General features: G+C 61.1%; 53 protein-coding genes (2 of these 53 only partly in view). 24 read left to right on the plus strand and 29 right to left on the minus strand.

The window, feature by feature from the left end:
- The 3 genes from JTP94_RS26020 to JTP94_RS26030 form a co-directional block, all read left to right on the plus strand.
- Nucleotides 1–1,106, plus strand: partial view of an extracellular solute-binding protein gene (locus JTP94_RS26020; protein WP_204853305.1) — the 3' portion only. Its footprint begins 25 nt before the window's first position; only the last 1,106 of its 1,131 coding nucleotides appear in the window; the start codon falls outside the window, past its left edge; the stop codon is at nucleotides 1,104–1,106.
- 112 nt (nucleotides 1,107–1,218) lie between these two features.
- Complete coding sequence (locus tag JTP94_RS26025) at nucleotides 1,219–1,950, plus strand: SDR family oxidoreductase (protein ID WP_204853306.1); 732 nt, start codon at nucleotides 1,219–1,221, stop codon at nucleotides 1,948–1,950.
- Nucleotides 1,951–2,057: 107 nt separating this feature from the next.
- A complete protein-coding gene (locus JTP94_RS26030; RefSeq protein WP_204853307.1) occupies nucleotides 2,058–2,732 on the plus strand; it encodes a DUF1345 domain-containing protein in 675 nt (224 codons plus the stop codon).
- 32 nt (nucleotides 2,733–2,764) lie between these two features.
- On the opposite strand, the gene JTP94_RS26035 is transcribed toward JTP94_RS26030, so the two are convergent.
- The 8 genes from JTP94_RS26035 to JTP94_RS26070 all read right to left on the minus strand — a co-directional run bounded on the left by JTP94_RS26035 (nucleotide 2,765) and on the right by JTP94_RS26070 (nucleotide 10,675).
- Complete coding sequence (locus tag JTP94_RS26035) at nucleotides 2,765–2,938, minus strand: DUF1328 domain-containing protein (protein WP_034483222.1); 174 nt, start codon at nucleotides 2,936–2,938, stop codon at nucleotides 2,765–2,767.
- A 353-nt stretch (nucleotides 2,939–3,291) separates the two neighbouring features.
- Nucleotides 3,292–4,719 carry a gamma-aminobutyraldehyde dehydrogenase gene (locus JTP94_RS26040; RefSeq protein WP_204853308.1) on the minus strand — a complete coding sequence of 476 codons (1,428 nt, stop codon included), beginning with the start codon at nucleotides 4,717–4,719 and terminating at the stop codon, nucleotides 3,292–3,294.
- A gap of 13 nt (nucleotides 4,720–4,732) precedes the next feature.
- Nucleotides 4,733–5,548: an ABC transporter permease gene (locus JTP94_RS26045; protein ID WP_204853309.1), complete on the minus strand. Its 816-nt coding sequence runs from the start codon at nucleotides 5,546–5,548 to the stop codon at nucleotides 4,733–4,735.
- Nucleotides 5,538–6,509: an ABC transporter permease gene (locus JTP94_RS26050; protein ID WP_204853310.1), complete on the minus strand. Its 972-nt coding sequence runs from the start codon at nucleotides 6,507–6,509 to the stop codon at nucleotides 5,538–5,540. The genes JTP94_RS26045 and JTP94_RS26050 overlap by 11 nt, the downstream gene beginning before the upstream one ends.
- Nucleotides 6,506–7,492: an ABC transporter ATP-binding protein gene (locus tag JTP94_RS26055; RefSeq protein WP_204853311.1), complete on the minus strand. Its 987-nt coding sequence runs from the start codon at nucleotides 7,490–7,492 to the stop codon at nucleotides 6,506–6,508. Before JTP94_RS26055 ends, JTP94_RS26050 begins: the two co-directional genes overlap by 4 nt.
- Before the next feature lie 232 nt (nucleotides 7,493–7,724).
- Nucleotides 7,725–8,885: an ABC transporter substrate-binding protein gene (locus JTP94_RS26060; RefSeq protein ID WP_204853312.1), complete on the minus strand. Its 1,161-nt coding sequence runs from the start codon at nucleotides 8,883–8,885 to the stop codon at nucleotides 7,725–7,727.
- Between the two features lie 224 nt (nucleotides 8,886–9,109).
- Nucleotides 9,110–9,724 carry a 3'-5' exonuclease gene (locus tag JTP94_RS26065; RefSeq protein ID WP_204853313.1) on the minus strand — a complete coding sequence of 205 codons (615 nt, stop codon included), beginning with the start codon at nucleotides 9,722–9,724 and terminating at the stop codon, nucleotides 9,110–9,112.
- 42 nt (nucleotides 9,725–9,766) lie between these two features.
- Nucleotides 9,767–10,675 (minus strand): LysR substrate-binding domain-containing protein, encoded by a 909-nt coding sequence (locus JTP94_RS26070; RefSeq protein ID WP_034503273.1) that lies wholly within the window; start codon nucleotides 10,673–10,675, stop codon nucleotides 9,767–9,769.
- A 242-nt stretch (nucleotides 10,676–10,917) separates the two neighbouring features.
- Here JTP94_RS26070 and JTP94_RS26075 point away from each other — a divergent pair, with 242 nt between their 5' ends.
- Nucleotides 10,918–11,703: a hypothetical protein gene (locus JTP94_RS26075; protein ID WP_210384286.1), complete on the plus strand. Its 786-nt coding sequence runs from the start codon at nucleotides 10,918–10,920 to the stop codon at nucleotides 11,701–11,703.
- Between the two features lie 41 nt (nucleotides 11,704–11,744).
- Here JTP94_RS26075 and JTP94_RS26080 read toward each other — a convergent pair whose 3' ends face one another.
- Genes JTP94_RS26080 through gltX form a run of 3 tightly spaced genes read right to left on the minus strand, consistent with a single transcriptional unit; the run spans nucleotide 11,745 to nucleotide 15,035 of the window.
- Nucleotides 11,745–12,029, minus strand: a complete 285-nt coding sequence (locus JTP94_RS26080) for a hypothetical protein (protein WP_204853315.1) — start codon at nucleotides 12,027–12,029, stop codon at nucleotides 11,745–11,747.
- Between the two features lie 36 nt (nucleotides 12,030–12,065).
- Nucleotides 12,066–13,562, minus strand: coding sequence for a lysine--tRNA ligase (gene lysS, locus JTP94_RS26085; RefSeq protein ID WP_204853316.1), 1,497 nt, complete (start codon nucleotides 13,560–13,562; stop codon nucleotides 12,066–12,068).
- 15 nt (nucleotides 13,563–13,577) lie between these two features.
- Complete coding sequence (gltX, locus tag JTP94_RS26090; RefSeq protein ID WP_204853317.1) at nucleotides 13,578–15,035, minus strand: glutamate--tRNA ligase; 1,458 nt, start codon at nucleotides 15,033–15,035, stop codon at nucleotides 13,578–13,580.
- A gap of 364 nt (nucleotides 15,036–15,399) precedes the next feature.
- Between gltX and JTP94_RS26095 the strand changes: the two genes are divergently transcribed.
- Nucleotides 15,400–15,810: a hypothetical protein gene (locus JTP94_RS26095; RefSeq protein ID WP_204853318.1), complete on the plus strand. Its 411-nt coding sequence runs from the start codon at nucleotides 15,400–15,402 to the stop codon at nucleotides 15,808–15,810.
- A 34-nt stretch (nucleotides 15,811–15,844) separates the two neighbouring features.
- Here JTP94_RS26095 and JTP94_RS26100 read toward each other — a convergent pair whose 3' ends face one another.
- The 3 genes from JTP94_RS26100 to JTP94_RS26110 all read right to left on the minus strand — a co-directional run bounded on the left by JTP94_RS26100 (nucleotide 15,845) and on the right by JTP94_RS26110 (nucleotide 18,360).
- Nucleotides 15,845–16,588, minus strand: coding sequence for a TerC family protein (locus tag JTP94_RS26100; protein ID WP_204853319.1), 744 nt, complete (start codon nucleotides 16,586–16,588; stop codon nucleotides 15,845–15,847).
- Nucleotides 16,589–16,724: 136 nt separating this feature from the next.
- A complete protein-coding gene (locus tag JTP94_RS26105) occupies nucleotides 16,725–17,564 on the minus strand; it encodes a GyrI-like domain-containing protein (RefSeq protein ID WP_204853320.1) in 840 nt (279 codons plus the stop codon).
- 109 nt (nucleotides 17,565–17,673) lie between these two features.
- Nucleotides 17,674–18,360 carry a TetR/AcrR family transcriptional regulator gene (locus tag JTP94_RS26110; protein ID WP_034503293.1) on the minus strand — a complete coding sequence of 229 codons (687 nt, stop codon included), beginning with the start codon at nucleotides 18,358–18,360 and terminating at the stop codon, nucleotides 17,674–17,676.
- 162 nt (nucleotides 18,361–18,522) lie between these two features.
- Here JTP94_RS26110 and JTP94_RS26115 point away from each other — a divergent pair, with 162 nt between their 5' ends.
- From JTP94_RS26115 to xylA, 5 genes are all read left to right on the plus strand, one after another.
- Entirely contained in the window at nucleotides 18,523–19,743 is a 1,221-nt protein-coding gene (locus tag JTP94_RS26115; protein WP_204853321.1) for an HlyD family secretion protein, read from the plus strand.
- 25 nt (nucleotides 19,744–19,768) lie between these two features.
- Nucleotides 19,769–21,376: a DHA2 family efflux MFS transporter permease subunit gene (locus JTP94_RS26120; protein WP_204853322.1), complete on the plus strand. Its 1,608-nt coding sequence runs from the start codon at nucleotides 19,769–19,771 to the stop codon at nucleotides 21,374–21,376.
- A 139-nt stretch (nucleotides 21,377–21,515) separates the two neighbouring features.
- Nucleotides 21,516–22,541 (plus strand): LacI family DNA-binding transcriptional regulator, encoded by a 1,026-nt coding sequence (locus JTP94_RS26125; protein ID WP_204853323.1) that lies wholly within the window; start codon nucleotides 21,516–21,518, stop codon nucleotides 22,539–22,541.
- Nucleotides 22,542–22,578: 37 nt separating this feature from the next.
- Nucleotides 22,579–24,036, plus strand: coding sequence for a xylulokinase (gene xylB / locus JTP94_RS26130; protein ID WP_204853324.1), 1,458 nt, complete (start codon nucleotides 22,579–22,581; stop codon nucleotides 24,034–24,036).
- 226 nt (nucleotides 24,037–24,262) lie between these two features.
- Nucleotides 24,263–25,573, plus strand: coding sequence for a xylose isomerase (xylA, locus tag JTP94_RS26135; protein ID WP_204853325.1), 1,311 nt, complete (start codon nucleotides 24,263–24,265; stop codon nucleotides 25,571–25,573).
- Nucleotides 25,574–25,613: 40 nt separating this feature from the next.
- On the opposite strand, the gene JTP94_RS26140 is transcribed toward xylA, so the two are convergent.
- Together JTP94_RS26140 and JTP94_RS26145 are read right to left on the minus strand one after the other, a co-directional pair.
- The gene (locus tag JTP94_RS26140) at nucleotides 25,614–25,970 is read right to left on the minus strand and encodes a VOC family protein (protein WP_204853326.1); all 357 of its coding nucleotides are present in this window, start codon (nucleotides 25,968–25,970) and stop codon (nucleotides 25,614–25,616) included.
- A 12-nt stretch (nucleotides 25,971–25,982) separates the two neighbouring features.
- Nucleotides 25,983–27,008, minus strand: a complete 1,026-nt coding sequence (locus JTP94_RS26145) for a LacI family DNA-binding transcriptional regulator (protein ID WP_204853327.1) — start codon at nucleotides 27,006–27,008, stop codon at nucleotides 25,983–25,985.
- Between the two features lie 167 nt (nucleotides 27,009–27,175).
- On the opposite strand from JTP94_RS26145, the gene JTP94_RS26150 reads away from it, so the two are divergent.
- The 5 genes from JTP94_RS26150 (at nucleotide 27,176) to JTP94_RS26170 (ending at nucleotide 33,501) form a co-directional block, all read left to right on the plus strand.
- Nucleotides 27,176–28,699: a sugar ABC transporter ATP-binding protein gene (locus tag JTP94_RS26150; protein ID WP_204853328.1), complete on the plus strand. Its 1,524-nt coding sequence runs from the start codon at nucleotides 27,176–27,178 to the stop codon at nucleotides 28,697–28,699.
- Nucleotides 28,700–28,760: 61 nt separating this feature from the next.
- Nucleotides 28,761–29,774 carry an ABC transporter permease gene (locus JTP94_RS26155; protein ID WP_204853393.1) on the plus strand — a complete coding sequence of 338 codons (1,014 nt, stop codon included), beginning with the start codon at nucleotides 28,761–28,763 and terminating at the stop codon, nucleotides 29,772–29,774.
- A gap of 65 nt (nucleotides 29,775–29,839) precedes the next feature.
- The gene (locus JTP94_RS26160; RefSeq protein ID WP_204853329.1) at nucleotides 29,840–30,787 is read left to right on the plus strand and encodes a substrate-binding domain-containing protein; all 948 of its coding nucleotides are present in this window, start codon (nucleotides 29,840–29,842) and stop codon (nucleotides 30,785–30,787) included.
- A 258-nt stretch (nucleotides 30,788–31,045) separates the two neighbouring features.
- A complete protein-coding gene (locus JTP94_RS26165; RefSeq protein ID WP_204853330.1) occupies nucleotides 31,046–32,098 on the plus strand; it encodes a sugar phosphate isomerase/epimerase in 1,053 nt (350 codons plus the stop codon).
- 215 nt (nucleotides 32,099–32,313) lie between these two features.
- Entirely contained in the window at nucleotides 32,314–33,501 is a 1,188-nt protein-coding gene (locus JTP94_RS26170) for a Gfo/Idh/MocA family protein (RefSeq protein WP_204853331.1), read from the plus strand.
- 60 nt (nucleotides 33,502–33,561) lie between these two features.
- On the opposite strand, the gene JTP94_RS26175 is transcribed toward JTP94_RS26170, so the two are convergent.
- A complete protein-coding gene (locus JTP94_RS26175; RefSeq protein ID WP_204853332.1) occupies nucleotides 33,562–33,966 on the minus strand; it encodes a DoxX family protein in 405 nt (134 codons plus the stop codon).
- Nucleotides 33,967–34,223: 257 nt separating this feature from the next.
- Between JTP94_RS26175 and JTP94_RS26180 the strand changes: the two genes are divergently transcribed.
- The 3 genes from JTP94_RS26180 to JTP94_RS26190 all read left to right on the plus strand — a co-directional run bounded on the left by JTP94_RS26180 (nucleotide 34,224) and on the right by JTP94_RS26190 (nucleotide 38,636).
- Entirely contained in the window at nucleotides 34,224–35,597 is a 1,374-nt protein-coding gene (locus JTP94_RS26180; RefSeq protein WP_204853333.1) for a GH1 family beta-glucosidase, read from the plus strand.
- Between the two features lie 166 nt (nucleotides 35,598–35,763).
- Nucleotides 35,764–36,312, plus strand: a complete 549-nt coding sequence (locus JTP94_RS26185) for an NADPH-dependent FMN reductase (RefSeq protein ID WP_204853334.1) — start codon at nucleotides 35,764–35,766, stop codon at nucleotides 36,310–36,312.
- A gap of 110 nt (nucleotides 36,313–36,422) precedes the next feature.
- Entirely contained in the window at nucleotides 36,423–38,636 is a 2,214-nt protein-coding gene (locus tag JTP94_RS26190) for a bifunctional diguanylate cyclase/phosphodiesterase (RefSeq protein ID WP_204853335.1), read from the plus strand.
- A 5-nt stretch (nucleotides 38,637–38,641) separates the two neighbouring features.
- On the opposite strand, the gene JTP94_RS26195 is transcribed toward JTP94_RS26190, so the two are convergent.
- From JTP94_RS26195 to JTP94_RS26205, 3 genes are all read right to left on the minus strand, one after another.
- Nucleotides 38,642–39,583, minus strand: a complete 942-nt coding sequence (locus JTP94_RS26195; RefSeq protein WP_204853336.1) for a rhodanese-related sulfurtransferase — start codon at nucleotides 39,581–39,583, stop codon at nucleotides 38,642–38,644.
- A gap of 88 nt (nucleotides 39,584–39,671) precedes the next feature.
- Nucleotides 39,672–40,583 (minus strand): CHAD domain-containing protein, encoded by a 912-nt coding sequence (locus JTP94_RS26200; protein WP_204853337.1) that lies wholly within the window; start codon nucleotides 40,581–40,583, stop codon nucleotides 39,672–39,674.
- A complete protein-coding gene (locus tag JTP94_RS26205; RefSeq protein ID WP_204853338.1) occupies nucleotides 40,561–41,046 on the minus strand; it encodes a CYTH domain-containing protein in 486 nt (161 codons plus the stop codon). Before JTP94_RS26205 ends, JTP94_RS26200 begins: the two co-directional genes overlap by 23 nt.
- A gap of 159 nt (nucleotides 41,047–41,205) precedes the next feature.
- Between JTP94_RS26205 and JTP94_RS26210 the strand changes: the two genes are divergently transcribed.
- The 3 genes from JTP94_RS26210 (at nucleotide 41,206) to JTP94_RS26220 (ending at nucleotide 43,085) form a co-directional block, all read left to right on the plus strand.
- Nucleotides 41,206–41,844: a 2-dehydro-3-deoxy-phosphogluconate aldolase gene (locus JTP94_RS26210; RefSeq protein WP_204853339.1), complete on the plus strand. Its 639-nt coding sequence runs from the start codon at nucleotides 41,206–41,208 to the stop codon at nucleotides 41,842–41,844.
- A gap of 127 nt (nucleotides 41,845–41,971) precedes the next feature.
- On the plus strand, nucleotides 41,972–42,685 hold the full coding sequence (locus JTP94_RS26215) for a tellurite resistance TerB family protein (RefSeq protein ID WP_204853340.1): 714 nt from the start codon (nucleotides 41,972–41,974) through the stop codon (nucleotides 42,683–42,685).
- Nucleotides 42,686–42,869: 184 nt separating this feature from the next.
- Nucleotides 42,870–43,085 (plus strand): hypothetical protein, encoded by a 216-nt coding sequence (locus tag JTP94_RS26220; RefSeq protein ID WP_034505356.1) that lies wholly within the window; start codon nucleotides 42,870–42,872, stop codon nucleotides 43,083–43,085.
- Between the two features lie 7 nt (nucleotides 43,086–43,092).
- Here JTP94_RS26220 and JTP94_RS26225 read toward each other — a convergent pair whose 3' ends face one another.
- The 3 genes from JTP94_RS26225 to JTP94_RS26235 form a co-directional block, all read right to left on the minus strand.
- Nucleotides 43,093–44,208, minus strand: coding sequence for a nickel/cobalt transporter (locus tag JTP94_RS26225; RefSeq protein ID WP_204853341.1), 1,116 nt, complete (start codon nucleotides 44,206–44,208; stop codon nucleotides 43,093–43,095).
- Complete coding sequence (locus JTP94_RS26230) at nucleotides 44,202–44,861, minus strand: DUF1007 family protein (protein ID WP_204853394.1); 660 nt, start codon at nucleotides 44,859–44,861, stop codon at nucleotides 44,202–44,204. Before JTP94_RS26230 ends, JTP94_RS26225 begins: the two co-directional genes overlap by 7 nt.
- A 90-nt stretch (nucleotides 44,862–44,951) precedes the next feature.
- Entirely contained in the window at nucleotides 44,952–45,845 is an 894-nt protein-coding gene (locus JTP94_RS26235) for a LysR family transcriptional regulator (protein WP_204853342.1), read from the minus strand.
- Nucleotides 45,846–46,374: 529 nt separating this feature from the next.
- Between JTP94_RS26235 and odc2 the strand changes: the two genes are divergently transcribed.
- The 3 genes from odc2 (at nucleotide 46,375) to JTP94_RS26250 (ending at nucleotide 49,486) form a co-directional block, all read left to right on the plus strand.
- On the plus strand, nucleotides 46,375–47,508 hold the full coding sequence (gene odc2 / locus JTP94_RS26240; RefSeq protein ID WP_037196325.1) for an ornithine/lysine decarboxylase: 1,134 nt from the start codon (nucleotides 46,375–46,377) through the stop codon (nucleotides 47,506–47,508).
- 96 nt (nucleotides 47,509–47,604) lie between these two features.
- Complete coding sequence (locus JTP94_RS26245; RefSeq protein ID WP_204853343.1) at nucleotides 47,605–48,195, plus strand: GNAT family N-acetyltransferase; 591 nt, start codon at nucleotides 47,605–47,607, stop codon at nucleotides 48,193–48,195.
- A gap of 124 nt (nucleotides 48,196–48,319) precedes the next feature.
- On the plus strand, nucleotides 48,320–49,486 hold the full coding sequence (locus tag JTP94_RS26250; RefSeq protein ID WP_204853344.1) for a diguanylate cyclase: 1,167 nt from the start codon (nucleotides 48,320–48,322) through the stop codon (nucleotides 49,484–49,486).
- On the opposite strand, the gene JTP94_RS26255 is transcribed toward JTP94_RS26250, so the two are convergent.
- From JTP94_RS26255 to JTP94_RS26280, 6 genes are all read right to left on the minus strand, one after another.
- Complete coding sequence (locus JTP94_RS26255; protein ID WP_204853345.1) at nucleotides 49,483–50,865, minus strand: cytochrome-c peroxidase; 1,383 nt, start codon at nucleotides 50,863–50,865, stop codon at nucleotides 49,483–49,485. The two genes, JTP94_RS26250 and JTP94_RS26255, sit on opposite strands and share 4 nt — an antisense overlap.
- Nucleotides 50,866–50,885: 20 nt before the next feature.
- On the minus strand, nucleotides 50,886–52,520 hold the full coding sequence (locus JTP94_RS26260) for a phospholipase C (RefSeq protein WP_204853346.1): 1,635 nt from the start codon (nucleotides 52,518–52,520) through the stop codon (nucleotides 50,886–50,888).
- Between the two features lie 445 nt (nucleotides 52,521–52,965).
- A complete protein-coding gene (gene cysE / locus JTP94_RS26265; RefSeq protein ID WP_204853347.1) occupies nucleotides 52,966–53,781 on the minus strand; it encodes a serine O-acetyltransferase in 816 nt (271 codons plus the stop codon).
- A gap of 16 nt (nucleotides 53,782–53,797) precedes the next feature.
- A complete protein-coding gene (locus JTP94_RS26270; protein WP_204853348.1) occupies nucleotides 53,798–54,787 on the minus strand; it encodes a WD40 repeat domain-containing protein in 990 nt (329 codons plus the stop codon).
- Nucleotides 54,787–55,884 carry a GTP-binding protein gene (locus JTP94_RS26275; protein ID WP_204853349.1) on the minus strand — a complete coding sequence of 366 codons (1,098 nt, stop codon included), beginning with the start codon at nucleotides 55,882–55,884 and terminating at the stop codon, nucleotides 54,787–54,789. The genes JTP94_RS26270 and JTP94_RS26275 overlap by 1 nt, the downstream gene beginning before the upstream one ends.
- A gap of 103 nt (nucleotides 55,885–55,987) precedes the next feature.
- Nucleotides 55,988–56,112, minus strand: partial view of a PIN domain-containing protein gene (locus tag JTP94_RS26280; RefSeq protein WP_204853350.1) — the final stretch only. The gene runs 271 nt beyond the window's last position; 125 of the gene's 396 nt are visible here — the last part of the coding sequence; the start codon falls outside the window, past its right edge; the stop codon is at nucleotides 55,988–55,990.

Below are 56,112 nucleotides of genomic sequence, written 5' to 3' on the forward strand. Positions count from 1 at the left end.
GGTCGCATCCGCGCGGCTACGATCCAATGCTGGCATGCTCGAAGCTCTGGCAGGAAAAGACCGGTGTCGAGATCACCTGGGAGAAGCGGTCGCTGCAGGATTTCGAGACCTTCCCGGTCGAGGAGCTGGCTGCCGCCTACGACCTCATCGTCGTCGATCATCCGCATGTCGGGCAGATCATGCGCGAGAACTGCCTCTTGCCGCTCGACGATGCTGCCCATGCGGACGAGATTGCCGCGATCGCGGCCGGCACGGTCGGCCGCTCCTATCCGAGCTACAACTGGCAGGGTCGGCAATGGGCCTTTCCGATCGATGCGGCAACGCAGGTGCAGGCTTACCGCCCCGACCGCATGAGCGCGCCGGTGAATGATCTTGCCGAGTTCATCACGCTCGCAGCGAAGGGCAAGGCGATCCTGCCGATGCGGCCGCCGCATTCGCTGATGACTTTCATCACGCTTGCAGCCCATCTCGGCACGCCCTGCAGCATCGAGGGACCGGATTTCATCGAGAAGGCGGATGGCGAGGCGGTGCTCGACTGGATGGCACGGATCGTCGCCGCGATGGATGTCCGATGCTACGAGATGGATCCGATCGCCGTGCTCGACCTGATGGGCCAGCCCGATAGCCCATACGATGTGTCTCCGTTCGTCTACGGCTACGTCAACTATTCCTTCGCAGAATTCAGGCCTTCGCCGATCGCCTTCGCCGATATGCCCGTCATCGATGGGCGTGCCCCGAACGGTTCGGCGCTTGGCGGCACAGGCATCGCCGTCTCGGCCCGCACGCAAGCTCCTGAAGAGGCGAAGGCTTTTGCGCGCTGGATCGCGGGCGGGCCGGTACAATCAGGCGTCTATGCCGGCAGCAACGGTCAGCCTGGTCATTCCGACGCCTGGGTCAGCGACACGGTCAATACGCCCGCGCTCGACTTTTACCGCAACACGCGCGCAACGCTGGAGGGCGCTTATGTGCGGCCACGGCACGACGGCTATATGGCATTCCAGAGCGCGGCGTCAGAAGTGATTAGCGATGGACTGCGAGCGGGCGAGCGGCATACAGTCCTCGTCGAAAAGCTCAACCGGCTCTTCGCGCAATCGTTCGAAGGTTAAGGCGAGGCTGCGCCAACTATTTGTTATTGCATGATCTTATCTGACATGCCGCCGGCGATTTTCCGGCTGTTGGAATGGATGAGATCATATTCCCGAGGAAAGGATCAGGATTATGGGTCACGGGTTGGAAGGAAAGAAGGTCGTCATCACGGCGGCGGGGCAGGGCATCGGCCGGGCGACGGCGGAGCGCTTCATTTCGCTCGGCGCGCATGTATACGCCACCGATATCAACGAGCAGACGCTTTCGACGCTGGAAGGCGCCAGCAAGCATGTGCTTGATGTGCTCAACAGCGCAGCGGTCAAGGCTTACGCCAACGAAATCGGCCCCATCGACGTGCTCTTCAATTGCGCCGGCTTCGTGCATGCCGGCACGATCCTCGACTGCGAGGAGAAGGACTGGGATTTCTCCTTCAACCTCAACGCCAAGGCGATGTACACGACCTGCCGTACCTTCCTGCCGGGCATGCTTGAGAAGGGCAAGGGCTCGATCGTCAACATGGCTTCGGTCGCTTCCAGCGTGAAGGGCGTGCCCAACCGCTTCGCCTATTGCGCCTCGAAGGCCGCCGTCATCGGGCTTACCAAGTCGATCGCCGCCGATTTCGTCTCCAAGGGCATCCGCGCCAACGCCATATGCCCGGGCACGGTCGACAGCCCCTCGCTGCATGAGCGGCTGCGGGCAACGGGCGACTACGACAAGGCGATGAAGGATTTCATTGCCCGCCAGCCGATGGGCCGGATTGCCAACGCCGAAGAGATCGCCGCTCTGGTGACTTACCTGGCAGGCGATGAGGCGGGCTTCACGACAGGCCAGATTCACGTCGTCGACGGCGGCTGGACCGGCTGAACCCTTCCTTTGACGGATAGGGGGCTTCGTATTGCGGGGCCTCCTTTTATTTGCCACTCTCGTCAGCGAATCGGTTCTGCAAGACGATTTTCGATTGGGAGAACGGCATGGATTCGAACGGACTGTTGCATCGTTCCAGGAGTCTTGTGCTGTTGCGCAAGCATCAAGTGATCCTGATTGCCGTGCTTGCCGGCGTCGCGGTTTTTCTGCTGCTGACGTCGAGGGATCTCGATACGAGCAACCTGCTCATCGCCTGGGATACGACTGCCGTCGTCTATATTCTTTACAGCCTCTACCGAATGCTGACGGCCGATGTGCAGCGTATCCGCAAGCGCTCCGCCGATCTCGATTTTTCGGATGCGCTGTTGTTGTTCCTGTCGGTCGGCGCGGCGGTCGCCAGCATCGGCGGCATCGTGCTGGATCTGATTGGCGTGAAGGATGCGTCGCCGGAGGTGGCATTTTTACGTGTCATGATGGCGATCGTGACGATCCTGATCTCATGGACATTTCTGCACACCTTGTTCACCACCCATTATGCGCATCGTTTCTACGGCAGCCCGGGCAAGGGGCAGGGGCTCAAGTTTGCCGAGCCGGTGGAAGAGCCGATCTATTGGGATTTTCTCTATTTTTCCTTCACCATCGGCGTTGCCGCGCAGACCGCCGATATCGGCGTTTCCACCGTTGGAATGCGTAAGCTGGTGCTTCTTCATGCCATCCTGTCGTTCCTGTTCAATACGACGATCCTGGCGCTCGCCATAAATGTAGGGGCGAGCCTGATCTAGGCCCGCCCCTTCGACAATGGCGGCTTATATCATCAGACCACGGCGTTGCCGGCCATAACAGCCAGAACCAGGAACACCAGGAAGATGATCAGGAAGATGGCGAAGAGGACGCGCGCGATGGTTGCGGTCGCCGCCGACACGCCGGAAAAGCCGAAAAAGCCGCTAATCAGCGAAACTACAAAGAATATAAGTGCCCACTTCAGCATGGTGAATCTCCTCTGCGTTGCACTCCTTAAAGACGCAGAAGGGCGGTAAATTGTTCCGAAGCCGTTTCGATTAATGGGGTGTTGTCGTCTTTCGCGGGAGTTGCGGAGAGTGCGGCACCCCCCTCTGTCACTATCGTGACATCTCCCCCACAAGGGGGGAGATTGGTAACCCGCAGCACTACCATCGCCCCAAACAAATATTGAGGCTGCAGAAATCAAGCCTACCGTCTCAAAAGCGATTGCGGCGTTCTCCCAACGATCTCCCCCCTTGTGGGGGAGATGTCACGAAGTGACAGAGGGGGGTACAGCGTTGCCCCAAACTCGAGAAAGCAGGCTTCATCGATAGCCACATCTCACCCATGATTGATCATCACATGTCGGACGGCGGTGTAGTCTTCGATAGCGTAGACTGACATATCCTTGCCATAGCCTGATTGCTTCAGGCCACCATGCGGCATTTCGTTGACCAGCATGAAGTGGGTGTTGATCCAGGTGCAGCCATATTGCAGGCGGGCGGCGGTCTGCATGCCGCGGCTGATGTCCTTGGTCCAGACGGAGGAGGCAAGGCCGTAGTCGCTGTCATTGGCCCAGGTGACGGCGTCGTCCGGATTGGTGAAGCGCGTGACGGAGACGACGGGGCCGAAGACTTCGCGGCGGACAATCTCGTCATCCTGCGTCGCGCCGGCAACCACTGTCGGGGCGTAGAAGAAGCCGCGCTCGCCGGAGGTCTTGCCGCCGGTGGTGATCTCCATGTGCTTGTGTTCGGCGGCGCGGGTGACGAAGCTTTCGACGCGGTCGCGCTGGCGCTTGGAGATCAGCGGTCCGATTTCGTTTTCCGTGTCGTCGGCGAGGTTGAACTTGATGCTGGAGACGGCGGAGGTCAGGTCGGCGACGAAATTGTCGTAGACCTTGGCGTCTGCATAGATGCGGCAGGCGGCGGTGCAGTCCTGGCCGGCATTGTAGTAGCCGAAGGTCCGGATGCCGGCGACGACGGCGTCGATATCGGCATCGTCGAAGATGATGACCGGAGCCTTGCCGCCGAGTTCGAGATGGGTGCGCTTCACGGTCTTTGCGGCGGCGGCAAGCACCTTCTTGCCGGTGGCGACATCGCCGGTGATGGAGACCATGCCGATCTTCGGATGGTTGATCAGTGCATTGCCGACGCTCTCGCCGCGGCCGAGAATGACGTTGACGACGCCCTCGGGCAGTATATCCGCAAGCAGCTTCGCCATCTTCAGCGCCGTCAGCGGCGTCTGCTCGGAGGGCTTGAAGACCACGGTGTTGCCGCCGGCAATTGCCGGTGCCAGCTTCCAGGCCATCATCATCAGCGGGTAGTTCCAGGGCGCGATCGAGCCGACGATGCCGATCGGGTCGCGGCGGATCATCGAGGTGTGGCCGGGCAGGTATTCGCCGGCGACCGGGCCATGCAGGTTGCGCACCGCGCCGGCGAAGAAGCGGTAGCAATCGACGATGGCGGGGATTTCGTCATTGAGGACGGCATTGATCGGCTTGCCGCAGTTGAGTGCTTCCAAGGCAGCGAAGCCTTCGGCATCCCTCTCGATGGCGTCGGCGATCTTGAGGAGATAGGCCGAACGCTGGCTCGGCGTCGTCTGCGACCAGCTTGTAAAGGCCTTTTCCGCGGCATCCACGGCGGCGTCGATCTGGCCGAGGGAGGCCTCCGGCAGTTCGAGCACGGTCTCGCCCGTCTTCGGGTTGAGGACACGCTCTTCCGTTTCCGTGCCGGCTTCGAAGCGGGAGCCGATCAGCATCTGGGTATCCATATTTATCTCCCTTTCATTTGCCGCCGCCGGCGATCTGGTCGCCGTCGCGGGTAAGATAGTAGGCTGCCAGGATCGGCAGGAAGGTGACAAGCACGACGACCATGGCGACGACGTTGGTAACGGGTCGCTGGCGCGGGCGGATGAGTTCCTCCAACATCCAGATCGGCAGGGTCATCTGCTGGCCGCCGGTGAAGGTGGTGACGATGACTTCATCGAAGGACAGCGCGAAGGCAAGCATGCCACCGGCGAGCAGCGCCGTGCCGATGTTCGGCAAGATGATGTGCCTGAAAGTCTGAAAGCCGTCGGCGCCGAGATCCATCGAGGCCTCGATCAGCGAGCCGGAGGTGCGGCGGAAGCGGGCGACGGCATTGTTATAGACAACGACGACGCAGAAGGTCGCATGGCCGAGGACGATGGTCCAGACTGAGAAGGGAATATCGAACAGGCTGAAGGCGGAACGCAGCGCAATGCCGGTGATGATGCCGGGAAGCGCGATCGGCAGGATGACCAGCAGCGAGATCGCCTCGCGGCCGAAGAACTTGGTCTGGCTGACTGCGGCGGCGCAAAGCGTACCGAGCACCAGGGCAATGGCGGTCGCGATGGTCGCCACCTGTACCGAGAGCGCCAGGGATGACCAGATGTCAGGCCGGTTCCAGGCGATGCCGAACCATTGCAGCGTGAAGCCGGGTGGTGGCCACTGATAGCTCTTCTCCTCCGTCGTGAAGGCATAGACGAAGATCAGGAGGATCGGCAGGTGCAGGAAAAGCAGGCCGGCGGCGGCGGCTGTCTTTAGAGATAGGGAGGCGCGTTGGCCGCGATCAGAGCGCATCGAAAGCTCCCTGTTTCTTGGCAATCCAGAGATAGATAGCCATGATGACGATCGGTACAACGGAGAAGGCGGCGGCAAGCGGCACGTTACCGGCCGTGCCCTGCTGCGCATAGACGGCCTGGCCGATGAAGAGGCGCGAGGAGCCGATGATTTGGGGGATGATGTAGTCGCCCAATGTCAGCGAGAAGGTGAAGATCGAGCCGGCGACGATGCCGGGGAGTGCCAGCGGCAGCAGCACGGTGCGGAAGGTCTGGTTCGGCGTGGCACCGAGATCGGACGAGGCCTCGAGCAGATTGGTCGGCACGCGCTCGAGAGCGGCCTGCGTCGGCAGGATCATATAGGGCAGCCAGATATAGACGAAGACTAGGAAGGTGCCGATATAGCTTACCGACAGGGAGTTGCCGCCGACGATGGGCAAAGCGAGCACGCTGTCCAGCAGCCAGCTGAGGTGTAGCTTGTCGAAGATCCAGGTGAGGATGCCTTCCTTGGCGAGGATCAGCTTCCAGGCGTAGACCTTCACCAGATAGCTCGACCACAAAGGCAGCATGACGCCGAGATAGAACAGCGCCTTCCATTTGCCCTGCGCATAACGGGCCGCGTAATAGGCGATCGGGAAGGCGACGAAGGCGGAGGCTAACGTGACGAGGGCGGCCATGACCACCGTGCGGACGATGATATCGAAATTGGCTGAATTCAGCAGCTGCGCGTAGGTCGAGAGCGTGAATTCGTAGTTCACCATCCCCGAGAAGTCGTCGATCGAGAAGAAGCTCTGCAGCAGCAGCGCGATGAGCGAGCCGATATAGATGACGCCGAGCCAGAGCAGCGGCGGTGTCAGCATGAGGAACAGCAGCAGTCGCGGACGGCGCCAGAAGAGATCCGAGAGACGGCCGAAGAAACCGCCGCGGCTCGGCAGGATCGAGGCCGGCGTTTGCGCCGAGGCGGGGAAGGCGGCGGCGTTCATGCGGCGTCATCCATGTAGTGCACGTCCGCCGGCAGCCAGGCGAGGCGGACGGAAGTGCCGGTATCCGGCGTCGGCTGGCCGGCGGGCACGGTTACATGCAGGTGCGCGCCATTTGCCTCCACCGAGAGGCGGGTAGCAGCACCGAGAAAACTCATCGCTTTCACGGTCGCTGCCACACCGCTCTCCTCAGTCAACCGAATTGCTTCGGGGCGCAGGCTCGCCCAACGCCGCTCGCCGCCGAGCGACGACATCATCTCCGGGGCAATGACGTTGGAAGAACCGACGAAATCGGCAACGAAGCGGGTCTTTGGCCGCTGATAGATGTCGTGGGGGGTGCCCTGCTGCACGATGCGGCCATCATTGAAGACGGCGACGCGGTCGGCCATCGAAAGCGCTTCGCCCTGATCGTGGGTGACGAAGACGAAGGTGATGCCGAGCGCCCGCTGCAGGCCCTTCAGCTCCTCCTGCATCTGTTCGCGCAATTTCAGGTCCAGCGCGCCGAGCGGCTCGTCGAGAAGAAGGACTTTCGGCTTGTTGACGAGGGCGCGGGCGAGCGCCACGCGCTGGCGCTGGCCGCCGGAGAGCTGGCCGGGGCGGCGGGCGCCATAGCCCGGCAGCTTCACCAGTTCCAGCGCCTGTTTGGCGGCGCGCAACCTCTCGGCCTTGCCCACACCCTTGACCATCAGCCCGTAGGCGACATTGTCGAGAATATTCAGATGCGGAAACAGGGCATAGTCCTGGAAGACCGTGTTGACGTTGCGCCTGTAGGGCGGCACGCCTTCGGTGGTCTCGCCGAAGATCTCGATATGGCCGCCTGTGGGTTGCTCGAAGCCGGCGATCAGCCTGAGGCAGGTGGTCTTGCCGGAACCGGAAGGGCCGAGCATGGCGAAGAACTCGCCGGACGCGATCTCCAGATCGACGCGATCCACAGCGCGGACCTGGCCGAAATAGCGCGACACCTGCTGGAAACGAACGGCGGTCATTGGTTTCTCCCCAAAATGGTTATCTCTTGCGCCGGTTGGATGCGCGAAAGGCGCTTGGCGGAGACACTTTTCCTTCTCCCCAGCGGGGAGAAGGTGGCCCGAATGGTCGGATGAGGGGGTCGTGCGGCATAGGCTGTCCTTCGCTTATTGCTCAGGACGTTCGTCGCTACGCTCCTCGCCCCCTCATCTGCCCTGACGGGCATCTTCTCCCCGCTGGGGAGAAGAGGTAGTGCTACCGCCCGCCGATTACGCCGATATAGTCGGAAACCCAGCGATGATAGGGCACGCATTCGCTCTGCGTGCTGCATTTCGCGACCGGGGTTTTCCAGAACTTGATCTTGTCGAAGTGATCGTAGCCATTCGTGGCGCAACCACTGTCGGTCAGCAGTTCATTGCCCTTGCACGCTGCCGGAACCGAGGGTACGGCGCCGAACCAGGCGGCCGCGTCGCCCTGGACCTTGGCCTGGAGCGAATGTTCCATCCACATATAGGCGCAGTTCGGATGTTCGCTGTCGGCATGCAGCATGGTGGTGTCGGCCCAGCCCGTCGTTCCCTCATCCGGGAAGGTCGAGGCGATCTTCTGCTTGTCGGCCTGCAGCAGGTTTACCTGGAACGGCCAGGAGCCGGAGGCGACGACGCCTTCGTTCTTGAAGTCGTCAGTCTGGATCATCGCGTCATGCCAGTAGCGGCTGACGAGCTTGCGCTGGCCGCGCAGCAGGTCGAGGGCGGCCTTGTATTGGTCTTCGTTGAGCTCGTACGGGTCCTTGATGCCAAGCTCGGGCTTGTGGGCCATGAGATAGAGGGCGGCATCGGCGATATAGATCGGGCCGTCATAGGCCTGGACGCGGCCCTTGTTGGACTTGCCGTCGGGAAGGGTGGTTTCTTCGAAAACGACATTCCAGCTCTTCGGCGCCTCACCCTTGAAGGCGTCGGTGTTGTACATCAGCACGTTCGGCCCCCAGAGATAGGGAACGCCGTAATGGACGCCGTTTACCGTGTTCCAGGGCGCATTCTTCAGGCGGTCGTCGAGGGTCTTCCAGCTCGGGATCAGGTCGGTGTTGATCGGCTGGACGCGCTTGCCGGCAACGAGCCGCAGCGATGCGTCACCGGAAGCCGTCACAAGGTCGAAGCCACCTTCGTTCATCAAGGCGACCATTTCGTCCGAGGTGGCTGCGGTCTTGACGCTGACCTTGCAGCCCGTTTCCTTCTCGAAGCCGGTGACCCAGTCGTAATTCTTGTCGCTTTCGCCACGCTCGATATAGCCGGCCCAGGCAACGATGCTGACGGCGCCTTCGCCCTTGCCGAGCGTCTTCAGCGGCTCGGCGGCGATGACCTGCGTGGCGAAACTTAAGCATGCGAGCGCAGCAGTGCATGATTTCAGCAGATGCTTCATCGGAGTCTCCCGGTTTTTGAGCCAATTGCTATTGGAGCCAGCGTCTGGCGTTTTGTTCCCGGAGAAAAAGGTGACGCTATTTTGCCGTATTCGCAAATTCATTTATCAGAAAGCCGATATCGGAATTTCCGATTGCTCCGCCCGTGGCCATACGTGAGGGGGGAATATGGCCTGCGTGAGAGGCGATAGCGCTCAAGAGGCACCAAGTTAAAGCATCGGCGATGCTAGTTGCGGTCGAAGACTTCAGACCGCAAATGTCCAGCCTTCATAAGGTGTTGCAGGGTATAGGACACTGAAAGTGCATCGTCGAGCGCGTCATGACCCTGTAAATGCGGATGTTCCACGCCATAGTAGTCGGCAAGCTTGTTGCTCGGCGTCTTCGCCAAATCTTCGATCGGCATTCCCGCCGCGATCAGCAGCTTGACGGCATTGTCGAACCGGTGGGCGGGAATTGGAGGCTGAATTCCGGCGACATAGCAACTGATCGCGATCATGTTCAGTTCGTCCTTGCCCCAGGACCAGAAGCGCGCGCCGTCCGAGAAGCCGTCAACGCCGGCAAGCGCATCCTGCAAGCTCATTCCTTCAATCTTGATATTCTCTTCGGTAATGCCGGTCAGTGTGGTGAAGAACGGGTCGAGCGTATATAGGTTGCCAAATCTGTCGATAGGGCGAACATAGGCCTTATAGGTGCTCAGAATGGGGAAATCGCCTTCCAGCCCCAGCTTGACGGCGCCGATCTCAGCGATAACCGGATCGGGATCATGGGCCGCGCACCAGAATCGGCGTTGCGAGCCTTCAAGACAAAGAAATTCGCAGTCGAAAATGATTGCGGTCTTCATAATCGATCCTCCACTCCTTGGTGCCTGTGGAATAGCTCCCTGCTATCGCTGTCGTCCCGACCGCATGCTTTCGGCGACGCCGACGAAGTCGCGGGCGGCCTGCGGCAGGCTTGATCCCTTGCGCCAGACCATGCCGACCTGCACGACCGGCAGTGAGCCGGAGACGTCGCGGCTCTCGATGCGATCGCCTTCCAGCGACCAGGGGCGATAGACGAGATCCGGCAGCAGCGCCACGCCGGCGCCTGTTGCAACGAGGCTGCGCACCGCCTCGACCGAGCGCGTGCGGAAGGCGACATGCGGGCGGGCGCCGAGTGCGGACAGCAACTTGCCGGTGTTCTCCTCGATTTCGTCTATGGTCAGCATGATCAGCGGCTCGCGGGTGATATCGGCAACGCTGATGATGTCTGCGGAAACGAGGGGATGGCCCATGGGCAACCAGAGGCGGTAGGGCGACGTTTCGAGGATTTCGGCCTGCAGGGCCATGCGGTCGCGCAGGTTGGAAATGACCATGACGGCGACGTCGAGCTCGCCGCCAACCAGAAGATGTTCCAGGTAACCGCCATTGTCCTCGATGGCGCTGACTTCGACGCCGGGGCAGGCACGACGGTAGCGCGCCAGAAGATCCGACAGGACATAACCGGCGACAAGCGAGGTCACCCCGATGTTCAGCGTGCCGCCGGCCGCGTTCTGCTGGCCTGAAAAGCTCGTGCGGGCGTCGGAAACGGTGGCGAGAATCTTCGTGGCGTGGCGCAGGAACTGATGGCCGTTATGGGTAATGGACAGCCCGCGCGGATGCCGGTCGAACAGCTCGACTCCGAGGTCGCCTTCCAGCTCCTTCAGGGCCTCAGTGACGGAGGATTGCGAGATCGACAGGTTCTGCGCGGCGCGGGTGATCGAGCCCTGTTCCGCCACGGCGACAAAGTATTGCAGCTGTCTCAAGGTGAACGCCATGTTGCCGTTAGAGCATGTGCGCGGCATTGAAGGCAAGCGCTGCCATCGCTGTGAAAGTTCGGACCTTTTTTGGTGACGATGCCGTCAGAGTTGCAAGTTTCGCTTCTGCTTTAAGTATTCCGAAACGCGATATCCCTAACGTGAGGGTTGATCATCTTTGTTGTCTTGGAGCGGTCTATGCGGGAGCAGTTGGCGTGAGCGCCTTACTGCACATTTTCCGGATTCCCCGGAAGTTTGTCGTCATGATCGGCGGAGTGGCCTTCCTCGTAGGCTCCTCCGGCGTTTTGGCGCTTTATATCGGCAAGGACAGGCTGCTCGGTTTCGCGTCCGCTTCCCCCAACGGGCTGCAGTGCACCGACGTCAATCTCGTTACCATCCGCAAGGAAAATCGCTTCTGGGTGCGTAAATATATCCGCACCGATCCGACCGATGGCTTGACCCGGGTGAGAACGGCGCTGCGCGTCGCTAAGGCCGTGTACCAGGAGCAAAAGCCCGATCTCGTTCAGGTTGTGGTCCTCGACAAGAATGGGCCGTCGCTGCGCTCCGACATACGCGGCCGGGCGCTCGGTGCCGATGTCGTCTATGTCCCGCATCCCGACAAACTTACCGATGGCAGTGTCGAGGAGCCGGTCACAGCACGTTATTACAATGGCGGCGCGAGCAACGCTGGCTTGTTTTACGGCGAACAGATCACCATGCCGGTCGAGGATATCGATGCAGCACTGGCCGGATTGAAGGACTACAGCGATTGCGACAACGCGCTGGCGGCCGACGCCGGCGGCAGCGCCAAGAAGGACAAGCTCAAGGCAGCAATCGCCGCCGAAGAAAAGGCGGCTGCCAAGACGGAACAGCGGGATGCGAAGCCGGCCCCTCCGGAGCCGAAGTCGACCGGCAACGTGCAGCCCGGATATGACAAGAATGGCGAATTCATCGGCGCCGATGCCAGCGACAAGGAAAAGAGCCCCTCACCGGGGCTCGATCCAACCATGACGGGTGCAGCCGACCGACGCTCGCCGGTAACGAACTAATCCAAGCTAGCTTCGCGCTCTCGGGCGGGAAGGCAATAGCCTCAATCCACCAGATGCTTCTCGCCGATAGCTTGGTAAAGCGCAAAGAGCGCCTCGTGCACTTCGCCGGCAAGACGGTAGAAATCGGGATCCGCCACGATGGCGGGGTGTTGCAGCAAATGATCGTCGGTCATGTCGAGCATGAGCGATGTCGTGTGCATCGCCTCGTGGCAGCCGAAAGTTCCCGGCGCGTATTGCGATAGATCGATATCGCCGATCTCCGCAAGATCGGCCAGCCGCTGCTGCTCGCTGTCGGCATCCGGGGCCAATGTCTCTTTCTCGGTCATGGTTCACACCTTTGATTTTCGGAGGGCGAAACTATCTCAATCCGCCTTGGCGCGCCGCGCCGGGAAGAGGATGATGTCGCGGATCGACGGCGAGTTGGTCAGCAGCATGATCAGGCGATCGACGCCGATGCCGAGACCGCCGGCAGGCGGCATGCCCTGGTCGATGGCGTCGAGGAATTCCTCGTCCAGTTCCTTCTGCTTTTCGCCGCGCGCATGCGCCTGCTCGAGCTGCTCGACCATGCGGGCGCGCTGCTCTTCCGGATCGTTGAGTTCCGAGAAGGCGTTGCCGAGTTCCCAGGCGTTGCAATAGGTTTCGAAGCGCTCGACGAGGCGCGGCTCGCCCGGCACTTCCTTGGCGAAGGGCGAGATGTCCTTCGGGAAATGCGTGACATGTGCCGGCTGGATCAGCGTGCCCTCGACCTTTTCTTCGAAGATGAAGGCGAGGCATTCGCCCCAGGTCGCGTCTTTCTCGACGGTAAAGCCGGCGGCCTTGGAGGCGGCGCGGGCTTCTTCATCGGTCTTGATCGCCAGGAAGTCGATGCCGGTCGCCTCCTTGACGGCATCGGGCATCGGTACGCGACGGAACGGACCCTTGAAGGAGATCTGCTTGTCGCCGAAGGCGAATTCGGTGCTGCCGTGGATCGACATGGCGAGCGTCGAGAACAGCCGCTCGACGAGGTCCATGATGTCCTCGTAGTCGGCGTAAGCCCAGTAGCACTCCATCATGGTGAATTCTGGATTGTGCCGGGTGGAGACGCCTTCGTTGCGGAAGTTGCGGTTGATTTCGAAGACCTTGTCGGTGAGGCCCGAAACCAGCGTGCGCTTCAGGAACAGTTCCGGCGCGATGCGCAGGTACATGTCTAGCTTCAGCGTGTTGTGATGCGTCTTGAACGGCTCGGCGGTGGCGCCGCCATAGACCGAATGCAGCATCGGCGTCTCGACTTCCATGAAGCCGTCATTTTCCATGAAGCGGCGGATGCCGGAGACGATGCGACTGCGCTGCTGGAAGCGGAGCTTCGATTCCTCGTTGGTCATGATGTCGAGATGGCGCTTGCGATAGCGCAGCTCGATATCGGAAAGCCCGTGCCACTTTTCGGGCATCGGCAGCAGCGACTTGGTCAGCATGGTGATCTGCTGCGCATTGATCGTCAGCTCGCCGCGCTTGGTGCGGCGGACGACGCCGGTAACACCGATGATGTCGCCGATGTCGATCATCGGCAATAGGGCGCGGGCCTCTTCACCGGTCACGTCCTTGTGGCTGAAGATCTGGATCTTGGCCGAGGCGTCATGGATGTCCATGAACATGCCGGAATTGCGCGAGGAATAGACGCGGCCGGCGACGGTGACGACGTCGGCGGTTTCCGTATCCGGCTCCAGGCCCTCGTATTTCGCTGCCAGTTCGGCATTGGTCAGCGTCCGGTGGAAATGCGCCGGATAGACGTCGCCGATCTGCTCGCGCAGCAGCTTCAGCTTCTGCGCGCGAACTTCCGTTGCGTCGGAGGAGAGGGTGGCGGTTTCGGTTTTGTCGTTCATGGTTCTACGTCCGGTTCAGTTCTTCGGGCCGACGAGGGTCGCAACGGTCTGGGCGGCAAGTTTCAGCCGCTGGCGCACGACGGAACGGCCGAGGATCGCCATGCTATCGAAAAGCGGTAGGGAACGCGAGGAGCCCGAGACGGCGACGAAGAGCGGCGCGACGATGACCTTCAGCTTCTTGCCCATGCGGTCGGCGATGGCGCGCAGTTCCGCCTCGATCGTCTCGACATTCCATTCGAGGATCTTTTCGAGGTCCGGCTGCACCGTGTTCAGGATTTCCAGAAGCTCTTCCGGCGTCGACTTGATCCTGGCGAAAGCGGAGGGATCGAGGTTGAGGTCGGACTTGAAGAGGAAGCCGGCGAGGTCGGGCAGTTCACCGAGCTTGGTGATGCGCGACTGCGACAGCTTCAGGCCTTCCTTCAGGCGGTCGTTTTCCATCGCCCAAGTCAGCACCCGGTGCTGGAATTCTTCTTCCGACAGCTTTTCGCGGATCCAGCGGCCATTCAGCCAGTCGAGCTTCTGGATATCGAAGATCGCGCCGGCCTTGGAAAGGTTCTCCGGGTCGAATTTTTCGGCGAGCTCGTCCATGGTCAACAGCTCGTCGCCTTCGGCGATCTGGATGAAGAACAGACCAAGGAAGTTCATCAGCGCTTCGGGGATATAGCCGAGGGCCGTGTAATAAGAGATCGACGTCGGGTTCTTGCGCTTCGACAGCTTTGACTTGTCGGCGTTGCGCATCAGCGACAGGTGCATGAAGACCGGCGGTTCGAGGCCGAGATAGCGGTAGATCAGGATGTGCTTCGGCACCGAGGCGAGCCATTCCTCGCCGCGCGCCACATGGGTGATCTTCATCAGATGGTCGTCGACGACGTTGGCCATGTGATAGGTCGGCATGCCGTCGGCCTTCAAAAGAACCTGCATGTCGACCGCATCCCACGGGATTTCGACATCGCCATAGACGCCGTCATGGAACTTGCAGGTGCCTTCGGTTGGGATCTTCATGCGCACGACATGCGGCTCGCCGGCGGCAACGCGCGACGAGACTTCCTCGGCAGTCAGGTTCAAACAGAGCCCGTCATACTTCGGCGGCAGGCCGGCGGCGCGCTGGCCCTCGCGCATCTTTTCCAGGCGTTCCGGCGTGCAGAAGCAGCGGAAGCCGTGGCCGGCGTCAACGATCTTCTCGACGTAAGGCTTGTAGAGGTCCTTGCGGTCGCTCTGGCGATAGGGGCCGTAGGGGCCGCCGACATCGGGACCCTCCGACCATTTCAGGCCGCACCATTTCAGCGCGTCGAGCACCTTGGTCTCGAATTCCGGAGTGGAGCGGGTCGCGTCTGTATCCTCGATGCGCAGGATGAACTCGCCGCCATGTTTCTTGGCGAAGAGATAGTTGAACAGCGCGATATAGGCGGTGCCGACATGCGGTTCGCCTGTCGGAGAGGGTGCGATGCGGACGCGAACGCCTGATGTGGTCATTTTGTTTGCCCGTCATAAAAGGCCGGGCCGCGCTCGGGACAAGCGCTGTCCAGCCGAAGATGTGTATCTGGATCAGGAAACCGGCCGGAAAAGGGCGTCTTGCCGCTTCAATCCCGCGTTTTCCGTATGGCTGGCCTTAGGCCATATTCAATGGATGACGTCAAGGGAAACTGCGCCGCAAGATCGACCGGGTAATATGCTACGGACAGTGCGGCGCAACGATTCGAGCCGACCTATCAAAGTCATGATGCCTCTTTACCCTTCGTAAGGCTATCGGGATGAAAGCGGGTCGCTCTCCGAATTTTATTTGCAATTTTTGCGGCAGTGGCGGAATAGGTCTTCAATCAATCACCGCGAGGAAACAATGAAGAGATTGGTTTTGAGCTTCATAATGGCGGCTACCATGCTCGGTTCCGCCGCAGCCCAATCAACCATTACGCGCGATAGCTCAGCGCAGCTGATCGAGTCCTACCGCGCCTATATCGGTAATGACGACCTATACAATTCGAAGGGGGAACGTCTGACGCTGCCCTGGCAGATCATCCGTCAGGATCGCGCGAACTATCACGCCTATCGCCGCCGCGACCGTGGCGACCAGGGCGACAGCTTCTTCTCGCTGCCATCAAACCGCCAGCGGCTGGAAGCCATGCTCGCAAGCGGCAACATCGCCGATGATGCCGCGAACTTCATCGTCCGCGGCAATGTCTGGGTCAAGGTCGATATCTACGGGCGCGGCGACACCGGCGAATGGGTCGACGTCCACGTTCAGGAATGAACGCCGCACCCGTTTCGGGGTGCGGGTCTTGTCCTCAATGGCCGCCGGAGGCTCTTTTCCGGCGGTTTCTGGCCAGCATGTTGAGCACCTCCACGAGAGCGGAGAAGGCCATGGCCGCATAGATATAGCCCTTCGGCACGTGCACACCCATGCCTTCGGCGATCAGCGTCGTGCCGATCATCAGCAGGAAGGCCAGCGCCAGCATGACGATGCTCGGGTTCTTCTCGATGAAGTTGGCGAGCGGGCTGGCGGCCACCAGCATGACGGTGACGGCGGCGATCACGGCGATGAACATGATCGGCAGATGCGGCGTCATGCCGACGGCGGTGATGATGCTGTCGATCGAGAAGACCAGGTCGAGCAGCAGGATCTGGCCAATGGCGGAGGCGAAGGTCGATGTCGTCGACTTGGCGATGAAATCCTCGCCCTGTTCCTGAGGATCGACGTTGTGATGGATCTCCTTCGTCGCCTTCCAGACCAGGAAGAGGCCGCCGCCGATGAGGATCATGTCCTTCCAGGAGAAGCCCTGACCGAAGATCTCGAAGACGGGCGTCGTCAGCTGGACGATCCAGGCGACCGTGCCGAGCAGGGCGAGACGCATGCCAAGGGCAAGGCCGATACCGATCTTGCGCGCCCTGTCGCGGTGTTCCGCCGGCAGCTTGTTGGTCAGGATCGAGATGAAGATGAGGTTGTCGATGCCAAGCACCACCTCCATGACCACGAGCGTGACGAGTGCTACCCACGCGCTCGGATTCTGCACCAGCCCAACAATATCCATAAGCAATTTCCCCTTTGGTCAGCATTTGCCGATGCTGACCCCCAGCTCCGGCCTGTCAAGAATGGCCGTAATGTAAGGAGCGCCGCCGTCCGTACAAGACAAGCGCCGCCGTCATTTTCATGGCAGCGGGCGCATTCTATGCCTTCAGCGGGATCCATATCTCGGTCACGCCCATGCCGGTACGCGGATCGAAACGATCGTCATAGCGTTCCATCATGTCGGGGATACCGCCATGCTGGTGGCCCGATTGCGGAAGCCATTCGCCGAAGATCTGATGCACGGTGGCGGAAATGCCTGATATGTGGCCGCGATGGGTGAAGACGGCATAGCGCTGCTGCGGCAGTCTTGTCGTCGTGAACCCTTCGGGCAGGTCGTCGGTGCCGGTGACCTCGGCGGCGGACATATAGCGGAAGCTTTCGGTTTCGCCTTCGGCCTGGGTGCAGACGCCGTAGGCGACATTGCCGACCTGACCGGGGATATGGCCGAAATGCTGGTTGAATTTCTGCCAGAGCGAGGGGATCGCCTGCGTGGCTTCATAGGCATAGGTTTCCGCAAGGCCGGCAAGCAGCATTGCGGGGCGGGTCTCGAAGCGCGGGGCATCGAGCTTGGGAAGGCGGGTGTCGTCCATTCTGATCGGCTCCTGTAGAGCGAGGTTGCGAACGTGCCCCTGCTTGCGCAGGCTTTCCGGCGTCACGCCGAATTGCTCGCGGAAGGCACGGGTGAAAGCCTCGTGCGAGCCGTAGCCGGCATCGAGGGCAACCTGGAGAATGGTGGAGGAGCCGTCGATCAGGGCGAGAGCTGCCCCGCTGAGGCGGCGGCTTCTGATATAGCCGCTGATCGAATGGCCAGTCGTCATGCCGAAGACGCGCGACAGATGATAGCGCGACAGCCCGGCTGTTTCGGCGATCTCGTCCAACGAGATGTCGGATGCAAAATGGCTTTCGATAAACCATATCGCTCTTCCGATCGCGCTCATGCTTAACTCCCCTGGTTGCCGGACCAGTCATAGGCGCCCGGCGGCCGCGACGCTTGATCGCCATTGCGGAGTTGGGGGCGCCTCCGCTTGCTGGCAGCTGGGAAGATTGTCAGTCTTGATCCCGGCGATTGGGGCCATAAGCGGCCAGGAAGACGCGCACGGCGCCACGCACGACATAGTCGATTTCCTCTTTCGAAGGCGGGACGTCCATGTCGCCGAATAATCTCAGCTTGAAATAGCCACCGCTTGCCATCTCAAGAAACTGCCGCGCGGCCATGTCGAAGTCCTCGATCTTCACCTGGCCTACGGCAGCCTTGCGCTCAAGAAAGCCGCGCAACACGGTTCGCAGGTTTTCTGGACCGCTGAAGAAGCGTTGACAGAGGGAGGGCATGCGTTCGCGCACGCCGATGACCGTGCGCATGGCGCTGATGGTCTTGTCCGATGTAACATGCGTCCCGAATACCATGCCGAATTCATAAAGAGAGGAAGCGACATCCGCCTCATCGGCAAGTGCGGTACGCACCAACTCGACGAAATGAGCGCGCTCGCTGTCCATCATCGCGGAAAACAGGTCTTCCTTGTTGGCGAAGTAGACGTAAAGCGTGCCTTTGGAGACGCCGGCCTCACGGGTGACATCGTTCATGCTCGCCGCGTCAAACCCCATCTTCATGAAGACGCGCTTGGCGCCCTCTAGAATCTGGTGACGTTTGACCGGATCTTCGCCGGCGGCCCAACGACCACCTGATGCAGGTGCTGGCGCGTTCAATAGAATGGCATTTTGCGATTCGTGTTTCATCGTCTCCTTCATCGATCATTTTTTCTGAATCTTAAACAGACTCGCCAAATAAATCGAACCACGCGGTTCGATATCTCTTGATATGGAATGGAAAACGCTCTATGTCAATTGAACTGAACCGTTCGGTTCGATTATTTTACCCAGAATTCCGGTGGTAGGGCAATGTCGTCAAGTCATGGTAACAATGTAGCGCGCATCGTGGATGAGCCCGCTGATGCCGAAGCGGAAGCTCAGGAGGTCGGCGCATCTGCCGATGCTCCCGCTGCTGAAACGCGAAGCAATCCGGCTCCTGCCCAGGCTGCGCCCGCATCTCCGGCCCCCGCGGCCCCACCGCCGCCGGCAAAGAAGCGGCGCAGCCTGGCCATGCCGATCATCGTTGTCTTGGCCCTCGCAGCCGGCGGTTGGTACGGTTATGACTGGTGGACGACGGGCCGCTTCATGGTCTCCACCGACGACGCTTATATCGAAGGTGATATTGCGACCATCCAGCCGAAGGTTACCGGCTATGTCGCCAAGGTGAACGTCGTCGCCAACCAGCAGGTCAAGGCGGGCGATGTGCTCGCCACGCTCGATGATGGCGACTACAAGCTGGCGCTGGACCAGGCCCAGGCCTCGTACGACACCGAACAGCTTTCGCTCCACACCATCGATGCACAGATTGCCGCCGGCCAGGCCGCTCTTGCCCAGTCGCAGGCGCAGAAGGTTGCCCTGGAAGCCACTGTCCGTGGCGCCCAGATCACCCAGACGCGCGCTGCGGAACTGCAGTCCAAGTCGGTCGGCACCACGGCCTCCTTGGATAGCGCTAACATCGCGCTCGACCAAGCAAGGGCCAACCTGGTCGGCGGCGATGCCGCCATCGCTTCCTCGCAAGCCAATATCAATCTGCTGCAGGCCCAGCGCCGCCAGGCTGAAAGCACGATCAAGGGTCTCGCGGCTGCTCGTGACAAAGCTGCCCGCGACCTGTCCTTCACCGTGCTGAAGGCACCCTATGACGGCATCGTCGGCAATCGCTCGGTTCAGGAAGGCGACCTTGTGTCTCCCGGACAGAAGCTGATGGCGATCGTGCCGATCCGGCAGCTCTATATCGATGCCAACTTCAAGGAAACGCAGATCCAGCACCTGGTTGCCGGTTCCAAGGTCAATGTTCACGTCGACGCCTATAGTGATCATCCGATCGTCGGCACCGTCGAGTCGATCTCGCCGGCTTCCGGTTCGGTCTTCTCGCTCCTGCCGCCGGAAAATGCGACGGGTAATTTCACCAAGATTATCCAGCGCGTGCCTGTTCGCATCGCATTGCCGCAGGATGCGCTCGATAGCGGTCGTCTGCGCGCAGGCTTGAGCGTCGTCGTCGACGTCGACACCCGCACGGCACCGGAAAAGTAAGCGATCAGCTCGGGAGAGACGCACAATGTCGTCCGCCAGCACTACTGCCGGGTCGCCCCCACGCGCCGCCGGCCCCGCCGCGCCACCGGCGGTGGATCACATCGAGCCGAGAAAGCTCATCGCCTTCCTGGCGATGGTGCTCGGCATGTTCATGTCGATCCTCGACATTCAGATCGTGTCTGCCTCGCTCAGCGAAATCCAGGCCGGCCTCAGCGCCGGCTCGGATGAGATCGGCTGGGTGCAGACCGCCTATCTGATCGCTGAAGTCATCATGATTCCGCTGTCGGGAACGCTGGCGCGCATCATCTCGACGCGCTACCTCTTCGCGATCTCGGCCGCCGGTTTCACCGCAGCGAGCGCGCTCGCCGCGACCGCCACCAACATCGACCAAATGATCGTCTACCGCGTGCTGCAGGGCTTTATCGGCGGCGGCATGATCCCTTCGGTCTTTGCGGCCGCGTTCACCATCTTCCCGCCGTCGAAGCGCAATGTCGTCTCGCCGATCATCGGCCTGATCGCAACGCTGGCGCCGACCATCGGCCCGACGGTCGGCGGCTATCTCTCCAATGCCTTTTCCTGGCACTGGCTGTTCCTCGTCAATATTCCACCTGGTATCGTCGTTGCGATCGTCACCTGGAACTACATCGATTTCGACAAGCCCGAACTATCGCTGTTCAAGAAATTCGACTGGTGGGGCCTGCTTTCGATGGGCGTTTTCCTGGGCGCACTGGAATATGTGCTCGAGGAAGGCAACACCAACGACTGGTTCAACGATAATTACATCGTTGCCGGCGCCATCGCCTCGGCTATCGGTGCGGTGATTTTCTTCTACCGCGCCTTTACGGTGGATTTCCCCGTGGTCGATCTGAAGGCGTTCACCAACAAGAACTTCTCCTTCGGTTCGGTGTTCTCCTTCGTGATGGGCATCGGCCTCTATGGCCTGACCTATATCTACCCGCTCTATCTTGCCCGCATTCGTGGCTACGATTCGCTGCAGATCGGCGAGACGATGTTCGTCTCGGGCCTGACCATGTTCTTCACCGCGCCGCTTGCCGGCTTCCTGTCGAGCAAGTTGGACCTGCGCATCCTGATGATCATCGGCTTCACCAGCTTCTCGGCCGGCACCTACATCATGATGCATCTGACTGTGGATTGGGATTTCTGGGAACTGATGATCCCGCAGATCCTGCGCGGCTTCGGCCTGATGCTGTGCATGGTGCCGATCAACAATATCGCGCTTGGAACCATGCCGCCCGCCCGCATGCGCGGGGCTTCCGGCCTGTTCAACCTGACGCGTAACCTCGGTGGCGCCGTCGGCCTTGCGATCATCAATACGCTGCTGACGAACAGGCAGGATCAGCATTACTTCAACCTGCGCGACAATATCCATTGGGGTAACCAGGCTGCCGTCGCTCAGCTGAACAACATGGCCGCCAACTTCAGCGCCTCCGGCCTGGACGGGAAACCGGCCGCGCTGAGACAGATGGTCAACATGGCGACGCAACAGGCTATCGTCATGTCCTTCAGCGATATCTTCCTGATGCTCACCATCCTGTTCCTGGCGATGATCCTCGGCGTCCTCATGCTGAGCAAGCCGAACGCACCAGGCGGCGGAGGTGGCGGAGGCCATTGACCTCGCCGTTATGTAAGGCCCCTCGGAGCGAGGGGCCTTTTTCGTTTCAGCGGGGCGGGCGACAGGAAAATCGGGCCGTCGAAAATTTCTGATTTACGTACATCAGAAATCGCAGTAAGGATTTCAGCAGGAGGAGCCGATGAGACCGACTGTGCATGATATCGCCGCTGCTGCGGGCGTTAGCCTCGCCACCGTGGACCGCGTGCTGAACCAGCGGCCGGGCGTGCGGCTGGTGACGCGGGAAAAGGTGGAGGCAGCCATCCGCCAGATCGGCTATGTCCGCGATGTCGCCGCCGCCAATCTGGCCAAGGGGCGCATCTATCCCATCGTTTTCATCCTGCCGACGGGCGACAATTCCTTCATGCACGGGCTGCGTTCCGAAGTGCGTCACGCGACGTTGCGCTCGAGCTTCGAGCGCACGGAAATCCGCATCGTAGAGGTGCCGGCTTTCGACGTATCGGCGCTGGTTGCGGCACTCGATGCCCTTCAGGGGCGGGATCTCGCCGGTGTCGCCCTGGTGGCGACTGATGCGCCCGAGGTGTGGGCCGCGGTCGATCGGCTCGTATACGAGCGCATCCCCGTCGTCACCCTCGTCTCCGATCTCACCGATTCCGCCCGGCATCATTATGCCGGCATCGACAATATCGCAGCGGGGCGGACCGCTGCCCGGCTGCTCGGCCGTTTTCTCGGCGGCCACGACGGCGACATCACCGTCCTCGCAGGCTCGATGCTCGTGCGCGACCATCGCGAACGCCTGGAAGGGTTCTCGGCCGTCATGGCTGCGGAGTTTCCGAGGCTGCGGCTGCTGCCCGTGCTCGAGGGGCGAGACGATCCGGAGCTTGCCAGGTCGCTCGTGTCCAAGGCGCTTTCCGCAAGCAAGGACATCATCGGCGTCTACAGCCTCGGTGCCGGCAATCGAGGGCTGATCGCAGCGCTGAAGGCCGTCCGGCCCAAACGCGAGCTGACCGTGGTTGTGCACGAGCTGACGCAGCATACGCGCGCAGCACTGATGGACGGCACGATCGACGCCGTTCTCAATCAGGATGCCGGCCATGAAGTGCGCAGCGCCATCCGCGTCATGAAGGCGAAGGCCGATGGTCAAAGCGTCATCGCCGACCAGGAGCGCATACGTCTCGACATTTTCTTGAAGGATAATCTGCCCTGATCATTCGAAAGCGGCAGAACATAGGGAGTACCATCTGATGTATTTGGGTCTCGATCTCGGAACGTCCGGCGTCAAAGCGATGCTGATCGACGGCAATCAGAAGATCATCGGTTCCGCCCATGGCGACCTCGATGTGTCGCGCCCGCATCCCGGCTGGTCGGAGCAGGAGCCGGCGCACTGGGTCCGCGCGACCGAAGAGGCCGTTGCCGGCTTGAAGGCGGCGCATCCGAAGGAGCTGGCCGCCGTGCGCGGCATCGGTCTTTCCGGCCAGATGCATGGCGCGACATTGCTCGATGCCGATGACAAGGTGTTGCGCCCCTGCATTCTCTGGAACGATACGCGCAGCTATCATGAGGCCGCGGCACTGGACGCCGACCCACGTTTCCGGGCGCTGACTGGCAACATCGTCTTCCCGGGCTTCACCGCACCGAAGCTGGCATGGGTCGCCAAGCACGAGCCTGACGTCTTTGCTAAAGTGCGCTGGGTGCTTTTGCCGAAGGACTATCTGCGCCTGTGGCTGACGGGCGAGCATATGTCGGAAATGTCCGATTCCGCCGGCACCTCCTGGCTCGACACCGGCAAGCGCAAATGGTCGTCCGAACTGCTGGCCGCAACCAACCTCGATGAAAAGCAGATGCCGACGCTGGTCGAGGGCACCGAAGTCGCCGGCAAGCTGCGTGGCGAACTGGCATCGAAATGGGGCATTAGTGGCGATGTCGTCGTCGCCGGCGGGGCAGGGGACAATGCGGCCTCCGCCTGCGGCATGGGCACGGTGAGCCATGGCGCCGCCTTCGTTTCGCTCGGCACGTCGGGCGTGCTCTTTGCCGCCAACGGCTCCTACCTGCCGAAGCCGGAAAGCGCCGTTCATGCCTTCTGCCATGCGCTTCCGAACACCTGGCACCAGATGGGCGTCATTCTGTCGGCGACCGATGCGCTGAACTGGCATTCGAGCGTCACCGGCAAATCCGCCGCAGACCTCACCGGCGAACTGGGCGAGACGCTGAAAGCGCCTTCCAGCGTCACTTTCCTGCCCTATCTCTCCGGTGAGCGCACGCCGCACAATGATGCGACGATCCGCGGCGCTTTCATCGGTCTCGGCCATGAAAGCGGCCGGGTGGTGCTGACCCAGGCCGTGCTCGAAGGCGTTGCCTTCGCCATCCGCGACAATCTCGAGGCGTTGCGTTCGGCAGGCACCGACATCGCGCGCGTCACCGCCATCGGCGGCGGCTCGCGGTCGCGCTACTGGCTGGCTTCGATCGCCACCGCGCTTGGCGTGCCCGTCGACCTGCCGGCCGACGGAGATTTCGGAGCGGCCTTCGGCGCTGCGCGTCTCGGCCTGATCGCGGCGACCGACGCCGATCCGATCGCGGTCTGCACGCCGCCGCAGACGGCCGGCACGATCGATCCGGTTGCCTCGCTGAGCGATGCCTATGCGGATGCCTACAAGCGCTACCGGGCGCTCTATCCGGCGATCAAGCCGTTGTCTGCACATTGAAATACCGTGGCGTAAAGCCCCTCATCCGCCCTATCGGGCACCTTCTCCCCGTTTTTGACGGGGAGAAGGGGATAGACGCACCATCACCGTCCCTCTCATCTCTGATTCTGGCGAGGGACCAGAGGTCGTCCCCTCTCCCCGCTTGCGGGGAGAGGGCTGGGGTGAGGGGCAAAGCTGCACGGCACGAATAACAATACAGAAATACCAAAACCCAAGGAGATGAGTTATGAGCACCGGATTTTTCGGCGACATCAGCAAGGTAAAATACGAAGGCCCCGACAGCACCAATCCGCTGGCCTTCCGCCACTACAACAAGGACGAAGTGGTGTTCGGCAAGCGCATGGAAGAGCATCTTCGCTTTGCCGTCGCCTATTGGCATACCTTCACCTGGCCGGGCGGCGATCCCTTCGGCGGCCAGACCTTCCTTCGCCCCTGGTTCAATGACACGATGGAAGCCGCCAAGCTGAAGGCCGATGTGGCCTTCGAATTCTTCACCCTGCTTGGCTCGCCCTATTATTGCTTCCACGATGCCGACGTGCGTCCGGAAGGCAAGAATTTCGCCGAAAACACCAAGAACCTCAACGAGATCGTCGATTACTTCGCTCAGAAGCAGGCCGATACCGGCGTCAAGCTGCTGTGGGGGACGGCGAACCTCTTCTCCAACCGTCGTTTCATGTCGGGTGCCGCGACCAATCCGGATCCGGATGTCTTCGCTTTCTCGGCTGCGACCGTGAAGACCTGCATGGACGCGACTCACAAGCTCGGCGGCGAGAACTACGTGCTCTGGGGCGGTCGCGAAGGCTATGAAACCCTGCTCAATACCGACCTGTCGCGCGAGCTGGACCAGATGGGCCGCTTCCTCAATCTCGTGGTCGAGTACAAGCACAAGATCGGCTTCAAGGGCACGATCCTGATCGAGCCGAAGCCGCAGGAGCCGACCAAGCATCAGTATGATTATGATGTCGCGACGGTCTACGGCTTCCTGAAGAAGAACGGCCTCGAAAATGAAGTGAAGGTCAATATCGAGCAGGGCCATGCGATTCTCGCCGGCCATTCCTTCGAGCATGAACTGGCACTTGCCAATGCTCTCGGCATCTTCGGCTCGATCGACATGAACCGCAACGACTACCAGTCCGGCTGGGATACCGACCAGTTCCCGAACAACGTTCCGGAAATGACGCTCGCCTATTACAAGGTCCTGGCTGGCGGCGGCTTCAAGAGCGGCGGCACCAACTTCGACTCGAAGCTGCGCCGTCAGTCGCTCGATCCGGCGGACCTGCTGATCGGCCATATCGGCGGTATGGATTGCTGCGCCCGTGGTCTGAAGGCAGCCGCCAAGATGATCGAGGACAAGGCCCTGTCGCAGCCGCTTGCCGATCGTTACGCCGGTTGGGATTCGGCTGAGGGTCAGAAGCTGCTTCGCGGCGAATATTCGCTCGACCAGATCGCGCAGTGGGTCGAGGCCAAGGATATCAATCCTCAGCCGAAGTCCGGCAAGCAGGAACTGCTTGAGAATATCGTCAACCGCTACGTTTGATCGACGGCATCTGGGAGGCGGTGGTTCATCGCCTCCCGAATTATTTCCGGAATGCGCGGCTGGAAATCGCTATGGGATTTCCAGAGGGGTCCTTGGCATTGGCGAACACATAGCCGTCGGCCTGATGCAGAGGCCCGAATTCAAGGCCCTCGCCAGCGCATTTGGCGCGGAATGCTTCGACATCTTCCACGTCGAAGCCCAGTTTCACCAGCACTTGGCCCATCTTCTGGCTCTTTGCGGCGGGATGGATCATCAGATTGGCGCCACCATCCTGCGCCAGCAGCTCGATAATCCGATCGCCTTCGAGCCGGAGTGGCCTGAACCCAAAATGCTTCTCGTAAAAGCCGATCGTAGCTTCCACATCGCGGACATAAAGGGTGATCCTACCGAGCGGCATCGCTACGCATCCCTATCGCCTGATACGCGACGGCGCCGACACCGAATTGCGCACCACCAGATCCGGCAGCAGCAGAATTTCAGTCTCCGTCGGCTGGCCGTCCGACAGGAGTTCGAGCAGCAGCGCCATGGCATGCTTGCCGATGGCGGTGCGCGGTTGCCGGATCGTCGTCAGCGATGGTGTCATAAAGACCGCCTGCGGCACGTCGTCGAAGCCGGTCACCGAGAAATCTCCGGGAATGTCATAGCCGCGCGCCTTGAGGCCGATCATCACGCCGATCGCGGTCTGATCGTTGACGCACATGAAGGCTGTCGGCAGCGTGTCGCGCATGAAAAGCTGCTCGACGGCCAGCCGTCCGCTCTCGATGGTGCCGTCACCTTCGAAGACGATGCGCAAATCGGCGCCGATATCAGCGGCATCCATCCCCGCCTCATAGCCCATGCGCCGCCGGCTGTAGGCAAGGCGGGTGCGAGAATCGCCGATGAAGGCGATCTTCCGGTGGCCTTCGGCAATCAGCAGATCGACGGCTTTGCGTGCGCCGGCGATATCGTCGACGCCGACATAGGGGATGCCGCCATTGAAGACCGGCTCGAAGACGCCGACGCTCGGCGGCAGCCGCGCCGTCATCGTCTGATGTCCGAAGGGCAGGATGCCGGTGAACAGGATCAGCCCCGCCGCCTGGTTGGAATTCAGGAATTTCAGATATTCCAGCCCGCGTTGGGCATCGTTCTGCGTATGGCCGATCAGAATGCCGTAGCCGTGCGAACGCGCCTCGTTCTCCAGCCCGATGAGAATATTAGAGAAATTGGGGTCGCCGATGTCGGGCGCTACGACAAGAATCATGTTCGAGCGGCCGAGCCGAAGGCTGCGCGCCATGGCATTGGTCGTATAACCGGTGACTGCGATCGCCTGGTTGACCTTCAGCCGCGTCGAATTGGCGACTTTCTCCGGCATATGGATTGCCCGGGAGACCGTTGCGATCGAAACATTGGCAATTCGGGCGACGTCTTCGATGGTTGCGGGCGTGGAATTCGACACTGCGCTCTGCCTTGGGTCTCGTCTCGGACCGGACACTACACAGACTTCCGTGGAGGTCAAAGGCGACCGCGAAAAATTGTGCAATATCCAACGATGTAAACCTTTACACGTTATATGTAAAGGTTTACATAGCATGGAAAGTGGGTGGAGCCACAGGGGAGGAAGCCATGAGTTCGGAGGCCGTCGACGGTACGGTAGTGCTGTCCGCGAGGCGAATCTGCAAGTCCTTCAGCGGCGTGCAGGTACTGTTCAGCGTCAATTTCGATCTTCGGGCCGGCGAAATCCATGCGCTCATGGGCGAAAACGGCGCCGGCAAGTCGACGCTCGTCAAGGTTCTTTCCGGCTTCGAGCAGCCGAGCTCCGGCGAGATCCTGCTCGACGGCCAGCCGGTGAAGCTGCCGCCGAATGGCGCCGCCGAGGCGCTCGGCATCGTTATCATCCACCAGGAATTCAATCTCGCCGAACATCTGACCGTCACCGAGAGCCTGTTTCTCGGCCGCGAGGTCACGCGTTTCGGCGTGCTCGACCGCAAGCATATGCGCACTGAGACGCGGCGTGTCCTCGATCTCCTCGGTTCGCATGTCGACGAGAATGCCGTGATCGGCACGCTTTCGATCGCCGACAAGCAGATGGTGGAGATTGCCAAGGCGATCAGCCGCGATGCGCGGATCGTCTTTATGGACGAACCGACCGCCGTGCTGTCGCGGGAGGAAACAAATTTCCTGTTCAAGCAGGTGCGCAAGCTCCGCGACCAGGGGACGAGTTTCGTCTTCGTGTCCCACAAGCTCGACGAGGTCATGGAATTGACGGACCGGGTCACGATCTTGCGCGACGGCCAGTGGGTGAAGACATCGCCGACGTCGCTGCTGGATGGCGAATCCATTGCGCAATTGATGGTCGGGCGCGAACTCTCCAGCCTCTATCCGGCCAAGAACGAGCCCGATGTCGATGAAAAGGTTGTGCTCAGCGTCAACTCGGTTTCGACGGGCTACGTCCGCGATGCGAGCTTCGATCTGCGCAAGGGCGAGATACTCGGCTTTTCCGGTATGATCGGATCCGGGCGTACCGAATTGATGGAGGCGATCGTCGGTCTGCGCTCGCGTGCCGCCGGTGAAGTCATCGCCAATGGGCAACCCGTGCCGCCGCATGATGTCCATGCCGCGATCGACGCCGGCCTTGCCTATATGACCAAGGACCGCAAGTCGAAGGGCCTGCTTCTGAATTCGGGCATGACGGCGAACCTTACCCTGCAATCCCTCGATAGGCACGGCAAGTTCGGCTATCTCAGTGCCACGAGCGAAGCCAATGCGCTCACGCGTGCGCGCCGACGTTTCGATATCCGCGTCCGCGACGGGAATATCGTCGCTGGCCGCATGTCCGGCGGCAATCAACAGAAGCTGCTGCTGGCGAAGGTCATGGAGACGGAGCCGCAGATCATCATTATCGATGAGCCGACCCGCGGCATCGACGTCGGCACGAAGCAGCAGATCTATCATTTCATTTCAGCGCTGGCGCGTGATGGCCATTCGATCATCGTCGTCTCCTCGGAGATGCCTGAGGTCATCGGGCTGTGCACGCGGGTTGCGGTGATGCGTGAAGGCCGGATCGTCGGCGTGCTCGAGGGCGACGAAATCTCCGAGCAGGAAATCATGCGTTATGCGGCGGGCCTGAAGAAAAAGACGGCTGCCTGAAGGGGCGGCGAAGGCATGGGTGAATTCCCAGCAATAATGGGACGGGAGGTTGGTTTTGGATATGAGCGTGGGCGAGGATAGCGGCGAAAAGGCAGGCAGACGGGGCCGATCCTGGCGGGATGTGGATCTGCGGGCAGTCGCACCGTTTGCGGCGCTGGTGCTGCTTCTGATCGTCGGGGCGTTGGTCAATCCGAATTTCATCGGCATGACCAATCTCACCAATGTCGCGACGAGATGTGCCTTCATTGCGATCATCGCGGTGGGAGCAACCTTCGTCATCTCGGCGGGCGATCTCGATTTGTCTGTTGGTGCGATGGTCGCCTTCGTCGCGAGCCTGATGATCCTCTTTATGAACTCGGGCGTCATCGCCGATCCAAGCTTGATGCTGGCGGCTGCTGTGTTGTTCTCGGTCGTCGCCGGTGTCCTGTGCGGTCTGGCCAATGGCCTGATCACGACCATGGGCAAGATCGAGCCGTTCATCGCGACCCTCGGCACGATGGGCGTCTATCGTGGCCTAACGACCTGGCTGTCGCAGGGCGGCGCGATCACCTTGCGCCCGGCGGATCTGCAGGCGCTCTACAAGCCCGCTTATTATGGCTCCGTGCTCGGTGTGCCGGTGCCGATCTTGACCATCGTTGTCGTCACCTGCATCGCGGCCTTCATTCTTTATCGCACCCGCTACGGGCGGCACGTCATCGCCGTCGGCTCCAGCCGCGACGTTGCGCGTTATTCCGGTGTCGCGGTCAATCGCGTCCGTACCATCGCCTTCGTCATCCAGGGTCTGTGCGTCGCTATCGCAGTGCTTCTTTACGTGCCGCGGCTTGGCTCTACGTCGGCAACGACAGGTATTCTCTGGGAGTTGCAGGCGATCACGGCCGTCGTCGTTGGCGGCACGGCACTCAAAGGTGGCGCGGGCAGGGTGTGGGGCACGATCTGCGGTGCCTTCATCCTCGAGCTGGTCGGCAATATCATGCTGCTTTCCAATTTCATCAGCGAGTATCTGCTGAGTGCCATCCAGGGTGCGATCATCATCATCGCCATGCTGGTTCAGCGCTCGCTTGCTCGCAAATCATGAATAACCGGGTCAAGGGGCGCCCGGTTCTTATGACAAGGCCCTGTTTCTATCTGGGAGGATAAATCATGCGTAAAAGACTATTTGGCTTGGCTATCGTGATGGCGGCTTTGGCCGGCACGGTGCATGCCGAGGACAAGAAGGTGACGATCGGCGTTTCCATTCCAGCGGCGGACCATGGCTGGACCTCGGGCGTCGTCTTTCATGCCGAGCGTGTCGCCAAGCTGCTGATGGCGGAGCATCCGGGGCTCACCGTCATCGTCAAGACCTCGCCGGATGCGGCAAGCCAGGCGAATGCCGTGCAGGATCTCGAGACCCAGGGCATCGATGCGCTCGTGATCCTGCCTTCGGATCCGGATCCGCTCGTCAACGCCATCAAGGAAGTCAAGGACAAGGGTAAGTTCGTGACGCTCGTCGACCGTGCGCCGAGCAACAACGACAATTCCGTCCGCGACCTCTACGTCGCCGGCAACAATCCGGCGCTCGGCCAGACCGCCGGCGAATATATCAAGAAGAATACGCCTGATGCTCAGGTCGTCGTCATCCGCGGTCTGCCGATCCCGATCGATCAGCAGCGCCAGGACGGTTTCGACAAGGGCATCGCCGGCTCGAACGTCAAGGTTCTCGACCGCCAGTACGGCAACTGGAATCGCGACGACGCCTTTAAGGTCATGCAGGATTACCTGACCAAGTTCCCGAAGATCGACGTGGTCTGGTGCCAGGATGACGACATGGCTGTCGGCGTGCTGCAGGCGATCGATCAGGCTAAGCGCACCGACATCAAGTATGTCATCGCCGGCGCCGGTTCGAAGGACATGGTCAAGAAGGTCATGGACGGCGACAAGCTGATCCCGGTCGACGTGCTTTACCCGCCGGCAATGGTCGGGACGGCTATGGAACTGACCGCCGCCAACTTCTACAATCAGGTTCCGGTTCGCGGCAATTACATCCTGGATGCGACCCTGGTCACCAAGGACAATGCCAAGGATTTTTACTTCGCCGATTCACCCTTCTGATCGGTTGATTTGAATAGATGCGCCCGCCGGTTCCGGCGGGCGTTTTTTATGCACCTGCCGCTTCGTTTCGCACCGTGGGGCAATTTTTGCGGCACGTACCTCTTGCCGTCGGCGGCGGGCCGTGATTAGGTCATGAGGCATTCGACTTTCAGCCAAACGACCCTATGTTTTTTGAGGTGACGGTGTCAAAACCGCCTCGAATAGAGGTTCGAAAGGCTTCGGAAACGTTTACAGAACGCGATTAGGGAGGAATTACGCATGAAGACGATCAAAGGCCCCGGCCTGTTTCTCGGACAATTCGCAGGCGATGCAGCACCGTTCAACTCATGGGATTCGATCACGAAGTGGGCGGCCGATGCCGGCTATGTCGGCGTGCAGGTTCCGACCTGGGCCGGCCAGCTCATCGACCTGAAGAAGGCCGCCACGTCCAAGGACTATTGCGACGAGTTCGCCGGTGTCGCCCGCTCGAACGGCGTCGAAGTCACCGAACTTTCGACCCACCTGCAGGGCCAGCTCGTCGCTGTCCATCCGGCCTATGACGAGGCTTTCGACGGCTTTGCGGCGCCGGAAGTGCGCGGCAATCCCAAGGCCCGTCAGGAATGGGCCGTCGAGCAGGTGAAAATGGCGCTGACGGCTTCGAAGCATCTCGGCATCAAGGCGCATGCGACCTTCTCAGGCGCGCTTGCCTGGCCCTTCATCTATCCCTGGCCGCAGCGCCCGGCCGGCCTCGTCGAAACCGCTTTTGAAGAGCTTGCCCGCCGCTGGACGCCGATCCTCAACCATGCCGACGAAAACGGCGTCGACGTCTGCTACGAAATCCATCCCGGCGAAGACCTGCATGACGGCATCACTTTCGAGATGTTCCTGGAGCGCGTGAAGAACCATCCGCGCGCCAACATGCTCTATGACCCCTCGCATTATGTCCTGCAGTGCCTCGACTATCTCGACAACATCGACATCTACAAGGACAGGATCAAGATGTTCCACGTCAAGGACGCGGAATTCAACCCGACCGGCCGTCAGGGCGTTTATGGCGGCTATCAGGGCTGGGTCGAGCGCGCCGGCCGCTTCCGTTCGCTCGGCGATGGCCAGGTCGATTTCGGCGCTATTTTCTCGAAGATGACGGCTAACAATTTCGATGGCTGGGCCGTGGTCGAATGGGAATGCGCGCTGAAGCATCCAGAGGACGGCGCGCGCGAAGGCGCCGAATTCGTCAAGGCGCATATCATCCGCGTGACCGAAAAGGCCTTCGACGACTTCGCCGGCAGCGGCACGGATCAGGCAGCCAACCGGCGCATGTTGGGGATTTGATCAAGCCCCTTCGCCCCGCAAGGCGGGGAGAAGGTGGACTCGAACGGTCGAGCGGAGCGAAGCCGCGAGAGGACGGATGAGGGGCCTTCTCGATATTCGTCGCGACGGCAGAATTTGCCGAACCCGCGTTAGCCCCTCACCCTAGCCCTCTCCCCGCAGGCGGGGAGAGGGGACGATCGCGTTCAAAGAATTCAATTTCATTCAGGAGGAGCCTTATGGCAATCGAAGGATCATCGGAACAGACACGGGAGCCGCGCATTCGGCTTGGCATGGTGGGCGGAGGTGCTGGCGCCTTCATCGGCGCGGTGCACCGCATCGCGGCACGCATCGACGACCAGTTCGATCTCGTCGCCGGCGCGCTCTCGTCCTCGCCGGACAGGGCGGCGGCTTCCGGCCGCGATCTTGGCCTTGATCCCTCGCGCACCTATGCCAACTATCGCGACATGGCGATCCGCGAAGCCAAGTTGAAGAACGGCATCGAGGCGGTTTCGATCGTGACGCCGAACCATGTCCACTACGACGCTGCCAAGGAATTCCTGAGGCGCGGCATCCACGTCATCTGCGACAAGCCGCTGACCTCCAATCTTGCCGATGCCAAGAAGCTGAAGAAGGTGGCCGACGAGAGCGGTGCGCTCTTCATCCTCACGCACAACTACACCGGCTATCCGATGATCCGGCAGGCGCGTGAGATGATCGCCAATGGCGAGCTCGGCGATATCCGCATCGTGCAGGCGGAATATCCTCAGGATTGGCTGACGGAGAATATCGAGCAGTCGGGCCAGAAGCAGGCGGCCTGGCGCACCGATCCCTCGCAGTCTGGTGCTGGCGGTTCCACCGGCGATATCGGCACGCATGCCTATAATCTCGCCTCCTTCGTCACCGGCCTCGAACTCGACAGCCTTGCTGCCGATCTCGACAGCTTCGTCGAAGGCCGCCGCCTTGATGATAACGCCCATCTGCTGCTGCGCTTCAAAGCCAAGGGCTCGGAAAAGCCGGCCAAGGGCATGCTCTGGTGCAGCCAGGTTGCGCCGGGCCACGAGAACGGCCTGAAGCTTCGGGTCTATGGCACCAAGGGCGGCCTCGAATGGACGCAGGCGGATCCGAACTATCTCTGGTACACGCCGTTTGGCGAGCAGAAGCGGCTGATTACCCGCAATGGTGCCGGCTCCGGAGCTGCTGCGGCACGCGTCTCACGTATCCCGTCCGGCCATCCGGAAGGCTATCTCGAAGCCTTCGCCACGATCTATACCGAGGCCGCGCGCGCCATCAACGCTCGCAAGAAGGGCGTCGCCGTCGATCCGGCCGTGATCTATCCGACTGTCGATGACGGCGTGAAGGGTGTGGCTTTCGTCGAGGCTTGCGTTGCCTCCTCGAAGCGCAACGGCGCCTGGATCAAGCTGTAGGGTTCGAGCTTCATGTTCGAGGCGGCGTAGGGCGCCTCGAACTCATTGGGAGATTGCCGTTCAGGCGGCGAGTTCCTGCTTGCGCTTCGTCAGCGCGTCGACACTGAACGGGCCGGCGCCGGCGCTAACCAGAAACAGGAAGATGAAGCAGAAGAGGATTGCGGAGACGCCGCCGTTCTGCGCGGGGTAGAAGCTCTGCGGCGCATGGCGCAGGAAATAGGCGAAAGCCATCAGGCCAGACAATACGAAGGAAGCGATCCGTGTCTGGAAGCCGATCAGAACGAGGAAGCCGAGGACAAGCTCGAGCAGACCGGCAATCCACGACAAGGACCAGGCGGACGGCACGTTCTGGGCGGCTGGGAAATGCAGGACCTTCTGCGTTCCATAGCTGAATAGCACGAGCGACGAGACGATGCGCAGGAGGCTCAGCAGATAAGGGTGGAGAGAGTGGAGCGCAGGGAGCATTTTGGTCCTTTCGTTTGGGAAATGACTGCCACCCTCAATTGATCCTGGTCGAAAACACAAGTCACGACTGTTGACATTGGTGTTATCGGACCGCCCGAGAGTTTCTGGCGATTGTCTGTGAAACGCTCCGAAAACCGGTAGCCGGCTCCTTTTCTCTGTACCTGCAACGTTTCAGCTTTCTGAACTCGAGACTGTACTTTGCCGCGCGGCTTGGCTAAACCGCAGCCAACGAAGCCACAACAAACGGGATTTTCATCATGATCGATCCGAAGCTTCTTGCCGATCGCTTCCCCGGCGATTTCACGTTCGGCGTCGCCACCGCCGCCTTCCAGATCGAGGGCGCCACCAAGGCGGATGGCCGCAAGCCCTCGATATGGGACGCCTTCGCCAACATGCCCGGCCGCGTCTTTCAGCGCCAGAATGGCGATGTCGCTTGCGATCATTATAATCGGCTGGAGCAGGATCTCGATCTGATCAAGGAGATGGGCGTCGAAGCCTATCGCTTCTCGATCGCCTGGCCGCGCATCATTCCCGACGGCACCGGCCCCATCAACGAAGCCGGCCTCGATTTCTACGATCGCCTCGTCGACGGCTGCAAGGCGCGTGGGATCAAGACCTTCGCGACGCTCTATCACTGGGACCTGCCGCTGACGCTTGCCGGCGACGGCGGCTGGACGGCGCGGTCGACGGCGCATGCCTTCCAGCGCTATGCCAAGACCGTCATGGCCCGCCTTGGCGACCGCCTGGATTCCGTTGCCACCTTCAACGAGCCGTGGTGCATCGTCTGGCTGAGCCACCTCTACGGCGTGCATGCGCCAGGCGAACGCAACATGCAGGCAGCGCTTTACGCCATGCACTATATGAACCTTGCCCATGGTCTCGGCGTCGAGGCGATCCGCGCCGCGGCGCCGAAGGTGCCTGTTGGTATCGTGCTCAACGCCGCATCCATCCTGCCGGGCTCGGATCGTCCCGAAGATCTGGCCGCCGTCGAGCGCGCCCATCAGTTCCACAATGGCGCCTTCTTCGATCCGATCTTCAAGGGCGAGTATCCGAAGGAATTCGTCGAGGCGCTCGGCGACCGCATGCCTGTCATAGAGGATGGCGATCTGAAGACCATTAACCAGAAGCTGGATTGGTGGGGGTTGAACTACTACAAGCCTGACCGCGTCTTCGATGACGCGACCAAGAGCGGCGATTTCCCATGGACGAAGGAAGCGCCGCCGGTCAGCGACGCGAAAACCGATATCGGCTGGGAAATCTATGCGCCGGGCCTGAAGCACGTCGTCGAGGATCTCAACAAGCGCTACGAGCTGCCGGAGTGCTACATCACCGAGAACGGCGCCTGCTACAACATGGGGATCGTCAAAGGCGAGGTCGATGACCAGCCGCGTCTCGATTACTACATCGAGCATCTCGGCATCGTCGCCGACCTCATCAAGGACGGCTATCCGATGCGCGGCTATTTCGCCTGGAGCCTGATGGACAATTTCGAATGGGCTGAGGGTTATCGCATGCGCTTCGGCCTGGTGCATGTCGACTACGAGACGCAGGTGCGCACGGTGAAGAAAAGCGGCAAATGGTACCGGAAGCTCGCTGCCCAGTTCCCGAAGGGTAACCATAAGGCGGATTGATGCGGTTCTGCCTCCGCCTTGAGGGGTGAGGTCGCGCGGAACGCGCGGGTGGGGGTGACCTCCGGTGTCCGCAATGGTCACCCCACCCCGGACCTCTGGTCCGACCCTCCCCCTCAAGGGGAGGGTAGCCATCGCCCGAATCGAGGGGGTCTGGTAGGTTTCGCACATGATCCCACGACCGCTCTTCCTATATGCACTTTGCGGCAGCCAGCGGCAGGCTTCTACCAGCCGCCGGCTGCTGGAAGCCCTGCGGCTCACATGCCCCGAGGGCATCACCATCGAGATCTGCGATCTGATCGCCGATCTGCCGATCTTCAATCCGGACGACGAGGGCGAGAGGACGCCGCCCGTCGTCGCAAAATTCGCGACGAAGATCCGCGAAGCCGATGGCTTGATCGTCTCCTGCCCGGAATATGCCCATGGCATTCCCGGCGGATTCAAGAATGCGCTGGACTGGCTGGTGTCGCGCGACGAGGTGCCGTTCAAGCCGCTGATGTTCGCGCATGCCTCGCATCGCGGCGACCTTGTGCTGGAACAACTTGCCGATGTGCTGCAGACCATGTCGCTACGCATCGTGTCGGAGGCCTTTCTGCGTTTGTCGATCGCGGGCAAGGGCGATGAGGTGCAGGCGGCAATTCTCTCGCAGGCACGCGAAAGCGGCCTGTTGCAGGGCAGTCTCAGTCGTTTCGCGGAGGCGATTTGCACAGAGGCGTGAATTCTATCGCCAGCGGCAAATATACAACTCCTTCCTGTAGGAATCTCGAACTCGCCTTAACCGTTTATTGAAGACCTGACGGCAGACTTCCACGCCAAGGAGAAAAGGCGTTGGGCGCAGTTTTACAGTCACTAGGGCGAGGTACGCATATCGGTCGTCATTCCATCGTGACGGCCGTTTTGATTTCTTTCGCAGTGGTCGTTGCCGTGGTGACCCTGATGGTGCTCACCGCGATCGGTCGCGTCGCCGATTACTCCAACAAGCTGGATGACGAACGCTCCTGGGAAACCACGGTCGGCGCGCTCAAGACCTTTCAAGGACAGCTCGAGGCAACGCTGCACGATCACTCGGCGCGCAATGATGCCGCGAGAAGTGTCTACGGGAAGGACGAGCAAGGCTGGATCGCCGGCAATTACGGCGATATATCCTCCAATAGCGCCCTGTTCGATATCGCCGTCATCGTCGATGACAACAATAAGCCGATCGTCGCCTATCACGATGGCGAGCCAATGACGGACGGGATCAAGGACGTTCTCGGCACCGCCGTTTGGGCTCTGGTCGACCAGGCGCGCACCACGCGTGTAACCGGTGTTCCCGAAGCGGGTGGTTACATCATGACCGGCAACGGCATTGCCGCTGCCGGGGCCGCGACGATCCGGGAAAGATCCGGCCGTATTCCCGTGCCCGAAGGCCAGCGGCGCTACCTGATCCTCGTGCGTTATCTCGATGCAGCCAGGATCAAGATGCTGTCCAACACCTATGTCATCAGCGGTCTCAAGCTGGTGCCGCCGGATACCGTCGCGCGCTATGCCGTTTCCATCGTTGATCCGCTCGGCAAGTCGCTGGGACGGCTGGTCTGGAATTCGCGCCAACCGGGTGACCTCAGTTATCAGCAGGTCCGTCCGCTGGTGCTCGGCGCGCTCGGTCTGGTCGGCCTGTTCTTCGTCGTGCTGCTCATTCTGGGATCGCTGGCGGGGCGTCGGTTGCGGGCGGAGGAAGTCCAGGCGCGCCAGGGCTCTCTTCGCGATCGCTTGAGCGGCCTTCTCAATCGCGAAGGGCTGCGGCTCGATGTGGACCGCCTGGTCGAGCGGGCGCGCGGCGATGGCAGCAATGTCCTGCTTCTCTATCTCGATCTCGACGGCTTCAAGGAAATCAACGATTCCTATGGGCATGGCACCGGCGATCAGCTCATTCGCGCCGTGGCCGCCGGTCTGAGCGTGCTCGTTCCGCCCCAGGCGGCACTGGCGCGGCTCGGCGGCGATGAATTCGCCATCGCTTTTCCGACCCGGGAGCTCAACGATGCGCCGGCGCTGCGGCTGGCGGAACAGGTGCTAGATTTTCTTTCGGAGCCATTGGAAATCGGCCGACGGGTGGTGGTGGTCGGTGCCAGCATCGGTATTGCCAGCTCACCGGAAGGTCGGATCGACCGCGAGGAGCTGGTGCGTCGCGCCGACCTTGCCATGTACAAGGCCAAGGAAGCCGGCCGCGCCCGCATGACCTGCTATGAGACGGCCATGGACGCCTATCGCGAGGAACGCAACGCCCTGGAACTCGATCTGCGCCACGCGATCGAAACGGAGGAGCTGACCGTCGCCTATCAGCCGCTGGTGGATGCGTCGAGCTGCCACATGATCGGTGTCGAGGCGCTCGTGCGATGGAACCGGCCCGGTCATGGGCCGATTCCGCCCGATGACTTCATTCCCGTTGCCGAAACCAGCGGCCTGATCGAGGCGCTGGGGCTGCTGGTTCTGCGCAAGGCTTGCGCGGCGGCACAGCGCTGGCCAGACCTGCGGATCGCCGTCAACGTCTCGCCTGGGCAATTCCGCAATCCCGCATTTGCCGACTATGTTCGCAACGTTCTGAACAGCGCGGCCATCGAAGCCGATCGCGTTACGCTGGAGATCACCGAGGGCTACATCATTCAAAATCCGGAGCGCACCCGTCAGTCGATCGAGCGGCTGAAGGCGCTCGGCGTCAAGGTGGCCCTCGACGACTTCGGATCTGGTTTCTCCTCCATCGGCTATCTGCGCCAATTCGGTTTCGATCGCATCAAGATCGATCGCTCGATGACGATGAATATACTGGAGGACAGCAGCGCCCGCGAGATGTTGCAGGCGACGGTGGCGCTGGCCCGCTCGCTCGACATTCCCGTCACCGCCGAGGGCATCGAGACGGAAGAGCAGGGAAGGGCGCTGCAGGGCTTCGGTTGCGACGAGTTGCAGGGCTATTTCTACGGAAGGCCGATGCCGGAGGCCGAGATCAGCAAGCGCCTTGCCGTGCAGATGGCGACTGTCCTCGATGAGGAACGCGTCGCCGCCGCCTGAGATCGTCAGCCGATATGCTCCCGGCCGCGCTTGCGGGCGAGCGCGATCTGCCGCTGCCTTTCGCGATAGCGTTCGCGATCTTCCTCGCTGCGCTCATGATAGCAATGGCTGCAGGAGACACCTGCTTCATAGAAGGGCGATGTCACTTCTTCCGCGGTGATCGGCTGGCGGCAAGCGTGACAGAGCTTGTGATTGCCCTCTTTCAGGCCATGCTCGACGGAGACGCGTTCGTCGAAGACGAAGCATGCGCCTTCCCACAGGCTCTCTTCCGGCGGCACTTCCTCGAGATACTTCAGGATGCCGCCCTTGAGATGGAACACCTCGTCGAAGCCCTGCTGTTTCATGAAGGCGGTCGCCTTTTCGCAGCGGATGCCGCCGGTGCAGTACATGGCGATCTTCGGCTTGTTGTGCAGGCCGGTATTCTGGCGCACCCATTCGGGGAATTCGCGGAAGGTCTTGGTCTGCGGGTCGACCGCGCCCTTGAAGAGGCCGATGGCCGTCTCGTAATCGTTGCGCGTATCGATGACGATGGTGTCGGGATCGGAGATCAGCGCGTTCCAGTCCTTCGGCGCGATATAGGTGCCGACGACCCTGGTGGGGTCGATATCCTCGACGCCCATGGTGACGATCTCTTTCTTGAGCTTCACCTTCATGCGCACGAAAGGCATTTTCGACGCACGGCTTTCCTTGTGCTCCATGCCGGAAAATTCCGGCTGCGCCCGCAGGAAGGCGAGCACGGTGCCGATGGCGGCATCCGTGCCGGCAATGGTGCCGTTGATCCCCTCGTGCGCGAGCAGCAGCGTGCCCTTGACGCCGTTTGCCTCGCAGAGCGCAAGCAGCGGCTCCTGCAGGCTTTCGAAGCGCGGAAAGGAAACGAAATGGTAGAGCGCCGCAACGAGGAATGCGCCGGTCGCCTCATGCCGTGGGCTGGAAAGGATGTCTGTCATGCCGGGGAAATACAATTTTGTGCGTCGGCAGGCAATCAAGATTTATGCCGAAGCCCTGCGTGATCGGCACAATGCCATGGCGAAGGCTTCATTCCGCCGCTTCCAACCAAAGCCGCTTGATCGTTCGCGCCTCACGCTCCGGCTTGTCGGCAAAGACCCAGCGGGCCCTGTTCAGCGCTTCCTCACGAGCAGTCTGCTGGCGTGAGATGATCGCTTCCAGCAAACGTGCGCGGTCGTCGCTTCCGTTGAAAAGATGCGGCTCGCGGTCCGCGACGTCGGATAGTATCGACAGGTCGAGATAGCGGCCGAGTACGTCGACCAGCGCCTTGGCCTCGAGTTGCTTGGCATGCATGGCCGCCGGCCAGATATCCCGCAGTAGCATATGGTGCATCCAGCAGTCCTGGCTGCGTTTGCGCAGGTCGTGAAAACTCTCGGCATGGGCGGCTTCCGCCTGGCATTCGGAGAGCGCCTGCATGGCCTTGTCGCCGTTCTTGCGCCAGCTTTTCTGGAAAAGGCGTGCGGTGTCGCGCCGGCCGCTCTCGAAGGAGGCACCCTTCAGCGCCTGGATCGCTTCGCCACAGGTGGCGATTGCCGCCCGTGCCTTGTCTTCAAGGTCGGTCTCTGCCTCTGACAAGCGGTCACGCCGGGTCGTCAGGAGGTCAGTGACGCGGGCGAGTGCGTGCAGCTCGTCCTCGGACGTCGCAGTCGCCTGCAGATAGTGGCTGACTTCGATCAGCGCCGTGGCGTCACGCACGCCTGAGAGCGTACGCGCCATGTCCCGAAGCCGGCTATTCTCCTGCTGCTGAAATTCCCGCGCGCGGGGGGCGATCAACCGATAAAGGCCGCGCACGCGCTTGATGTTCTTGCGTGCGGCATGTACCGCTTCGTGCAAACCCTGCGGACGATCCGTCAGGACGGCCATCGCCTTACCGAGTTGATGCGCGGCGACCCTTTGCACCTCGTCATCAAGAGGCCGGTCAGGCCGTATGCGATAGCTCATCGTATTCCTGTTCGAACTGCGTCGCGAGGGCCTGGTTGGAATAGCGGTATTCGCCGGTCACCTCGCGGCCGATCCAGTCCGGCAGCTCCGGATCGTCGCTTTCGTCCTCCATCTCGACCTCGGCGATCACGAGGCCGCGATGGGCGCCGCGGAAAACGTCCACTTCCCAGACAAATCCCTTGAAAGGCACCTTGTGGCGGGTCTTCTCGATGACGAGGCCGATTGCCGTTCCCAGCAATTCCTCCGCCTCGGGGATAGGGATTTCATACTCGAACTCGTCCCGCGTCATCGACCTGCCGATCTTGATCGTCAAGGTCGCCGTCTTGTCGTTCGTCAGCCTTATGCGCACTGAACGATCGTCCATGGAGGCGATATAGCCTTGTTTCAAGATGAGCTTCTCGGAGACGAAATCACGCCAGTGATCGCCGCGCACCAGAAACTTTCGCTCGATCTCTTTTGCCATGCGTTTGACATGCTCCACTGGCACAGATCACACTAGCCTATAGCAAGTTCTGACGATTTCCTACCCGTCGTATTTAACGCGAGCTTTTGTCTCGACAAGCACCTTCCGGAAGGCTATTCGAAGGCCGGATTTCAATCGTTTTAAGGGAGCGCACCGACCATGGGCGAGAAAACCGAGAAGCTTCTTTCCGTTCTGAAATTGCAGCCGGTCGTTCCCGTGCTGATCGTTGATGATGCAAAATCGGCCGTTCCGCTTGCCCGGGCGCTGGTTGCCGGCGGCCTGAAGGCAATCGAGATTACGCTGCGCACTGCCGGCGCGCTCGACGCCATCCGCGCCGTCGCCGAAGAGGTGGAGGGCGCCGAAGTCGGTGCCGGCACGATCCTGAACGTCGCCCAGTGGGACGCAGCCGTCGAAGCCGGTTCCAAGTTCATCGTCAGCCCCGGCACGACGCAGGAGCTTCTCGATGCCGCCCGTGCCTCGCATGTGCCGCTGCTGCCGGGTGCCGCCACGGCAAGCGAAGTCATGGCATTGCGCGAGGAAGGCTATACGGTGCTGAAGTTCTTCCCGGCCGAGCAGGCCGGCGGTGCTGCCTATCTCAAGGCTCTGTCTTCGCCGCTATCAGGCACGCTCTTCTGCCCGACCGGCGGCGTCTCGCTGAAGAACGCCCATGATTATCTGTCGCTGCCGAACGTCATCTGCGTCGGCGGTTCTTGGGTCGCGCCGAAAGAGCTGGTTACGGCCGGCGATTGGGCCGGGATCACCAAGCTGGCGGCCGAGGCTGCAGCGCTCAAGGGCTGAATGATTTTCCTCTGCTCGATTTCAAAAGCCCGCACAGATTGCGGGCTTTTTTCTGTGCAGCGGATTTGTATTTGCGGTTGCGCTTCCTATCTCCCTGTCACCATCACAAGGACGGAGGACCATCCACATGATCGACGCCCGCAAGCTTCTTGACCAATTTCTGGGATCGCAGGTTCCAGGAATGCAGGGAAGCGTGAAAGACAAGGCAACTCAGGCCATCAACCTCGCCAGGGATAACCCGATGGCGACCAGCGCCATCGCTGGTGTGCTGCTCGGGACGAAAACCGGGCGTCAGATTGCCGGCAATACCCTGGCGCTCGGTGGCCTCGCAGCCATCGCCGGGCTTGGCTATCAAGCCTACAAGAATTACAGGGACGGCAATCAGCCGCAGCCTGCTCCCCAATCCGCCCCGCAGGCCGAGCCGCAATTCCTGCCGCCGCCGTCGAACTCCGGTTTCAGCACTGCACCTGCCGTCGCAAGCAATGACTTTGCGCTCTCTCTGGTCCGGGCGATGATCGCGGCTGCCCGCGCCGACGGCCATATCGACGACGCGGAGCGTCAGCGCATTCTCGGTAAGGTGCAGGAGGCCGGCATCGGCTCCGAGGCGGAAGCCTTCTTCCAGCGCGAGCTTGCCAATCCCGTCGATCTCGACGCCATCGTCGCCTCGGCGCAGACCGAGGAGCAGCGGGTGCAGGTCTACGCGGCCTCGCGCCTTGCAATCGAGCCGGATTCCCGGGCCGAGCGCGGCTATCTCGATCTGCTTGCCGGGCGGCTCGGCCTGGCCGATGCGCTGGTCGATCATATCGAGGCGACGGTTGCGAGCGCCAAAGTCCAGCTCTGACGGATAGAGCGGTAAAGCGTTTCATGGGATCGCTTTACCGCTCTATGTTATTGTTTTTACGCAATTCTGGACGGAAAACCGCTGCGCACTTTTCCTGGAATTGCTCTGGGGCCCGGTTGCCTTTCGCCGACGGCTGGCCTAAGCCTTCGCCGGAACATTTCATGGCGTGCTAGGGATCGGCGATTTGACGGACAGAAAAAGCGACACCCGCTCGGCGGCGATCGCCGCCGGCATTATCCTGCTGGTCGCAACAGCCGTGCTTTATCTCATGCCGAACGTCATCGTCTGGCTCGGAACGATTTCGCCATGGCTCGGTACCGGCTTCGGCGTATTGGTCATCCTGGCCTTCTTCTTCGTGTTCTGGCTCAGGGCTCGCTATCAAAGGCGCAAGGGCCTGTAGGTACCCGTCAGGTCTGCAGCGAGGCGCCGAGCAGGATGACGCCGGTGCAGATGACCAGCAAAGCACCAAAAATTTCGATGCCATTGCCGACCCATGTCGACAGCTTCGAGCCGCGGCCGGTGAAACGCACGGCGGTGCCCTTCGCGAAAACGGCGATGATGGCAAGCAGCGAGACGGTGAGGGCCGTGCCGATCGACATGGCGAGCACGGACAGCAGCCCGCCGAGATAAAGACCGTTCAGCATCGAGAAGGTCATGACCAGCAGCGCGCCGGAGCAGGGCCGCAAGCCCACAGCGATGATCGCCGACGCGGCTTCACGGGCGCTGAATTTCTCGTTCGACAGCATTTTCGGATCGGGGAGATGCGCATGGCCACAGGTCTCGCAGACGGCGCCGTCGCCTGTCGCGTGAGCGGGGTCATAGCATTGATAGCCATCGGCGGCAGGCATGGCAGCTGCGCGGCCGCGGGAAAAGCCTCTGGCCGGGCCTGTTCCGGTTGCGGCGTCTTCGAAAAGCGCCAGGCTGATCGGGCCTGCTGAGGTCGCCAGCTGGACCTCGCGGTACTGTGCCCTGTTCCGGATCATCGTGCGCAGCTTGCGAAACAGAAGCCAGCCGCCGAACAGGATGACCATGACGAAGCTCGCGATCTCCATGGCGTTGGTGGCCATCGTCATGGTGATGCCGGAGCCGCGCAGGACGAAATAAGCGGCTCCGACCACGAGGACCGCGACGACACCCTGGATGAGCGCGGAGACGAACGAGATGGCGATGCCGCGCTTCAGCTCGATTTCATTGGCGACCATATAGGAGGAGATGACCGCCTTGCCGTGGCCAGGGCCGGCCGCGTGGAAGATGCCGTAGGCAAAGGAGAGGCCGATCAAGGTCCAGAGTTCCCAGGGATCCCGGCGCATGGCCTCGATCGACTTGGTGAGCGCGCGATAGAAAGCCTGCTGCTCGTAGTTCACGTATAGGAAGATGGGCGCCAGTGGGCCGCCTGTCGGCTGGAAGCTCGGTTCGGCCGTGCCGATGCCCAGCGGGGATCCCGTGGCATGCGCAAGGCCGGCTGCCGCAAGAAAGGCAAGCATCGCCACCGGAAGCAACCGCCATGGTTTCGAAATCAGCATTGGACGTCTATCCGCGTTGCGAAAAGCTTCGACATGGTCGTTCCGGTCGGATCGTTGAAGAAGGCATCCGTCAATGTCGTTCTGTTTTCGGCGATGACTTCGTCCGGATTGGGGCGGACGACCTGGTGCGTGCAGCTTTTGAAGGCGTCGCCCTCCGTCACCAGCTCCTGGTCGGTCGGGAAGTCGATCGATGTGTAGAGCGTCGGGTCGTAGATGCCGAAGCTGAGCTTGTTGCCCTTCGTCAGCGGCATCGGCTCGGACGGCTTGACGGCGAAGAACATGAGAAGCTGGCCGTCGCGATAATCGACATTGATGACGTCGGGCTTGGCCACCTTGATCGTTTTGCCGTTGAGCGTCAGGTTTGTGTAGTAGTCATAGTCGGCAAGGGAATCGCGTACTGTCTTGCCGACTTCCTTCAGCTCGTCGGGATCGAGTTTCAGATTGGTGTTCTTGTCGAAATCCATCAGCACCGAGGAAGAGAACACCTCATCGAAGCGCCAGACGTTGCGCAGTTCCTGTACATTGCCGTCCGGCCCGGCCAGAACCTCCAGGCGCGCTTCCACGAAAATATGCGGATGCGCCGACACCACGGCGGGCGCGAGCAGTAGACCCCCGGCGAGGGCGACAGCGTGGACAATCGTGGATTTTCTCATGCGTCCGATGTGTTTCGTGAGCATTGATTCACTTCGACTTCTGGTCAGAAAATAAGACGGAATTGGGACCGGTCGGCCCGTCTGCGCCGCTCAGCCGTTCTTGCGGAACCAGTTATGCAGGTAGTCCACAAACATGCGCACCTTTGCCGGGAGATAGCGGCGATGCGGATAGACCGCATAGATGCCGCGATCGGTCGGAAGATAATCGTTGAACAGCGTCAGCAGCTGTCCGCTTTCGATCGCCTTGCGACCGATGAAATCCGGAACGGTGGCGATGCCGAGGCCTGACAGCGCGGCACGCAGCGTCGCATGCGGGCTGTTGACTTCAAGCGTGCCGTTGATGGCGACGTTGAAGGTGCTGCTGTCGGCATCGATGAAGCGAATATTGCCTTGCGAACGGTTGTTGCTGTCGATGATGAAAGGCATACGTGCAAGATCGGTCGGGTGCTCCAACGTCGGATAGCGGTCGAGGAATTCCTGGGTTGCGCAGAGATGGACGCGGAAATCCGAGATCTTGCGGGCGATCATGCCGGAATCCTCGAGCTTGGTGATGCGGACGGCCACATCGAAGCCTTCCTCGATCAGATCCACGAAACGGTCGTCGGCGGCGATCTCCAGGGCGAGATCGGGATTTTCCTTGGCGAAGTCGATCAGCGACTGCCCGACCTCGGCGTCGACGAAGGTGCGCGGCACCGAAACGCGCAGCCGCCCCTTGAGCTGCTGGTTGTTCTCGCGGACGAGGTCGGCGAGATTGTCGATCTCCTTCAATATATCCGAGGCCGTACGATAATAGGTGTGGCCGGCCTCCGTCATGGAGAACTGGCGGGTGGTGCGGTTGAGCAGCAGCGCGCCGAGCTCGTCTTCGAGCTCGCGGACATATTTCGAGAGGAGCGCCTTGGAGCGTCCGGTCTTGCGCGCAGCCGCCGAAAACCCCTCGGCTTCCACCACATCGATAAAGGCGCGAATCCGGGTCAACGTGTCCATGGTGAAGCCTCCCGTTAATTGTTGCCGGATGTTGAACAAAACCCGCCGGTTTGTTCAATTATTTTTTTAGGACGCGGGTGAAAAATTTTCTTGATTATGACGGCGAATGTACCTATTTCCCGGTCAGCCCAAAGTCGCACGTGCCCGTGGGTGTCCGCCGATCCTCGATGTGGTGAGAAAATCGGTAAGGTACCTGGAACTAACCCCTCCAGTCGCTATTTCGGCCAACCGAAAAATGCGAGGACATCTAAAGCAACGACGGTGCGGGCCTTTTTGTTCTCTCCCGGCTTTCCATCAGCCGGGGTTACTGAAGAGGCACACCTTCATTGCCGGAAGTGCGGTTGGGATAATCCCTCCAATCCATGGCAGACAAAGCGAATTAGCGCCGCTTGCGGCACTCGTTCATTATCCGCGCTTCGCGCATTCGCACGGTACCGGGGTCTCCACCGGCTGGTTCCTGAGCGAATGAGCGTCGCCCTTTGTCCTCTGGGTCTTTCCCCGGAGCTATTGGAATTGAAAGGGAATTGACATGACCACGCAACGTATTCGCGACTTTCTCGCTACCCGACGTCCGGACGGTCCCTGCCTGGTGGTTGATCTCGATGTCGTCCGCGACAATTTTCGTGCCTTCCGTCATGCCATGCCGGACAGCGCCATCTACTATGCTGTCAAGGCCAACCCGGCTCCGGAAGTGCTGCGCCTGCTCGCAAGCCTCGGCTCCAACTTCGATTGCGCGTCCGTCGCTGAAATCGAAATGGCGCTCGATGCTGGCGCGACGGCCGCTCGCATCTCCTTCGGCAACACGATCAAGAAGGAGCGCGATATCGCCCGTGCGCATGCGCTCGGCATCAGCCTCTTCGCCGTCGACAGCCACGAGGAAGTCGAGAAGATTTCCCGTGCCGCTCCCGGCGCTCGCGTGTTCTGCCGTGTCCTGACGGATGGCGAAGGCGCCGAATGGCCGCTGTCGCGCAAGTTTGGCTGCGTCCCGCAGATGGCTGTCGACGTGCTCGTCTACGCTCATCAGCTGGGTCTGGAATCCTACGGCGTGTCTTTCCACGTCGGCTCGCAGATGACCAAGGTCGATGCCTGGGATGCTGCTCTCGCCGATGCCAAGCGGGTCTTCGTCTCGCTGGCCAAGCAGGGCATCCACCTGCAGATGGTCAACATGGGCGGCGGTTTCCCGACCAAGTATCTGCGCGACGTCCCGTCGGCTGAAGCCTATGGCAAGGCGATCTTTGCGTCTCTGCGCGCCCATTTCGGTAACCAGATCCCGCACACGATCATCGAGCCGGGCCGCGGCATGGTCGGCAATGCCGGCGTGATCAAGGCTGAAGTCGTCCTGATTTCGAAGAAGTCGGACAACGATGCTGCCCGCTGGGTCTTCCTCGACATCGGCAAGTTCGGCGGTCTCGCCGAAACCATGGACGAGGCGATCCGCTACCCGATCCGCACCGAGCGCGACGGCGACGAGATGGAAGCCTGCGTCATCGCCGGCCCGACCTGCGATTCGGCCGACGTGCTCTATGAAAAGAACCTCTATCCGTTGCCGGTGACGCTCACCATCGGCGACGAGGTCCTGATCGAAGGCACCGGCGCCTACACCACGACCTATTCGGCTGTTGCGTTCAACGGGTTCGATCCGCTGAAGGCCTACATCATCTGAGGTCTGACTTTGCCGACCCCGTAGTCAGCCGGGGCGGCACCTTCACAATTATTTGTCACCACCGCTGATAACGGTATTGGGCAACGGGAGGCCGAGATGGCCGCTGTTCTTGATTCTGTCCGCGCATTCTTTGCGCCCACCACTTTCACACTCGACCTGGAAAACGCAGGCGATGTCGTTGCTCGCGAAAATCTGCTCGACCGCGCCATGGGCGCCGGTCGCCGCAAGAAGTCGTCCGAAAAGCTACGCCGGGGCCGTGTTCCGGCCGAAGGCCTGGCGCTGGTCGCCCGCGACCGCACCGGCCATGTCATCGGCACGGTTCGCCTGTGGAACGTCGAGGCTGGTGTCGATCGCGAGACCCGTCCGGTCGATGCGCTGTTGCTCGGCCCGCTGGCCGTCGATCCTGCGTGTGAAGGCAAGGGTATGGGCTCGGCGCTGATGCGCGCTGCCATCCTGGAAGCCAAGAAGCGCGGCCATGGCGCCATCCTGCTCGTCGGCGATGCGCCCTATTACGAGCGTTTCGGCTTCTTTGCCGAAAAGACCCGCCATCTCGTCATGCCAGGCCCGTTCCAGCGCGAGCGTTTCCTGGCGCTCGAACTGAAGGACGGCTGGCTCAATGGCTCTGCCGGCATCATCGTCGCCAGCGGTCGCAAGCTTGCCCAGCCGCCTGTCGCAAGGGTCGCCTGAGACGCCGAGGCTGCCTCGCAAACCGCAGCGAGACAGCCTCAATTTGCTATGTTGAATTAAGAGAACCGCAAGCGGCCTGTCGTATCCTCGAACTCTCAGAGGGTCGACAAGGGACGATGTCATCATGGTGCTGGATCTGCGGACGATCTATGTTGTCTGTGGTTTCGCTTGTCTTGTGCTGGGCTGCGTGCAGCTTCTCGCGTTTGCGACGGGACGTTTCGAACGCTGGCCTCTGTGGTGGGGCGCCAGCAATGTGCTGTTGGGCTTTGGCTCTCTCGGCGTCGCCTTGCGCGATATCGCTCCGGATTTCATAACGGTCGGCTTGGCGAACAGCCTGACGCTTGCGGGTTACATAGCCTTGCTCGCGGCTATCAAGATCTTTGCCGGAAAACCCATCAATTTACGGAGATATGCTACCGTTATCGCCATCGGCTCGTTGCCCTTGTTCCTTGTTTTCGGTGACGGCGCCAGCTATTTGCCGCGCATCGCCTATCTCTCCTTCATCTTCAGTTTCTGTGATCTCGCGATCATGCGTGAGGGATACAGGCTTGTCCGGCGCGAGACATTGGTTTCCGGCTGGATCCTCGTTGGCCTTTTTGCCCCGACAGCGGTGATTTTTGCCGGGCGGGCGACACTCGCCCTCCTCGGACGGCTGGGTGGCGACGGCCTGTTCGACAAACCCAGCGGCGATCAGTGGCTGGCGCTGACGGCCGCGGTTTTCATCTGTCTGCGCGGCATTACCATTGTTCTGATGGCTTCCGAACGCAGCCGCAACAAGCTGATTGAGCTTGCCCATCACGATCCTCTTACCGGTGCGATGAACCGCAGCGGTCTTGCCAGCGCCTATACGCGGCTGGCCGGAAGGCTGCCCGTCGCCGTGTTCCTGATCGACATCGATCATTTCAAAACGCTCAACGACAGCCATGGCCATGCGGTGGGGGATCGCATCCTCAGTCTCTTCGTGCAGGTGGCGAAATCGCAGCTTGGCGTCCGAGGCATCGTGGCACGTCAGGGCGGGGATGAATTCGTGCTCGTCGTCGAACACACCGCGGCGGACGAGGCGGTGCGACTGGCGCAACGCATTCGTGCAGCCTTCGCCGATGCCATGTCGCGGGAAAGCGACCTACAGATCTCGCCGACTCTGTCGATCGGTATTGCCGAGGGCCGCAACAGCCTCGAACGGCTCCTGGAAAGAGCTGACGAAGCCGTTTACCGCGCCAAGCGCAACGGGCGGGATCGCGTCGAGGTTCAGACCCTGAAGCCCGGAGAGGCCGTTGAAAAAGCGGCTTAATTCGCCGCCTTTACACTTTCCTTCGCAGGGTCGTATCCGTCCGTCAGCGTCTTCAGGAAGGCGACGACATCGTTGATCTCGGCGTCGTTGAGCGCCGGTGTGTCGCCGAGCTTGCGGTTCATCGGCGCGTCGATGACGTCGATATTGGCCCGATACTGCTCAGGCAGATCATTGTATTTCATCACCTTGCCACCGGCATCCTTCGGGTAGATCTCATCCGGATTGGTGTCGCGCTTGACGTAGAAGCGCGTCACGTCCTCGAGCGTGCGATAGACGCCATTGTGGAAGAAGACGTGGCGAGCGGCGACGTTGCGCAATGTCGGCGTCTTGAACAGCCCGCAATTCTGCGCCTGGGCGGAATAGGTGTCGTTGCGCAGCGGGCCACAAATGCCGGTGTCGTCGTAATGCGGATCGGCATTGGCCGGGATGGCTGGATTGCGCGGCGCTCCCAAGGCTTCGAATTCGAAATCGGTGAAGTTTGGCATCTGCCCGTCGCCGGTCATCTTGTCGAGGTGACACGAGGCGCAATTGCCCTTGCTTGGATCATCGAACAGCTTCAATCCTCGCGCTTCGGCATCCGTGAGCACCGCCTTGCCGCGAAGGTAATAATCATATTTGCTCGTATAGGGATGAAAGGATGGCTCCTCGATCTGGTAGCGGGCAAGGGCGAAGCCGATTTCGGCGATCGTCATGTCCTGATCGTTGAGGATATTCTCGCCGAAGAGCGCCGAGATGTCCCTGCCATAGCCCTTCTTCAATTTCGCATAGACGGTGCCCGCATCCACATTCGCCATTTCGAACGGTGAGATCATCGGCTGCAAAGCCTGCTCTTCCAGCGAATCGACGCGTCCATCCCAGAACATTCCGCCTTGCGGCACCAGATCCGGAGCGGTCGAATCGGCCTTGACGACGGCTTGCGCCGTCAGCGGCCCGGCTATGGCCGCCGGCGCGTTGGCGAGTGCTACGCCTGAGGCTTCAATCATCGGCGCGGCTTCGGTAGCCTCGTCGGCAGCGCTTTCAGCCCCGACCGAGAAGGAAGGCGTCGACATCTTGTAGGCGAGGCTCGGCACGGCGCGGATGCCCGGTTGGTCGAGATGCGGACCGCCGAGCTGCACGGCGCGGTCGTTGGCGGGCGCATAATGATTGCCGGGATCGTGGCAGGTGGCGCAGGACATCTGGTCGCCGCCCGATAGCGTCGGATCGAAAAACAGCCGCTTGCCGAGCTGGGCCACGGCACTCAGCGGCGCCTGGTCGTCATAGCCGTCCGTGGCGGCAGCATTGGCGGCCGGCTTGCTTGCCGCGCCGATGGCCGCACTCGCGAGCGATATGCCCGCGAGTGCGATGAAGGGCAGGAGACGGCGGTTGATCTGCAAGGGCATTTTCCGTCCCCCTTTATGCATCAAGAGGCCTGGTTGCCGGTCTTCGTGTCGAGGATCAGCTTCGGCGTATCGCCGCCCTTGGACCAGTCGAACATAGCCTTCAGCGAGCCGGAAATGGCATCGAACGAGCCGCCGCCAAGGCGGCTGCCGCCCATCCAGTTATCCTCGATGAAACGCATGACGGAGGTCTGGTCGGTCAGCGTATGATCGACGAAGTTGACCTTGGAGTAGGGCGAGATGACCAGCAGCGGCTGGCGCGTGCCGTAGCCGCAACGACCCTGGGCCGGCTGACCGTTGACGCCAGGCAGCGGCGTGCCGGTCGAACAGCTGTCGCCGCCGCTCAACACGTCATAGCCCTTGACGCCGAGCTTGGACGGATTGACCACTGCGTGGGCGTGATCATACCAGCCGTCGGAGTCATCATAGAGAAGGATGATGGCGGTGTCCTTCCAGTCCGGCGAGTCCTGAACGGTGTTGACCACCTGGGTCACGAATTCCTGCTCGTCGAGCGGGTCGGAATAGCCGGCATGGCCGTCCTGATACGCAGGCGCCTTCAGGAAGCTGACGGCCGGCATGTTGCCGTTCTTCAGGGCCGCATAGAAGTCGGTTGTGTCGTACTGATGGTTGGCGACGTCCGTCGTGCCGATCGCGGCCACGGAGGACGGGCGCGCATGCGTTGGGTTGGCCGTCGAGGCGTAGTACTGGAACGGCTGGTGATGCGGGATGTAGTCGGCACTGTTGACCTTGGTGACGGTCGAGGTGGTCGCGCGCTTGCAGCCGGTCGTGCCGTCGGGATTGGTCAGCGTCACGTCGAAGCCGCCTTCGAAGAAGCCCCAGGTGATCTTATGCTCGTTCAGCATGTCGCCGATGTTCTTGCCATACATCAGGGCCGTCTGGCCGGCCGAGCAGACGTCGCCCGTCGGGTCGAAATCGCTGATGGCGGTCCAGCCGCCGCTGCCATCGGGCACGATGCGACCCTTGGAATAGGTGCCGTCGCTTTCCAGCGTGTAGCCGGGCGGCAGGATGGCGCCATTGGTCTGGCCGGAGATGAGGTTCAGCGCGCCGGGGGTCGAGGGGCCGAAATTGGTGGAGAAGGAATTGTCGTTCAGTGCGTAATGCTGGGCGTAGTTCCAGAGGGCGGTGACGGTGTTGCCGTCATAATAGCCCATGACCTGGCCCTTGGTGCCGAAGGCGCCGGCCGCACCCTTGGTGCCGTGACCGGTATTGGCCGGAAAGAGGTCCATGGCGAAATTGTTATAGGCGGCCTGTTCGGCCGTATAGCCATGGTTCTGGGACTGGGTGGCCGCCTGCGTGCGATCGAGGCGGAAGGGGGCTGCGGCGTCGGCACCGTTCGCCGTGTTGGTCTTGTTCGGATTGTTGTCCAGCAGGCCGGAATTTGCGAGTGTGTTGATGTCGGCCGGCGTGTTGTCGGCGGCCTTGAATTCCGGCTCGCCGGCGATGTTGGCTGCCTTGGGGTAGGTCGCGAAGTAGTGGTCGAAGGAGACGTTCTCCTGGAAAATAACGACCAGGTGCTTGATCGGCGTTGCGGTATTCGTCGCGGGCGCCATATCGGCGGCGCTGGCGGTGGAACAGAGCGAAATAAGTGCAAGCGCGCTGCCGGCTGCAAGGGCGGCGCGACGCGAAAGACTGGTCATCGTCATATCCTCTTCGAGTGGGGGCATTGCTCCGGCGCTTGTTGCGCCGCGCCGGGCATAGAGAACTCTTTCGAGCTATCAACGGAGTATGACAGTTCCATGAAGGGGAGAAAAATTGCACGCGTGAGAGGTGCGGCTGGCGGCTGTTTTTGCTGAAATGAAGGAGGGGTTTGTATGCTGGCAAGGCATGAGGCGCTGGCGATGCTACCTTATGTCACGGGCGGGGGTAGGCAGCTGATCACCCGCCCTCGTGGTTCGAGACGGCCCTGTGGGCCTCCTCACCATGAGGACTAGTCCTTCCCTACTTGGCGGCAAGGAAGGCTCAATCGTTTGTCGTGGCTCCGAACTCACCCAACCTTATCCTTAGGTGCGCAGCGCCCTAAGCCTGTCGAAGGGGGGCGGAGCCTCGAAGGACGGGGCGGCCACGGTCCCTCAGAGATCGAGGCTAGATATTCTGATCCATCGTTTCCGCCGGGATCTCATCGGCGGGGTGGATGCGAACGACCGTGGCCGGGACGCCGGCAACGGTGCAGTGGGGTGGTACGGCTTTCACCACGACGCTGCCCGCCGCCACCTTGCTGAAGGCGCCGACTTCGATATTGCCGAGGATCTTGGCGCCGGCGCCGATCATCACCCCATGGCGGATTTTCGGATGCCGGTCCCCACTCTCCTTGCCGGTGCCGCCAAGCGTGACGTTCTGCAGGATGGAAACTTCGTCCTCGATCACGGCTGTCTCGCCGATGACGATGCCGGAGCCATGATCGAGCATGATGGAAGAGCCGATCCTGGCCGCCGGATGGATATCCGGGCCGAAGACGAGCGAGACGAGGTTGGAAAGCCAGCTGGCGATTTCGGTGCGGCCTTCGGTCCAGAGCACATGGGCGATGCGGTGGGTCTGCAGGGCGTGAAAGCCCTTCAAATTCAAAAGCGCATGCAGATAGGTCGAGCAGGCGGGATCGCGGGTGCGTACGGCGACGAGATCGGCTTCGGTTGCTTGCAGGATTGCGACATGCCGCACCAGCACGCCGGAGAGCAGCGAAAGCAGATCGTCGTGCTCGATCCGGACGACGCAAAGCCGTGCGGCGAGCACATTGGCGAGGCTCTCGGCATCCGAGCGGCTGGCAAGAATCTGCGCCTGCAGCAGCGGGGCGAGCGTCGGCTCGCGCTCAGCGAGTTCGGCGGCCTCGCGACGGATCACATCCCAGACGCTTTCGGCTGAGGCAGGGGTCTTTCCGGCGATTGCCGTTCCTGACTGGGGCATGATCTTGTCTTTCTGTTTAACCGGAGACGTCGACGACGCCGCAATCGCCGGCTTCGGAGGCGAAGGCCAGCAGCTTGCCGGACTTGCTCCAGCTCATCGATGTGATCGCACCCTTGCCTGGCCGGCGCAAGAGCGCTTCCTTGGCGTCGCCGAGGCGGACCGCCAGGATCATGCCGTCGATGAAGCCGATGGCGAGGATATCCTCGGCGGCGTGGAACTTTACCGAGGTCGCCATGATGTTGGCGCGGGTGCCGAGCTCGAGCGGCGCCTTGCCCATCGGTCCGTCCTTGCCCTGGAAGGGCCAGACGATCGCCGCCGGCGCACCGGAAGAGGCGAGCCACTTGCCCTTGTTGGACCAGGACAGGGATTTCACCTTGGCGGGATAGCCCGTCATGCGCATATGTCGCGCCTCGGCGCCCGGTTTGGCGTCCAGCTTCCAGCCGTGCAGGGCGTTTTCCTGCATGGTTGTCACGATGAACTGACCGTCCGGCGAGAAGGTGACGCCGGTATGGGCGCCCTTCCATTCTAGATTGACCGGCTGCGCGCTCATGCCAACCCAGTGCAGCGATACGCCGTTGTAGCGGGCGACGGCTATACGTATGCCCTTGGGAGCGAAGGCGATGCCTTCGACCGTGCGCTCTTCCGGAAATTCCTTCGTCGAGCCGTCGGCCAGCCGCACGAAAGTGCTCTTGCCGTAGGAATAGGCGACCGAACCCTGCGGACCGGCGGCAATCTGCCCGATCCATTTGCGCGGGGCTTCGGCGAGAACCGTCACACTGCCATCGGCCGCAATCCGCAGGACCTTGCCGTCCTCGCCGCCGGAAATCAGGCTGTCGCTATGGGGATCGTGAATGCAGGTCAGCATGCCCCGATGGGCCTCGGTGACCTTGTCTCCACCCTCGAGGCGATGGATTGCGCCGGCGGCGCTGGCGAAGAAGGGGGTGTCCCCTAAAAATTCGACGGCCAGAACGTGGCCGTCGATATCAAGCGGAGCGACAGTCGGCATCAGGCAGACGCCTCGCAGGCCTTGAAGCTTGCTTCCAGTTTTTCGCGGTCAAGCTCGCGGCCGATGAAGACCAGGCGGCTCTCATGCTTTTCGCCATCCTTCCAGGCACGCTGATGGTCGCCCTCGATGATCATGTGCACGCCTTGGACGACATAGCGCTCCGGATCGTTCTTGAAGGCGATGATGCCCTTGAGGCGCAGGATGTTCGGTCCCTGGGTCTGCGTGATCTTCTGGATCCAGGGGAAGAAACGCTCCGCATTCATCTCGCCGCCGCGCAGCGACACCGACTGCACCGTCACGTCGTGGATGGGCGAAGGGCCGTGGTTATGGTGGCTGTGGTCATGATCATGGTGGTGATGGTCGTGGTCATGATGGTGGTGATCATGGTCGTGATGGTCATAATCGCAATCCGGGCCGCAGACATGATCCTCATGATCGTGATCGAGGAAATGCGGGTCGTTTTCCAGTGCGCGTTCCAGATTGAAGGCGCCCTGGTTCAGCACGCGGGCGAGGTCGACGCCGGAGCGGGTCGTCTTGTAGACGCGGGCGGCCGGGTTGATCGCACGGACGATGTCCTCAATCTGCGCCAGCTCTTCCGGCGATACGAGGTCGGACTTGTTGATGACGACGACATCGGCAAAGGCGATCTGGTCTTCGGCCTCGCGGCTGTCCTTCAGGCGCAGCGGCAGGTGCTTGGCGTCGACGAGTGCGACGACGGCATCGAGTTCCGTCTTGGCGCGGACATCGTCATCCATGAAGAAGGTCTGGGCGACGGGAACAGGATCGGCAAGGCCTGTCGTTTCGACGATGATGCCGTCAAAGCGGCCAGGGCGGCGCATCAGGCCTTCGACGACTCGGATGAGGTCGCCGCGCACCGTGCAGCAGACGCAGCCATTGTTCATCTCGTAGATTTCTTCGTCCGACTCGACGATGAGGTCGTTGTCGATGCCGATCTCGCCGAATTCGTTGACGATGACGGCGTATTTCTTGCCGTGGTTTTCGGAGAGAATGCGATTGAGCAGCGTCGTCTTGCCGGCGCCGAGATAGCCGGTGAGAACGGTGACGGGAATGGGCTTTTGCGTGGCTGTTTCGGTCATGGGAGCCTCGAAATATGGAAGGTTGCCCCGGGGAGCGGACATTGGTCGGGTTCCATATAAGGAGTTGGCAGCGTCAGTTCAAAGGCTTTTGTATGTTATAAGATCACATTAGGTTTGGGATGGCTGGCTCAATGTCGGTCTGTGAGAAATCATTGCCGATGAAGAGGAGAGGGCATCCGAATTCCTTGGCGATCGCATAAGCAAAGCAGTCGCCGTAATTCAGGGCGG

The sequence above is a fragment of the Martinezella lusitana genome, from assembly GCF_016901135.1.
GTDB lineage: Bacteria > Pseudomonadota > Alphaproteobacteria > Rhizobiales > Rhizobiaceae > Rhizobium > Rhizobium lusitanum_D.

Coding starts and splice junctions, on each gene's coding strand:
- JTP94_RS26025 (WP_204853306.1), top strand. CDS start 1,219: ATGGGTCACGGGTTGGAAGGAAAGAAGGTCGTCATCACGGCGGCGGGG.
- JTP94_RS26030 (WP_204853307.1), top strand. CDS start 2,058: ATGGATTCGAACGGACTGTTGCATCGTTCCAGGAGTCTTGTGCTGTTG.
- JTP94_RS26035 (WP_034483222.1), bottom strand. CDS start 2,938: ATGCTGAAGTGGGCACTTATATTCTTTGTAGTTTCGCTGATTAGCGGC.
- JTP94_RS26040 (WP_204853308.1), bottom strand. CDS start 4,719: ATGGATACCCAGATGCTGATCGGCTCCCGCTTCGAAGCCGGCACGGAA.
- JTP94_RS26045 (WP_204853309.1), bottom strand. CDS start 5,548: ATGCGCTCTGATCGCGGCCAACGCGCCTCCCTATCTCTAAAGACAGCC.
- JTP94_RS26050 (WP_204853310.1), bottom strand. CDS start 6,509: ATGAACGCCGCCGCCTTCCCCGCCTCGGCGCAAACGCCGGCCTCGATC.
- JTP94_RS26055 (WP_204853311.1), bottom strand. CDS start 7,492: ATGACCGCCGTTCGTTTCCAGCAGGTGTCGCGCTATTTCGGCCAGGTC.
- JTP94_RS26060 (WP_204853312.1), bottom strand. CDS start 8,885: ATGAAGCATCTGCTGAAATCATGCACTGCTGCGCTCGCATGCTTAAGT.
- JTP94_RS26065 (WP_204853313.1), bottom strand. CDS start 9,724: ATGAAGACCGCAATCATTTTCGACTGCGAATTTCTTTGTCTTGAAGGC.
- JTP94_RS26070 (WP_034503273.1), bottom strand. CDS start 10,675: ATGGCGTTCACCTTGAGACAGCTGCAATACTTTGTCGCCGTGGCGGAA.
- JTP94_RS26075 (WP_210384286.1), top strand. CDS start 10,918: ATGATCGGCGGAGTGGCCTTCCTCGTAGGCTCCTCCGGCGTTTTGGCG.
- JTP94_RS26080 (WP_204853315.1), bottom strand. CDS start 12,029: ATGACCGAGAAAGAGACATTGGCCCCGGATGCCGACAGCGAGCAGCAG.
- lysS (WP_204853316.1), bottom strand. CDS start 13,562: ATGAACGACAAAACCGAAACCGCCACCCTCTCCTCCGACGCAACGGAA.
- gltX (WP_204853317.1), bottom strand. CDS start 15,035: ATGACCACATCAGGCGTTCGCGTCCGCATCGCACCCTCTCCGACAGGC.
- JTP94_RS26095 (WP_204853318.1), top strand. CDS start 15,400: ATGAAGAGATTGGTTTTGAGCTTCATAATGGCGGCTACCATGCTCGGT.
- JTP94_RS26100 (WP_204853319.1), bottom strand. CDS start 16,588: ATGGATATTGTTGGGCTGGTGCAGAATCCGAGCGCGTGGGTAGCACTC.
- JTP94_RS26105 (WP_204853320.1), bottom strand. CDS start 17,564: ATGAGCGCGATCGGAAGAGCGATATGGTTTATCGAAAGCCATTTTGCA.
- JTP94_RS26110 (WP_034503293.1), bottom strand. CDS start 18,360: ATGAAACACGAATCGCAAAATGCCATTCTATTGAACGCGCCAGCACCT.
- JTP94_RS26115 (WP_204853321.1), top strand. CDS start 18,523: ATGTCGTCAAGTCATGGTAACAATGTAGCGCGCATCGTGGATGAGCCC.
- JTP94_RS26120 (WP_204853322.1), top strand. CDS start 19,769: ATGTCGTCCGCCAGCACTACTGCCGGGTCGCCCCCACGCGCCGCCGGC.
- JTP94_RS26125 (WP_204853323.1), top strand. CDS start 21,516: ATGAGACCGACTGTGCATGATATCGCCGCTGCTGCGGGCGTTAGCCTC.
- xylB (WP_204853324.1), top strand. CDS start 22,579: ATGTATTTGGGTCTCGATCTCGGAACGTCCGGCGTCAAAGCGATGCTG.
- xylA (WP_204853325.1), top strand. CDS start 24,263: ATGAGCACCGGATTTTTCGGCGACATCAGCAAGGTAAAATACGAAGGC.
- JTP94_RS26140 (WP_204853326.1), bottom strand. CDS start 25,970: ATGCCGCTCGGTAGGATCACCCTTTATGTCCGCGATGTGGAAGCTACG.
- JTP94_RS26150 (WP_204853328.1), top strand. CDS start 27,176: ATGAGTTCGGAGGCCGTCGACGGTACGGTAGTGCTGTCCGCGAGGCGA.
- JTP94_RS26155 (WP_204853393.1), top strand. CDS start 28,761: ATGAGCGTGGGCGAGGATAGCGGCGAAAAGGCAGGCAGACGGGGCCGA.
- JTP94_RS26160 (WP_204853329.1), top strand. CDS start 29,840: ATGCGTAAAAGACTATTTGGCTTGGCTATCGTGATGGCGGCTTTGGCC.
- JTP94_RS26165 (WP_204853330.1), top strand. CDS start 31,046: ATGAAGACGATCAAAGGCCCCGGCCTGTTTCTCGGACAATTCGCAGGC.
- JTP94_RS26170 (WP_204853331.1), top strand. CDS start 32,314: ATGGCAATCGAAGGATCATCGGAACAGACACGGGAGCCGCGCATTCGG.
- JTP94_RS26175 (WP_204853332.1), bottom strand. CDS start 33,966: ATGCTCCCTGCGCTCCACTCTCTCCACCCTTATCTGCTGAGCCTCCTG.
- JTP94_RS26180 (WP_204853333.1), top strand. CDS start 34,224: ATGATCGATCCGAAGCTTCTTGCCGATCGCTTCCCCGGCGATTTCACG.
- JTP94_RS26185 (WP_204853334.1), top strand. CDS start 35,764: ATGATCCCACGACCGCTCTTCCTATATGCACTTTGCGGCAGCCAGCGG.
- JTP94_RS26195 (WP_204853336.1), bottom strand. CDS start 39,583: ATGACAGACATCCTTTCCAGCCCACGGCATGAGGCGACCGGCGCATTC.
- JTP94_RS26200 (WP_204853337.1), bottom strand. CDS start 40,583: ATGAGCTATCGCATACGGCCTGACCGGCCTCTTGATGACGAGGTGCAA.
- JTP94_RS26205 (WP_204853338.1), bottom strand. CDS start 41,046: ATGGCAAAAGAGATCGAGCGAAAGTTTCTGGTGCGCGGCGATCACTGG.
- JTP94_RS26210 (WP_204853339.1), top strand. CDS start 41,206: ATGGGCGAGAAAACCGAGAAGCTTCTTTCCGTTCTGAAATTGCAGCCG.
- JTP94_RS26215 (WP_204853340.1), top strand. CDS start 41,972: ATGATCGACGCCCGCAAGCTTCTTGACCAATTTCTGGGATCGCAGGTT.
- JTP94_RS26225 (WP_204853341.1), bottom strand. CDS start 44,208: ATGCTGATTTCGAAACCATGGCGGTTGCTTCCGGTGGCGATGCTTGCC.
- JTP94_RS26230 (WP_204853394.1), bottom strand. CDS start 44,861: ATGAGAAAATCCACGATTGTCCACGCTGTCGCCCTCGCCGGGGGTCTA.
- JTP94_RS26235 (WP_204853342.1), bottom strand. CDS start 45,845: ATGGACACGTTGACCCGGATTCGCGCCTTTATCGATGTGGTGGAAGCC.
- odc2 (WP_037196325.1), top strand. CDS start 46,375: ATGACCACGCAACGTATTCGCGACTTTCTCGCTACCCGACGTCCGGAC.
- JTP94_RS26245 (WP_204853343.1), top strand. CDS start 47,605: ATGGCCGCTGTTCTTGATTCTGTCCGCGCATTCTTTGCGCCCACCACT.
- JTP94_RS26250 (WP_204853344.1), top strand. CDS start 48,320: ATGGTGCTGGATCTGCGGACGATCTATGTTGTCTGTGGTTTCGCTTGT.
- JTP94_RS26255 (WP_204853345.1), bottom strand. CDS start 50,865: ATGCCCTTGCAGATCAACCGCCGTCTCCTGCCCTTCATCGCACTCGCG.
- JTP94_RS26260 (WP_204853346.1), bottom strand. CDS start 52,520: ATGACCAGTCTTTCGCGTCGCGCCGCCCTTGCAGCCGGCAGCGCGCTT.
- cysE (WP_204853347.1), bottom strand. CDS start 53,781: ATGCCCCAGTCAGGAACGGCAATCGCCGGAAAGACCCCTGCCTCAGCC.
- JTP94_RS26270 (WP_204853348.1), bottom strand. CDS start 54,787: ATGCCGACTGTCGCTCCGCTTGATATCGACGGCCACGTTCTGGCCGTC.
- JTP94_RS26275 (WP_204853349.1), bottom strand. CDS start 55,884: ATGACCGAAACAGCCACGCAAAAGCCCATTCCCGTCACCGTTCTCACC.